The sequence below is a fragment of the Streptomyces sp. NPDC050759 genome (genome assembly GCF_044456945.1).
GTDB lineage: Bacteria > Actinomycetota > Actinomycetes > Streptomycetales > Streptomycetaceae > Streptomyces.
The window spans coordinates 282,665-327,205 of the sequence record NZ_JBITGI010000010.1; the positions used below are offsets into that span (position 1 = coordinate 282,665).

The window sequence follows — 44,541 nt, forward strand, 5'->3', positions numbered from 1 at the left end:
TCGCCGGGTGGGCCGAAGGGGTCGGCGACGAACCGCTCGGAGGTCAGGTCCGGGCGCCTCCAGTAGCCGCGGGCCACATGGTCGCCCGCCACATACAGTTCGCCCTCGACACCTGCCGGTACGAGGTTCAGGCGTGCGTCGAGCACATACGCCCGGGTGTTCCACATGGGGCGGCCGACGGGCACCGGCCCGGAGGGCAGCTCCTCCCCCGGCTCGATGGGGTGGTCGGTGCAGCCGACGGTGAGCTCGGTGGGGCCGTAGTGATTGACCAGCCGTACGGCGGGGTGAGCGCGACGCCAGGCGCGCAACGCCTCGCCGACCAGGGCCTCGCCGCCCAGCATGAACTCCTCGGCGGGCGAGAGGTCGCACGGCAGCGCGGGCAGCAGGGGAAGGTGGCTGGGGGTGGCCTTGAGGAAGCTGTAGCCGCCGGGCAGTTCGGTGGTGCCCGCCTCGTGGAAGGCGGCGATGTGCACCCGGCCGCCCATGGCGAGCGCTCCGTGCAGGGTGGTCACGGTCGCGTCGAAGGTCATGGTGGCGTGCAGCAGCGAGGTGCCGCGCAGGCTCGGGTAGGCCTCGGCACAGCGGGCCACATAGGTGGTGAGGTTGCGGTGTTCGACGACCACACCCTTGGGGCGGCCGGTGGTCCCTGAGGTGTAGATCAGGTAGGCCGGATCGGCGGGCCGGGCCTCGGGGAGTTCGGCCGTGGGATCGGCCGGTGTCACGTCGGGGCTCACGTGCGGGCGGACCGCGTCGACGGGTTCCCGTGCGATGACGCAGACGGGGTCGGCGTCGGACAGCAGGTGGGCCGTCCGCTCGGCGGGGTGGTCGGGGTCGAGCGGGAGATAGGCGGCCCCCGCCTTGAGGACGGCGAGGACCGCGACCGCGAGGTCGACGGAACGGGGCAGCGCGAAGGCGACGACACGGCCAGGACCGGCCCCTCGCTCGACCAGCACGCGCGCCAAGCCTTCGGCACGGGAGTCGAGTTGGCGGTACGTCAATGAGGTGCGTGGGTCCGTCACGGCGAGGGCGTCCGGCGTTTCGGCTGCCTGCCGCGCGAACATCCGGGGAAACGTGGTGTCCGGGATGTCCCGCGCGGTGTCGGTCAGGTCGGACAGCAGACGTCGGCGTTCGTCCGGTGCGAGGACGTCGAGATCCCCGATGCCCCGGTCCGGTGCGGCGAGCGCGGCCCGCAGCAGCCGTTCCAGACGTGCGGCCAGGGCCTCGGCGGTGCGGCGGTCGAAGAGGTCGGCGCTGTACTGGAGGGTGCCGTCGATGCCGTTCGGGGTGCCGTCGGACGTCCGGTGCTCGGCGAGGTTGAAGGTGAGGTCGATCTTGGTCGAGCCGGTCTCCACGGGGAGGGTGCGGTCGTCCAGTCCGGGCAGGTCGAGACGCCATGAGGCGGTCGGCCGGAAGGCGAGCATCACCTGGAACAGCGGGTGCCGGGCCGGCGAGCGGGTCGGATTGAGCGCCTCGACAAGCTGCTCGAACGGCAGGTCCTGGTGGGCGTGGGCGGCGAGGTCGGTCTCGCGCACCCGGTCGAGGAGTTCGCGGAAGGTCGGCTCGCCCGAGGTGTCGGTACGCAGCACGAGGGTGTTCACGAAGCAGCCGACCACATCGTCCAGGGCCTCGTCGGGGCGGCCCGCGACCGGTGTGCCGAGCGGGATGTCGGTGCCCGCGCCCAGCCTGGTCAGCAGGGCGGCGAGCCCGGCCTGTACGGCCATGAACACCGTCGCGCCCCGGCCTGCGGCGAGGTCACGCAGCCGCCGGTGCAGGTCGGCGTCCCAGTGGACGGTGATGTCGCCACCCCGGTGGGTGGCCCGGGCCGGGCGGGGCCGGTCGACGGGGAGCGGGAGCTCGTCGGGGAGGCCCGCGAGGGTCTGCCGCCAGTGGGCGAGTTGCCGGTCGCGGTCCTCGGTGAGGAGTTCACGCTGCCGGCGCGCGTAGTCCTGGTAACGGACCGGCAGCGGCGCCCAGTCGGGGGCCTCGCCCGTGAGCCGGGTCCGGTAGGCGGTGGCCAGGTCGCGCAGGAGCGGCCGCAGGGACCAGCCGTCGGCGGCGATGTGGTGGAGCACCAGCAGGAGGACGTGGTCCTCGGGACCCAGCGCGAGGAGGTGGGCGCGGAACGGTGTGTCGGTGCCCAGCTCGAACCTCTGGGACGCCAACTCCGCTGTCGTACGGGGAAGTTCGGACTCGGTCACCGGCTGGACGGACAGCTCCGGGGACCCGTGTGCCAGCAGCCTGGAACGCGGGGTGCCGTCGGTGTCCGGATAGACGGTGCGCAGGATCTCGTGCCTGTCGCTGACGTCGGCGAGGGCCGCTCGCAGGGTGTCCTGGTCCAGGGGTGCGCCGGTCAACCGTACGGCGAGGGGCACGTGGTAGGCGGCGCCGGTCGGCTCCGCGCGGTGCAGGAACCACAGACGCCGCTGGGCGGAGGACAGCGGCGCCTCACCGTCCTCCGTGCTCCTGGCCAGTGGGGGCGTCGGGCGCGCCGGTCCGGCGGCCGGGAGGAGCCGGGCGAGGGCCGCCGCGGTCGGCGCCTCGAAGACGTCCCGCAGGCCGAGGTCGGCGCCCAGTGCGGTCCGGACGCGGTGGACGAGCCGCAGCGCGTGCAGGGAATGACCGCCGAGAGCGAAGAAGCTGTCGTCGGGACCGACGTCGGGAAGACCGAGGACATCGGCGAACAGCGCGCACAGCACCTCTTCGTGGGCGGTACGCGCACTCCGCCCCACGTCCCGGCCGGTGTGCGCCGGGGCGGGCAGGGCCGCGCGGTCCACCTTGCCGTTGGCGGTCAGCGGCAGCCGGCCCAGGAGGACGACGGCGGTGGGCACCAGGTAGGGGGGCAGGAGCCCGGCGAGGTACTCGCGCAGGGCATCCGCCTCCGCACCCGCGGCGGCGGTGGCGTAGGCGACGAGGGTGCGGTCGCCGGGCCGATCCTCGCGGACGACGGCGACGGCGTGCTCGACGTCCGGGTGTGCGGCGAGGGCCGCCTCGACCTCCGCCGGTTCGACGCGGTGGCCGCGCAGCTTGACCTGGTCGTCCGCCCGCCCGTGGAAGGCGAGTTGGCGGTCGGGGGTCAGCCGTACGCGATCTCCCGTGCGGTACATGCGCTCGCCGGGCTGCCCGAACGGGTCGGCGACGAACCGCTCCGCACTGGCGCCCGGACGGTCCAGATAGCCGCGGGCCACGCCGGGGCCGGCGAGGTACAGCTCCCCCACCGTGCCGGGCGGGGCCGGGCGCAGGGCGCCGTCGAGGACGTAGGCGCGCATGCCGTCGAGCGGGCGGCCGATGGGCAGCGGGTCCGGCACCTCCGCAGCGCCGGGGCAGGGGCGGGTGGTGGCGAAGGTCGTGGTCTCGGTGGGGCCGTAGCCGTTGGTGACCGTCAGACCCGGGCAGGCGTCGAGCGCTCTGCGGACGGCCGCGGCGGGCACCGTGTCGCCACCCGCCCAGACCTGGCGGAGCCCCGTGAAGCACCCCGGGTCCTCCTCCGCGACGAGCCGGAACAGCCCCGCCGTCAGCCACAGCGCGGTCAGTCCGTGGCGGCGCGTCAGCCGCCTGATCGCCGCCGCGTCCACATCCTCGTCCGGGCCCGCGACCACGGCGGTGCCGCCCCTCAGCAGCGGGACCCACAGCTCGTAGGTGGAGGCGTCGAAAGCGGTCGGCGAGTGGACGAGGACCCGCGTGTGCGCACCGCCCTCGAAGGCACTGTCCGTCGCGAGGGCGGTGACGTCCCCGTGGGCGACCGCCACGCCCTTGGGAGTGCCGGTGGAGCCGGAGGTGTGACTGACATAGGCCAACTGACCGGGTTGCAACGGGAGTTCGGGGTCGGTGTCGGGCTCGGCGGCGAGTGACGGCAGGTCGTCGACCAGGACCACGTGGCAGTCGTACGACGGTGACGTCCCGTGGGTCCGGAGGGCCGCGGCTGTCGTCGAGTCCGCGAGGAGGGCCGCCGCCGATGTTCCGGCCAGGATCCGGTGGGTGCGGGCGGCCGGGGCGCGGGGGTCGAGGCCGACGTAGGCGGCGCCCGCCTTGAGGACCGCGAGGAGGGCGACGACCAGGTGTTCGGAGCGGCGCGTCAGGACGGCGACGCGGCCCTCCGGGCGGACACCGAGGCGCAGCAGGCGGTGTGCGAGGCGGTTGGCGCGGGCGTTCAACTCGGCGTAGGTGAGGGCCTGTTCGCCGTGAACGACAGCCGTGGCCGTGGGCGTCGCGGCGACCCGGGCCGCGAAGAGGGCGGGCACGGTTCCCGGGGCCGTCCGGGGCACCGGACCGTCCAGCAGGGCCGCCTGCGACTCCTCGGGCAGTGTCAGCTCGATCCGGCCGACCGGGGTGCCGGGACCGAGAACGGCGGCCGCGAAACGTTCCGCGAAGTGGGTGAACCGACGGTGATGGGCGGTGAGTTCGGCGTCCGAGTAGCAGGCTGTGCTCGCGTCGAGGTCGATGCGGATGCCGTTGCCGTCGGCGCGCTCGTAGACGTTGACGGCGAGGTCCTCGACGGGGCCCGTGGAGAGGTTGTGGCGGGTGGTCGGGTGCCCGGCGAACCTCAACTCCGGCCCGAACGCCATGATGTTGACGACGGGACCGAAGAACCTGCGGTCACCGCCGGACCGGTCCAGCTCGCGACGCAGGTCCTCACCCCGGTACCGCTGGTGCGCGAGCAGGTCCCGGGTCGCGGCGGCGGCCTGGCGTACGAGGTCGTGGGCGCGGGTGTCGGGGCGTACGGACAGCCGCAGCGGGAGGACGTTGGAGGCCATGCCCGGGGTGGCGCGCTCGGTGTCGCTCTCGCGGGCGGTGACGGCGAGGCCGAGGACGATGTCCCGGGCTCCGGTGAGCCGGTGCAGATAGGCGGCGGTCGCGGCGATCAGGACACGGGACCAGCGGGTGCCCGTGTGCGCTGCGGCCGAGTGGACCAGGTCGCCCGCGCTCTCCGCGAGATGGCCGGATCGGCGTAGGAAACCGTCGCTCACCCGTGGGGGATGGTCACTGAGGCCGACCGGGTCCGGTCGTTCGGCGCGGACACCGGCCCAGTGGCGGCTGTCGGCCGCTCGGCGGTCGCCGGTGCGGTACGCCTCGTCCGCCTGGACCAGCGGGGCGAGGGGGGCCTCGGGCGGGGTGTGCGCGGTGCCCGTGACGAGGGCCGTGTAGGTGTCGGCCACCCGGGCCGCGATGAGGGAGCAGCTGAACCCGTCGACGGCGATGTGGTGGTAGCAGTGGTACCAGACCCAGTGCTCGTCACCGAGCCTGAGCAGCGCATACCGGAACAGCGGGGCCTCTTCGAGAGCGAAGGGCACCGCGAAGTCGGCCTCCCGCCAGGCGTCGGCGGCGGCGACGGGGTCGGTCGAGTCCCTGAGGTCGACGACAGTCAACTCCCAAGCCGGGTCGGGCTCGACGATCTGGCGGAGGTCGTCGCCGTCGGCTGTGAAGCGGGCCCGCAGGGTCTCGGTCGCCTCCACGACCCGGCACAGGGCGGTGCGGAAGCGGTCGATGTCGACGGGGCCGTGGATCTCGGTGTACTCGCCGACGTTGTAGGCGGATCGGGCGGCGGAGTCGAGGCGCTGGCCGAACCACATCGAGCGCTGGGCGGCGGACAGACCGAGGGCGCGGGCGGCTACGGACACGTCGGTCACCGGCGGCACGCCGGCGGGCGTTGAAGGATCCGTCACCGGGGGCACGCCGGCGGGCGTTGAAGGATCCGTCACCGACGGCACACCCGCGGGCGTTGAAGGATCCGTCACCGGGGGCACGCCGGCGGGCGTTGAAAGGTCCGTCACCGGGGGCACATCGCCAGCCACAGAGACACCCGTCACCGACGGCACATCGGCACCCGCGGAAACGTCCGCCACCGACGGCACATCGCCAGCCACAGAAACGCCCGCCACCGACGGCACGTCGCCAGCCGCGGAAACACCCCTCATCGGACGGCCCCCGCCGTCACGACGCCCGCCAGCTGACGTTCGACCTGCTCGGCAACGCGGCGCGGCCCTGACTCGCCGCCCGGCCAGGTGACGCGCAGCCAGGGTTCGGCGGGCACGAGGGGAAGGTCCTGGGCCTGGCGGGCGCGGCCGCCGCCGGTGATGTTGAGGAGCACGAGTTCGTCGGGGCGCACCTGTCCGTCGCGAACGGCCTCCGCGAGGGCGGCCACGGCCACGCCCGCGCCGGGTTCGATGTCGATCCCCTCGGTCTCCTCGAAGAGGGCCATGGCGGTGAGCGCGGCTTCGTTGTCCGTACATCGGACCTGGCCACCGCTCTCCTCCAGCGCGTCCCGCACCCCGCCGCGGACGGCGAACGGCGGGCGGCGGTTGGTGAGTTCACGGGCCAGGGGTTCGAGTTCACGACTCGCGGGCGGCTGTCCGCCGTGGCACCAGGCCTCGTACAGCGCGGCGAACGGTTCGTTCTGGCACATCAGCAGCCGCGGCAGGGGCTCACCGGCGGCGCGGATCCGGCGGGCCGCCTCGTGCGCGCCGATGGCGCCCGTGCCGCTGCCCACGGCCTGCACATAGACCTGCGGAAGGCGTCCGACGGCCTCGGCGGCGGCGAGCATGACCGTGCCCAGTCCGTCGCGGCGGCCGACGTTGCGCGCCCCGCCCTCGGCGTGGTGGCCGGGCATCCGGGCGAGCAGGTCGGCGCACGCGATGGTGTCGCTGTAGGTGGCGGCGCCGTCGAGGGCGACGATGCGGACGCAGGGGTCGAGCGACGCGGGGAAGCGCATCCGCTCCAGGGCCGGGGCGGGCACGACCAGCAGACACGGGACCCGGTGGCGAGTGGCCGCCCAGGCGAAGGCGGCCGCGGTGTTCCCGGCCGAGGGGATCACGAGGAGCGGCGGGTCGGCGGGCAGCCGCCCCAGGACGGTGTACGCCTCCAGATCCTTGAACGTACAGGTCGGCAAGTGCGCCCCGCGCTCGGGCCAGTGCCCGTTGAACGCCACCCACAGCCGGTCCAGTCCGAGCAGCCGGCCGAGCCGCTCCGCCGGGTACACCACCGGTCCCGGCACCTCGGGGAAGATCCGCACCACAGGCAGCAGCGCGGCGTGGCGAAACAGTCCTGTCGCACTCGCGGTGTGCGTCCCGTGGTAATCGGTGCGCAGGAACGCCGGTTCCCGGCACGCACGGCAGTCGAGCATGAGTCCGTCGTCCTCGTAGCGGGTTCCGCATGAGGAACAGAAAACCGTGTAGTGACGTGCTCCCGGGAGCGCTCGGAACATTTTCGCTCGCTTTCCGAAGTGCCGTGCGTGGCCGGTCAATTGGACCCCGGGTTACGGAAAGCAGGAGTGACACGCACATGACCCTTTGGCGACGCCTGCTCGACGCGAACCGGGTTGTGTTCGGCCTGTGAACAGCGTGATCGATGTTCAACGGCACTTCACCCGGCCGCCCCTGCACCACAGTTGGGAAAGCGGACAGCATCCCTTTCGCACACGCCTCGACGAAAGGACTGCGGAACATGGGAGATGCGTCGATGCATAAGGAGGGCACGGAATGGGAAGAACCTTCCTTCTGGCTCCCTTCCCGGGTTCCGGTTTCCTTTTTGCCAGAATGGGAAAAAGGGGGTCCGGCCGAACTCCTCCTGGATGCCTGGCGCAGGATGGTCCTCGGGCGCCGGTTCGACCGGCAGGCGACGGCGCTCGCCCGCCAAGGGCGGCTCGCGGTCTACCCGTCGAGCCTCGGCCAGGAGGCCTGCCAAGTGGGTGCGGCCCTCGCGCTGCGCGAGACCGACTGGCTGTTCCCCACCTACCGTGACTGCGTCGCGCTGGTCAGCCGCGGTATCGACCCCGTCGAGGCGCTCACCCTGCTGCGCGGCGACGCCCACTGCGGCTACGACCCCATGCGTCACCGCACGGCACCACAGTGCACCCCGCTGGCCACCCACGCCGCGCACGCCGTCGGACTGGCCCACGGTGAGCGCCTCAAGGGCTCCGACACGGTCGCCCTGGTCCTGGTCGGCGACGGTGCCACCAGCGAGGGCGACTTCCACGAGGCCGTGAACCTGGCCGGAGTGCTGCGCGCGCCGGTCGTCTTCCTCGTGCAGAACAACCGGTACGCCATCTCCGTGCCGTTCTCCGCGCAGACCGCCGCGCCCGGCCTGGCCTACAAGGGCATCGGTTACGGCGTCCGTGCGGAGCAGGTGGACGGCAACGACGCGGCCGCCGTGCTCGCGGTGCTGACCGCCGCCGTGGAGGACGCGCGCAGGGGCGGCGGGCCCTGGCTGGTGGAGGCACACACCTACCGGGTCGGTCCGCACACCAGCGCCGACGACCCGTCCCGCTACCGCACGGCCGCGGAGGAGGAGCACTGGCGGGCCCGGGACCCGCTCGCCCGGCTGGAGGCCGCGCTGCGCGAGGGGGGCCTGCTGAGCGACGCGGACGTCCTCGCCGTGTCGGAAGAGGCCGAGGCGCAGGCGACCCGGCTGCGCGAACGGCTGGCGCGGGATCCCGACATCGACTCCTCCGCCCTGTTCGACCACGTCTTCGCCACCCCCACCCCCCACCTGCTCGCCCAACGCGAGGCGCTGCACCGCGAGTCGGAAAGGCGCTGAGATGACGCAGGCTCTGGAACCGACCTCGATGGCGCAGGCCTTCAACACCGCGCTGCGCGACGCGCTCGCCGCGGACGAGCGCGTCCTGGTCTTCGGAGAGGACGTGGGCCGTCTCGGCGGGGTCTTCCGCATCACCGACGGGCTCGCGGACGCCTTCGGCGACCGGCGCTGCTTCGACACACCGGTCAGCGAGGCCGGCATCGCCGGTCTCGCCATCGGGCTGGCGATGGCGGGCTTCCGTCCCGTCGTGGAGATGCAGTTCGACGCGTTCGCCTACCCGGCCTTCGAGCAGATCGCCTCCCACATGGCCAAGATGCGCAACCGGACCCGAGGGCGGGTGGGGCTCCCGATCGTGGTGCGCATCCCCTACGGCGGCGGCATCGGCGCCGTCGAGCACCACAGCGACTCCAGCGAGGCGTACTACGCGCACACGGCTGGCCTGAAGGTCGTGACCCCGGCGACGACGGCGGACGCCTACTCCCTGCTGCGCGAGGCGATCGAGGACCCCGACCCGGTGATCTTCCTCGAACCGAAGCGGCACTACTGGACGAAGGAAGAGACCGAACTCCCCTGCCGCACCGAGCCGTTCGGTACCGCAGTGGTCCGCCGCCCCGGCACCGACGCCACCCTGGTCGGCTACGGCCCCTCGGTCGCCGTGGGCCTGGCAGCCGCCGCGGAGGCCGCCGCCGTCGGCCTGGACGTCGAGGTGCTGGACCTGCGCACCCTCGTGCCGCTGGACGACCGTACGCTCACCGAATCCGTACGGCGCACCGGGCGTTGTCTGGTGGTCCACGAGGCCCAGGGGTTCGCGGGCGTCGGCGCGGAGATCGCGGCGCTGGTGCAGGAGCGGTGCTTCGACGCCCTGCGCGCACCGGTGTTGCGGGTCACGGGCCTGGACGTGCCCTGTCCCCCGCCGCTGCTGGAGGGCGCGTACCTTCCGGGGGTCGCGCGGGTGCTGGCCGGGCTGCACCGGCTGACCGGCGTCGGCGGACGGCCCGCCGGCCGTCCCGTTCCGGCCGCGGCCGGACGTACGTTCACCCTTCCCGACCTGGGTGAGGGCCTGACGGAGGCCGAACTCCTGGAGTGGAAGGTCGAGGTGGGCGACTTGGTCGCGCACGACCAGGTCGTCGCCGAGGTCGAGACGGCCAAGTCGGTGGTGACGCTGCCGAGTCCGTTCGCGGGCACGGTGACCGCCCTGCACTGCCCGGCCGGTGAGGTCGTACGGGTGGGAGGACCACTGCTCTCCGTGGCGGAGCCCGACGGCGCCTCGGGTGCGGTGCTGACGGGGTACGGGACGGGGGCGTCGGAGCGCTGGTCCCCCTCACCTGTCCCTCGGGGCGGCGGAGTTGAGGCGTCCGATGCCCGGGTGCCGATGGGGGCGACGGCCGAGAAGTTCCTCCGCTCCCATCGCGACACCCCCTCGGTGACGATCTGGGCGGACGTGGACGCCACCGGACTGCTCGCCGAGCGGGCCTCCCGCGGGGCGGGACTGCTGGCGCTGCTCGCCCGGGCCTGTCTCAGCGGGCTCGCCGCGTTCCCGGAGTTCAACTCCCGCGTCGACAGTGACCGCGGGGAGGTCGTCCGCCTCTCCCGGGTGCACCTCGGTTTCGCCGCGCAGACGCCGAAGGGCCTGGTCGTGCCCGTCGTACGGGACGCGGACCGGTTGCCCCTCGACGCCCTCGCGGCCGAACTGCGCCGCCTGACCGACCTCGCACGGCGGGACGCCCTGCCGGCCGGGCACCGCACCGGCGGCACGTTCACTCTCAACAACTACGGCGTCTTCGACGTCGACGGTGCCACGCCGATCCTCAACCACCCGCAGGTGGCGATGGTCGGCGTGGGCCGTGTCACCGACCGTCCGTGGGCGGTGGACGGCCGGGTGGAGGTGCGCAAGGTCGTCAGCCTCTCCCTGACCTTCGACCACCGCGTCTGCGACGGGGGCACCGCGGCGGGCTTCCTGCGTCATGTCGTGGACGCGGTCGGGGGTGGGTCGGTGGAGGGCGGTTGACGGCGGTCGACCCACCAGGCCGACGCCGGCTTCAGACGTTGCGGCGGTACTCGCCCCCGACCTCGAAGAAGGCCTCGGTGATCTGCTGGAGGGAGCAGACCCGGGTGGCGTCCATGAGGACCGCGAACACGTTGTCGCCGCGTACCGCCGCGTCCTTGAGGGCGTCCAGCGCGGCCCGGGCCTCGTCGTGGTGGCGGGCGTGGAAGGTGCGTACGCGTTCCAGCTGGGACTGCTTCTCCTCCTCGGTGGCGCGGGCGAGTTCGACGACGCCGGGCTCGGCGGTGTCGGCGTGGGGGTTGCGGAAGGTGTTGACGCCGATCAGGGGCAGGGAGCCGTCGTGTTTGCGCTGCTCGTAGAGCATCGACTCGTCCTGGATACGGCCGCGCTGGTAGCCCGTCTCCATCGCGCCGAGCACGCCGCCGCGTTCGCTGATCCGCTCGAACTCCTGAAGGACGGCTTCCTCGACCAGGTCGGTGAGTTCGTCGATGATGAACGACCCCTGGAGGGGGTTCTCGTTCATCGCCAGGCCCCACTCCCGGTTGATGATCAGCTGGATGGCCAGGGCCCGCCGTACGGACTCCTCGGTGGGCGTGGTGACGGCCTCGTCGTAGGCGTTGGTGTGCAGGCTGTTGCAGTTGTCGTAGATGGCGATGAGGGCCTGGAGGGTGGTGCGGATGTCGTTGAAGTCCATCTCCTGGGCGTGCAGGGAGCGTCCGGAGGTCTGGACGTGGTACTTCAGCTTCTGGCTGCGCTCGCCGGCGCCGTACTTCTCCTTCATCGCCACCGCCCAGATGCGGCGGGCGACCCGGCCGAGCACGGAGTATTCGGGGTCCATGCCGTTGGAGAAGAAGAACGACAGGTTCGGGGCGAAGTCGTCGATGCGCATACCGCGGGCGAGGTAGGCCTCGACGTAGGTGAAGCCGTTGGCCAGGGTGAAGGCGAGCTGGCTGATGGGGTTCGCGCCGGCCTCGGCGATGTGGTAGCCGGAGATGGACACCGAGTAGAAGTTGCGGACCTTGTGCGCGATGAACCACTCCTGGATGTCCGCCATCATCCGCAGGCTGAACTCGGTGGAGAACAGGCAGGTGTTCTGGCCCTGGTCCTCCTTGAGGATGTCGGCCTGCACGGTGCCGCGCACGTTCGCCAGCGCGTGCGCACGCAGCTGGGCCGTCTCCTCGGGCGAGGGGTCGCGGCCCTCCTGGTCGCGGAAGCGTTCGATCTGCTGGTCGACGGCGGTGTTGAGGAAGAACGCCAGGACGGCCGGGGCGGGCCCGTTGATCGTCATGGAGACCGAGGTGGTGGGCGCCACGAGGTCGAAGCCGTCGTAGAGCGCCTTCATGTCCTCCAGGGTGGCCACCGAGACGCCGGAGGTGCCGACCTTGCCGTAGATGTCGGGGCGCTCGTCGGGGTCACGGCCGTAGAGGGTCACCGAGTCGAAGGCGGTGGACAGGCGGGTCGCCGGCTGGCCCTGCGACAGGAGCTTGAAGCGGCGGTTGGTGCGGAACGGGTCGCCCTCGCCGGCGAACATCCGCGCCGGGTCCTCGCCGTCGCGCTTGAACGGGAACACCCCTGCCGTGAACGGGAAGTGGCCCGGCAGGTTCTCGTTCCGCCAGAACCGCACCAGCTCGCCGTGGTCGGTGAAGCGGGGCAGGGCGACGCGGGGGATCTTGTTGCCGGACAGGGACTCGCGGGTCAGCTTGGTGCGGATCTCCCGGTCGCGGACTTTCACGACCTGCTCGTCTCCGGAGTAGGAGGCGATGACGGCGGGCCAGTTCTCGATCTGCCGGACGATGTCGTGCGGGAGGCGGGTGCGGGCGTCCTCCAGCAGCGCGTGCACGTTCGCGGCGTCGGAGCCGGCGTCGGCCAGTTCGGCCCCGACCAGCTCCAGGCGCTGCACCCGCCGTGCCGCTTCGGCCAGCCGCTCGGTGTCGGCGTGGTACCCCCGGACGGTGTCGGTGATCTCGGCGAGGTAGCGCACCCGCTCGGGCGGAACCACCTGCCGGATGCCGGAGGAGTGGCGTACGTCGACCCGTGCCAGGGTGCCCTCGGGCAGCGGGAGTCCCTTCTCGGCGAGGACGGCCGTGAGGTGCTGGTGCAGGGCGGTGACGCCGTCGTCGTTGAAGGTGGCCGCGGAGGTGCCGTACACCGGCATGTCCTCGGGCCGCTTGCCGAACGCCTCGCGGTTGCGGACCAATTGGCGGCCCACGTCGCGCAGGGCGTCCTTGGCGCCGCGCCGCTCGAACTTGTTGATGGCCACGACGTCGGCGAAGTCGAGCATGTCGATCTTCTCCAGCTGCGAGGCCGCGCCGAACTCCGGCGTCATCACATACAGCGAGGCGTCGACGAACGGCACGATCGCCGCGTCGCCCTGGCCGATGCCCGGCGTCTCCACGATCACCAGGTCGAATCCGGCGGCCTTGACGACATCGATCACGTCGGAGAGGTGCTCGGGCAGCTCGCGGCTGCCGCGGGTGGCCAGGCTGCGGAAGAACACCCGGTTCCCGTCGAGGGAGTTCATCCGGATCCGGTCGCCGAGCAGCGCGCCGCCGCCCCGGCGACGGGTCGGGTCGACCGCGATCACGGCGATGCGCAGGGCGTCCCGCTGGTCGACACGGAACCGGCGCACCAACTCGTCGGTGAGCGACGACTTGCCCGAGCCGCCGGTGCCGGTGATGCCGAGCACCGGCACGTGCCGCGCGGCCGCGGTGGCCCGCAACTCCTGCCTGAACTCCGGCGGCAGCTTGCCCAGTTCGGCACCGGTGAGGGCGCGGGCGATCGCGAACCGGTCGCCGGCCAGGACCGCGGTGAGGTCGGCCGGTTTGCCGTCCCACAGGTCGAAGTCACAGTCCCGCACGACCGTGTTGACCATCCCCGCGAGGCCCATCCGCTGGCCGTCCTCGGGAGAGAAGATCGTCACCCCGCTCTCCCGCAGCCGGGTGATCTCCTCGGGCACGATGACACCGCCTCCGCCGCCCACCACCCGGATGTGTTCCGCGCCCTGTTTGCGCAGTGAGGCGACCAGGTATTCGAAGTACTCGACGTGTCCGCCCTGGTAGGACGAGACCGCCACGCCGTGCGCGTCCTCTTCGAGAGCCGCGTCCACGACCTCCCGCACGGATCGGTTGTGCCCCAGATGGATGACCTCGGCGCCCTGCGACTGGAAGATCCGCCGCATGATGTTGATCGAGGCGTCGTGCCCGTCGAACAGTGCCGAGGCGGTGACCAGGCGGACGGGGTGGACGGGGCGATGCAAGTCGCTCATGGCGAAGCCTTCCCAGGACACGTCGGAAAACGCGGGCTGAGAAAATAGTAGGACGTCCTAGTAAAATCGTGGGGTCGGGGTGAGCAGAAGCACAGCAGGATGTTCACGGAGCCCTTCCGGCGGCCGGCCGGACGGATGAAGCGGGAGGAGTCCAGGGCCGCCCTGAAACGGCCTGCACTGCGGAGCCACACGCCAGTGCCGCGGGCGAGATCGTCGAGGTGGGGGGCGACACCGCAGCGGACGGGGTCCAGGCCTCGGCGCGGTCGGATCGACATTCGGCACGATGCCGGTCGGCGCGGCGACGGCCACGAGGACGATCCCACAGCAGACGCAGTCCAGGCCGGCGCCGTCGCGGCGGGCACTCGAGCGCCACGCCGGTCAGCGCGGCGACAGCCACGGCTCCGCGGACACGGCGCAGGACGAGACAGCCGACAGCCGTGATGCGCCGCCAGTGGCGGGCAGGCAGGGCGGGGGTCTGGGAGAGGGTCGCGACAGTGCCCTTTCCGACGGTCCCGGGCAGCGGGTCCGCGACGCGGCACTCGTCGGCGCCGACCCGCTGGTGGCGACGGGCTGGATCTATGGGTGTGATCCCGAGGAGGCACTCACCAGAACGACCCTCACGGCTTCGCGCCCGACCCGTCGTGCAGCAGGGGCGCCTCCCGGCCCTCGGTCAGCCGGGTGCGCAGCTGCGCCGCGTCCTGGCCGGGCGGCAGGCCGTAGGCGCGGCGGTACTCGCGGTTGAACTGGGTGGCGCTGACGTACCCGACCTCCTGGGCGACCTGAGCCGCCGTCATATCCCTGCTGAACAGCAGCCTTCGGGCCTCCTGGAGCCGCAGATGCTTCTGGAACCTCAGGGGGCTCATGCCGGTGGCCGCCTTGAAGTGCCGGTGCAGCGTGGCCGGGCTCATCCGGGCCACCTCGCTGATCTCGTCGATGCCGAGCGGTTCGGTGTAGTGGTCGCGGATCCAGCGGGCGGTCGTACGGATCCGGCCGGCGGTCGAGTCGGCGAGCGACCACTGCCGCAGGACGGGGCCCAGCGGGCTGCGCAGCAGTCGGTAGAGGATCTCGGTCTCGATGCGGGGCGCCAGCGGGCCGATGTCCTCCGGGCTGTCGAGCAGCTGGACCCAGCGGGTGACCGCGTCGACCACCTCCGGGGACATCGGCGCGGTCACCGCCGCGGCGACGGCCGCCGGGGACGGCGGTCCGCTCTCCGCCAGCTCCAGCTGCACGGAGGCGAGGACGTCGCTGTCGATCCGCATGACGGCGGTGCGGTACGGCACCTTCTCGAAGGCGGCGGTGACCGGCAGATCGAGGGTGAACAGCGCCATCTCGCCGCGTGGTGTGATCCAGCTGCGCTCGCCCACAGCGGTGCGCTTGGCACCGTCGGCGATGAAGCAGATCATCGGCTCGTACGTCACCTCGATGGGGTCCACGAGCTCGTCGAGCGCGACCAGCGTCAGCTTGGGCACAGCGGTCTGCGACCACAGCCCCGGGCAGTGCCGCGCGATGGCGTGGGCGAGCCGGTCCAGCATGAAAGCACCCTTCGACTGAGAGGATCAGGCAATCCTATGCGACCTGTGCCCCATGACTCATCGGTGCCGCGTTCCTAGCGTTGAGGCATGACACAGCACGACAGGAACCTCCCGCACCGCACGCTCGGCACCCAGGGTCTGGAGGTCGGCGCCGTCGGCCTCGGCACCATGGGCATGACCATGGCCTACGGCGCCTCGGACGAGCAGGGCAGCATCGCCACCCTCCGCCGCGCCTACGAACTCGGCGTCACCCTCTTCGACACCGCCGAGCTGTACGGCATGGGCACCGGCAGTAACGAGGAGCTCCTCGGGCGGGCCGTGAAGGACGTCCGCGACGACGTCGTCCTCGCCACCAAGTTCGGCTTCGACCTGAGCGGTCCAACGGCAGGCGGATTCGGCCTGGACAGCCGCCCCGAGCACATCCGCGAGGTCACCGAGAACAGCCTGCGCCACCTGGGCACCGACCACATCGACGTGCTCTACCAGCACCGGGTGGACCCGGACGTACCCATCGAGGACGTCGCCGGAGCGGTCGGCGAGCTGATCGCCGAAGGCAAGGTGCGCTACTTCGGCCTGAGCGAGGCCGGACCCGACATCATCCGCCGTGCCCACGCCGTGCACCCGGTGTCGGTGCTGCAGACCGAGTACTCGGTGTTCGAGCGGGCCGTGGAGACGGAGGTGCTGCCGGTCGTGCGCGAACTGGGCATCGGCTTCGTTCCGTACTCGCCGCTGGGCCGCGGTTTCCTCACCGGCGCGGTGAAGCCGGCCGCCGAGTACCCGGCCGACGACATGCGCAGCTGGGACGAGCGCTGGCAGCCCGGGAACTACGAGAAGAACCTGGCCGCGGTGCGCGAGCTGACCGCTCTGGCGGAGTCCAAGGGCATCGCGGTGACCCAACTGGCCCTGGCCTGGCTGCTGGTACAGGGGGAGGACATCGTGCCGATCCCGGGCACCCGCAGCCCGCGTCGCCTGGAGGAGAACGTCGCCTCCGCGTACGTCGACCTCACGCCCGAGGACCTCGCCCGTATCCAGGAGCTCCTCCCCCGCGGCTCGGCCGGCTCCCGCTATCCCGAGAGCATGATGCCGACCTGGTAGCCGCATCTCGGACCCACGCCTCGTACACATACCTCCCCGAGCGGCACGACAAGTGAAGGTGGGGCACCTCCAGCGATCTTCACCGGTGATCCCTAGGATGAGAGCTCAAGACAACCATTCCGGCCGGTCCGACGGGGGACTGCCCTGAGGGACGGCCGGGGGTCGCCGATGCCAGGGACCGCTCCCCGGGTTGCGGTGATCTTCCTGTCCAGGAGGACCTTCCGCATGTTCCGAAGTATTGGCAACGCCGTCGTCCGGCATCCCGTCTGGACGATCGTTGCATGGTTATTCGCTGCGGTGGCGATCGTCGCCACCGCCCCGAGCCTGCCCTCGAACAGTGACGAGAGCAGTTTCCTCCCCAAGAGTTACGAGTCCATCAAAGCGGCGGAACTCCAGGAGAAGGCGTTCCCCAGCGCCTTCACCCCGTCCGCGATCGCGCTGTACCAGCGCACCGACGGCGGCAAGCTGACCGCCGCCGACAAGAAGGACGTCGCCCGGATCACCTCCGAGCTCGGCAAGAAGAAGATCGACCAGGTGCAGAAGGTCGTCCCCGGCCAGCCGTCCTCGGACGGCAGGTACGCCCTGACCCTGGTCCAGATGGACAGCAGGAACGCCGGTCAGCCCAAACAGGCCGACGCGGCCGAGGTGTTGCGCGAGGACGTCAAGCAACTCGCCAAGGGCACGGACCTCGACGTCAAGCTCGGCGGTTCCGCCGCGCAGGCCCTCGACCAGCAGGACTCGTCCAAGCGCGGCGAGGCGCTGATCGGCATCGGTACGTTCGTCATCATCCTGGTGACCCTGCTGATCATCTTCCGGGCTCCGATCCTGGCCTTCCTGCCCCTGATCACGATCGGGTTGGTGTCGGCGATCGCCAACGGGCTGATCGCGTACGCCACCAAGCTGTTCGACCTCCAGGCCAACAGCTCGATCTCGTCGATCCTGATCGTGGTGCTCTTCGGCGTGGGCACCGACTACTTCCTGTTCCTGATGTTCCGCTACCGCGAACGCCTGCGCCTCGGCGACGAACCGAAGCAGGCGATGATCAACGCGGTCGACCGGGTCGGTGAGGCCATCGCCTCCGCCGCCGGAGCGGTCATCATCGCCTTCCTCGCGCTGGTCCTGTCGACGCTGGGCTTCCTCAAGCAGATGGGCCCGGCCCTCGCGATCGCGGTCACCGTCACCCTGATCGCGGGCCTGACACTGATCCCGGCCGTCGTCTCCCTCATCGGCCCGAAGGTCTTCTGGCCGTCCAAGTCCTGGCAACGCGAGCCGGAGAACGCCCGGTTCGCCGCCCTGGGCCGTGGCGTGCAGAAGCGCCCGGCGCTCACCGCCGCGCTCTCCGGACTCGTCCTGGTCGCGCTGTCGCTCGGGACGTTCGGCTACAACGCCACGTTCGACCTGGCGGCCGGCTCCATGCCCAAGACCAAGGAGTCGATGGTCGTCCAGGACGAGATGCAGAAGGCGTATTCGGCGGGTGCCGCCGCACCGACCGACGTCTATCTCTCCAGCACCGACGGCAAACCGATCGACACGACGCTCTTCGACGCGTACGTGAAGAAACTCGGGGCCGTGGACGGCGTGGCGAACGCTCGTCTGGCGCAGTTGAACAAGGACGGCACCACCATCGACTTCACCGTCACCCTCAAGTACGAGGCGTCGACGGACAAGGCCATCGATGCGGTGGGCCGGGTCCGGGACGTCGCGCACTCCGAGGCCCCGGACGGCACCGAGGCAGTGGTCGGCGGGATGTCCTCGATCTACAAGGACATCGGCACCGCGGTCAACCACGACTACAAGACGGTCTTCCCCGTCGCAGCCCTGCTGATCATGCTCATCCTGGGGCTGCTGCTGCGCAGTGTGGTCGCCCCCTGGTACCTGATGGCCTCGGTGGGCCTCGGCTTCGGCGCCACGCTCGGTGCCACCGTGTGGATCTTCCAGGAGGGACAGGGACACTCCGGACTGATGTTCATGCTCCCGGTGATCATGTATCTCTTCGTGGTCGCCATCGGCACCGACTACAACATCCTCATGATCGCCCGGCTGAGGGAGGAGGCCCGTGAAGGCCGCGAGCCGCGCGAGGCGGCCAGTATGGCGCTACGGCACGCCGGTCCCACGGTGGCGGCGGCCGGGTTCATCCTGGCGGCGACCTTCGCCACGATGATGCTCGCCGGCAACGTCCTGCTCACGGAGATGGGCTTCGCGGTCTCCTTCGGCATCGCCGTCGCCGCGTTCGTCATGGCGATGTTCTTCACGCCGAGCCTCACGGCCCTCATGGGCCACGCGGCCTGGTGGCCGGGGCACGCGGACCGGGCGAAGGAACCACCGGCCGCCCCCGCACCGGTCTCCGACGAAGGCCGGGACTCGGTGGTGCAGGATCCGGCCGGTCGCCGCAACTGACAGCGAGGGCACGCAACGGCGTCCGCCGGGCCACACGGCCCGGCGGGCGCCGTCCCGTCCCGGCACACCGCCGGGCCGGACACGACCGGCGTCTGCCACCCTGGACCCCGTGCCGAACCCCGCTCCCGTCACCCCTGACGCCCCCGCCCTCATACGGACCCCGCTCCTCACCCAGCAGTGGCTCGACCTCGCCTTCATCCACTGGGGCGTCGAACCGTCGGTCGTGGCGGGGCTGTTGCCGCGCGGCACGGTTCCCGACACGCACGACGGGCTGACGTACGTCGGCCTGGTCGCGTTCCGGATGCACCGGGTCGGCTGGCTGGGGCTGCCGGGGGTGCCGTATCTCGGGACCTTCCCGGAGACCAACGTGCGGCTGTACTCGGTGGACGCGCACGGGCGGCGTGGCGTGGTGTTCCGCTCGATGGACGCCTCCCGGCTGATCCCGGTGGTGATGGGACGCGTCGGCTTCCGGCTGCCGTATCTCTGGTCCCGGATGAGCGTCCGCACGGCCGGGGACATCGTCACCTACACCAGCTCACGCCGCTGGCCGGGACCGCGCGGCGCCGGGAGCCTCATCACGGTACGGACCGGCGAACCCATCCGGGAGCCGACCGAACTGGAGCACTTCCTCACCGCCCGCTGGGGCATGCACAACGCCTTCTTCGGCGGCCCCGAGCCGCTGGCCTACCTGCCCAACGACCATCCGCGCTGGCCCCTGTACCGCGCCGAACTGCTCACCTGCGAGCAGGACCTCCTCACCGCGGCCGGCCTGCCCGCCCCGACCGACGCCCCGGTCAGCGTCCTGTACTCCCCCGGCGTCCCGGTCCGCCTCGGCCGTCCGGCCCGCCCGGCGGGCATCCCGACGCCCTGACGACGGGGGCGGTGAGTTCGCGGGGGCCACACCGCCGACAGGAACGTCGTTCCTCGGACATTCACGCCGGGATCACGTCCGAGGGGTTGAACCGAATCGCGTCCTCACTAGCGTCTGTGGGCGTCCCGACCCATAGGAGTGAGGTGTCGATGTCCTCAAGACGTGTCCTCGCCGGGCTGGCGCTGGTGCCGGTGCTCGCGCTGTCGGCCGCCACGCCCGCGACGGCGTACGACGGCCACCAACCGCCGCAGGCCAAGCGGCACTTCGATCTCCAGGCCCACCGCGGCGGCATCGGCATGACGACCGAGGAGTCCCTGGAGGGCTTCGGCAAGGCGATGCGCCTCGGGGTGTCCACGCTGGAGCTGGACACCCATGTCACCAGGGACCGGAAGGTCGTCGTCAACCACGACCGGCAGATCAGCGCGGTGAAGTGCCGTGACACGGGACCGGTGACGGCCGGCGACCCGATGTACCCGTATGTCGGCAAGTACATCAAGGATCTGACGCTGGCTCAGATCAAGACCATGGACTGCGGTTACCGGCAACTGCCCGGCTTTCCCGAGCAGGAGGTGGTCAAGGGCTTCCGGATGGTCGAGTTGAAGGATGTCCTGAACCTGGTGAAGAGCTACCGCGCCAGGCAGGTCAAGCTGAACATCGAGACGAAGGTCGAGGCGGGTGCGCCCGAACAGACCGCGCCGCGTGAGCTGTTCGTACGGCGGGTCTTTGAGGAGATCCACCGCTCGGGCATCGAGAAGCAGGTCACCATCCAGTCCTTCGACTGGGGCGCGCTGAAGGCGATGCACAGGCTGGCCCCGAAGTGGCCCCTCGTCGCGCTCACCAACTACGACTTCCTCCAGGTCGGCCTGCCAGGTGCGTCCCCGTGGCTCGGCGGGATCGACGCCGACGACTACGGCGGCGACTTCGTCAGGGCGGCCGCCACGATCCCCGGCGTCAGGGCCCTCTCCCCCAACTACGGCTTCCCGCAGAGCGGCAAGGTCGGCGACCCCGACTTCCGCTTCTACGCCGACCGGACGATGGTCCGGGAGGCGCACGCCCGGGGCCTGAAGGTCATCCCGTGGACCTGTGACGACCCCGCCACCGTGGAGGCGCTCATGGACATGGGCGTGGACGGCATCATCACCAACTACCCGAATCACGTACGGCGGATCATGGCCGACCGCGGGATGCCCCTGCCGAGGGCGTACCGGCCCCGCTGACGGAGTGAGACCGCCGGGTCTCCACACCCGCGTTCTCTTGACGTCCCGCCGGTGACCGGCCACAATCCCGGGATGAGTGTGACCGGTCACACCCGGAGTCCGGCGAGCATCCGGGACGTCGCCGCGGCCGCCGGCGTCTCCTACCAGACCGTCAGCCGGGTGATCAACGGCCACCCCCGCGTCAGGCAGTCCACGCGGGAGCGGGTTCTCGCCGCCGTCGACGAGCTGGGCTTCCGGCGCAACGCCACCGCGCTCGCCCTGGCCAGGGGCCGCAGCAGGGCCGTTACGGTGCTCACCGCCAACACCACGCACTACGGCTACGCCTCGATCCTCCAGGGCGTCGAGGAGGCAGCCCGCGCGGCAGCCTATTCGGTGGGTGTGGGCGTCCTCGAATCGGCCGACGAGGCCGCCGTCACCGTAGCGGTGCAGCGTGCCGCCGACGCGGGCGGCGGGCTGATCGTGATCGCTTACGATCCCGCGGGCGTCCGGGCCCTGGAGACGGTCCCGGCCGGTCTGCCGGTCGTCGGCGTGGTCGAGACCCCGGCGAGCGCGCCCACCGGCGACCGGCCGTGGGTGTGGACCGACGACCGCGAGGCCGCCTACGAGGTGACCCGGCATCTGCTGTCCCTGGGCCACGAGACCGTGCACTACGTCGCCATTCCCTCCAGCACCCCTCGCACCAGCGCCCGCACCGGCGGCTGGCGCCAGGCACTGAACGAGGCGGGCGCCCCGGAGCCCCCTCCCCTGCAGGGCAGTTGGGGCCCCGCGGGCGGCCATGCGGCGGGCATCGAACTCGCCCGGGATCCGTCCGTCACCGCGGTCCTGTGCGGCAACGACGACCTCGCCCTCGGTGTGCTGCGCGCCCTGCACGAGGCGGGCCGCCCGGTGCCGGGCGAGGTCAGCGTGGCCGGGTTCGACGACGCCCCGCACTCCGCCTATCTGACGCCGTCCCTCACGACCGTACGACTGGACTTCACGGGCCTCGGCCGAGCCGCGTTCGCCCTGCTGCACGGAGTACTGGAGGAGTCCGCGCCGATCACCCCGCGTCCGGTCTCCGTCCCGGAACTGGTGGTCCGGGAGAGCACGGGACGGCCGCCCGCCTGAGCCGCCTGCGCTCGTCGGCACCGGAACAGGCGATGCAGAAAGTGAGCGTGGCCGGCAGGGCCGGTCGCAGGGTGCCGTCGAGGACGTAGGCGCGCATGCCGGCGACCGGGCGGGCGATGGGCAGCGGGTCGGCGCCTATGAAGTGCCAGGGCCCGCGACCATCAGGCGCACCACCGAGATGTTCCCGACCGGCGACGCGACCCGGCACCGGACGAGAGGGACCGCGGGGCGGACACCGTCGCCGCGGCTGCCGTCCGTCCGGGGTCACCAGGGGACGACGCCCTCGTCGTCGAAGAAGCCGCCGCGCGGTCCGTCGTCCGGCAAGGTGGCGAGCCGGACGGCGATCGCCGCGCCCTGCTCGGGCGTCCGCGGTGCGTTGAAGCCGGTGAAGTCGGTCGCCACATACCCGGGGCAGCAGGCGTTCACGATGACGTTCGTATCGGCGAGCCTGCGGGCGTACTGCGTCGTGACGCTGTTGAGCATCGACTTCGACGGTGCGAACCAATTCCCTTGTTCGCGCCGGTGACCAGCGCGGTCTTCGTGTCGTTCACTATCTTCATGCTGGGCGAGCCGCTCATGCGCCGTCCAATATCGAACCGGTGGGCTGTGATACTCGCCGGGTATCAGTCGGTAGGCTGTCCGTGTGGACGATCTCGAGACCCGCGAGCTTCGGTACTTCGTCGCCGTCGCGGAGGAACTGCACTTCGGACGCGCCGCCGGTCGGCTCGGGATCGCACAACCGCCGCTCTCCCGCGCGGTCGCGAGGCTGGAGCGGCGGCTCGGTGTCCGGCTCCTCGACCGGGACCGTCGCGGAGTGGCGCTCACCGATGCCGGTGGTGTGCTGCTTCGGGAGGCCGGAGCGGCCCTGGACGCGGTCGCTGCCGCCGCGCGTCGAACGCGGCGAGCCGGCGATCCGAAGCGGCCTCTGGTGCTCGCGACGAAGTCCGGGGCGTCCCACGAAGTGCTGCGCCGGCTCCTCGACGCGGTGGCGAGCGACCCGGAGGCGCCACCGATCGAGATCCTCCTGTGCGAGGTCGGTGAGCAGGCACGGCTGCTCCGGGACGGGCACGCCGACGTGGCACTCATGCATCACCCGTACGACGACCTCGCCGGGTTCGACTCCGAGGACCTCTACGTCGAGGGCCAGGTCGCGATCGTGCCCGCCGGGCATCCGCTCGCCTCGCGCGACCAACTCACGCTGGCGGATGTCCAGGACGTGCCGGACCTGCCGATCGCTCGGTGGCCCCGGCTCGACGGGTCCTATCCCGACGGGCCGGGACCCGAGGTGCGGACCCAGTCACAGCTCGCTCAACTCGTGGCGCTCGGCAGGACGTTGCTCGTCATCCCTGCCTCCAGCCGGGCCTGGCAGTGGCCCGAACACGTCGCGGTGCCCGTCGTCGACGCACAGGAGGTGACCACGGTGATCGCCTGGCCACCGAGCAGTCGCTCGATGGCGGTCGCGGCACTGGTCGGCGTCGCGGCCGGCATGGTCATGTCGGCGACCTGACCCCGGTGACGACGAAGCCGGGCGGCTCGACCGGGACGGCCACGCGTACTGATCAGTGCCGGACGTCCCACGCGGGGAGAGCCAGCCTCGGCGCGGGACGTGTGCGCACCCATCCGTACAGGACCACCGAACAGATGGCCGCCAGCGCGCACCAGGTCGACACGAACTCCAGCCGCCACAGCAGCCAGCACACCAGCGCACCCGCCCCGGTCAGGATTCCCAGTCCGGTGAGGCGGCGGTCGCCGGAGAGCAGCAGCGCGCCGACCGTGGCGATCAGGTACCCCGCGACGAGCAGTTCCGCGTGGGGCAGTCCGATGACGTAGGCCATCGTGTGGCCGCGGATCTCGGCCCGGACGGGGCGGGTGGCGAGAGCGCGCGCGAGGAAGGCGGCGGTCACGACACCCACCGCCACGACCGCCGTCACCCGGCGGCCGGTGCGGCGTGGGACCGCGCACCACACGCCCACCGGCACCCACACCGCGAGCACGGGCAGGGCGATGACGGCCCAGGCGACGGTGGCCGCGCCGGTCCCTCCGCCGGTGTGCCAGATCCGGGCCTCCACCAGTTGATGGGCGCCGAGCAGCAGGGGCAGCGCGGCCAGGGGCAGGTCTCCGGGGCGGCGGGTCCGGGCCACGCAGACCGCCCCGACGGAGGCGATGGCCGTGCCCGCCACGAGATCCGCTGTCGCACTCCAGCACATGACACCACCCTGTCAGGTCAGGCCGTCGGCCGTGCGCTCCGCCACGACGCGGGCGGGGCCGGGGCGGACCGCTCACGCACAGATGTCCTGCGGTGGGCGGAACGTGCGGTCGGTGCCGGAGTCCGTGTTCACCTGGACCCGTACAGTCTCCAACTGCTGCAGCAGCGAGTCGAGTTGGCGCTGGGTCGGGTCACGGAAGAACTCCAGGACCGCGCGGTGGAAGGCGTCCCGGAGTTCGGGCGGCATCACGTCCGAGGCGTCGAAGCAGAGGGTGCGGGCGCGGGTGGTGAGCAGGGAGTCGATCTCCCGCTCGACCGGGCTCGCGGAGGCCGGCGGCGACAGTCCGGCCGAGTCCGGGAACAGCGGCCGTACCGCGGGAGCCGCCTCCGCCCGCCAGCGCTCCCGCCCGGCCGGGCTCGAGAGCCGCTCCACGAGTTCCTGGGCGTCCGGGTCGTCGCTGAACACGGCGGCCATGTCACCCGCGACCTCGAAGGCGTACCGGTAGGCGGACTGTCCGTCCAGATAGCGGGCCGACGGTTCCACGGTCACGTCGTCGCCCGCGTAGACGTATCGGATGAAGGCGCTCTGGTGCTCGTGCGTGCAGTCGAAGCCGGGCGAGTCGAGCAGGCCGCGTGGATCTCCCCGCGCGTCGGACGCACCCTCGAACGACGTGGTCAGGGACCGCTCGACCGACTCCGGGGAGCGCTTGCCGAGCAGTCGCGCCCAGCTGGTCCAGGCACGTTCGACGGCCGGGTCGCGCCAGTCGAGGCGGCCCGTGGCCCACTCGGTGTAGAGGGCGGGGCCCGCCTGATGGAGCACCAGGTCCTCGATCCAGTCGGTGCCGGGCCAGCCGGAGGTGGCCTGCGAGGCGAGACCCACGCACCAGGCGGGCCGTTCGCTCGGGGCGCCCCTTTTGCTCCACACCAGGCTCTTGAGGTCGACCTTCAGCGGCACCCAGTACGTGCGCCGCTTGCTGTCCACCAGCAGGGTCGGCGCCCAGGGCGGGTAGGCACGCTCGGCGCTCGCCTCGGCGAGCGGCTTCAGTTTGTCGCGGCGGGCGTACTCGGTGAGTTCGCCGATGCTGTTGAGGACCGCCACGTCCGGCGGGTCGTCCGCCTCCAGCTGCGAGACGAGCGTCTCGCGGAGTGAGCGGGTGCCCTCGTAGGTGTACGTCCGCCCGGTCCCGTCGTCCAGTGTGTCGAGGGCGGCTTCGAAGGCCCTGCCCTCCTCGCCGGTCCAGGGGCCGAGGACGACCAGCGGGTCGCGGCTGTCGGACCCGCAGCCGGGGACGAGGGCGAGCAGACAGGCCGCGAGAAGGACGCGCAGAAGGCGGCCCGTGCGACGGCTCATGCGACGGCTCCCGGGCGGGTGACGACGAGGTATTCACGGCGGTAGGCGTGCAGGGAGCCGGCGATCACGGCCGCGGCGGTCAGGCCCGCGGGGAACACGAACGGGGCGAGGCCGTCGAGGAGGGCGAGCCGCCCGTCGGCGAGACCGTCGTCGATGCGGGCCTGGAGCGTCTCGATGGCGTGCGGGTCCGGTCCGGCGAAGGGGCGTTCCTCGGCGACCGTCTCCGTCTGCGGGGTGGTCCGCTCGGCCAGCGCGTCCGCGACGGGGACGGTCTCGTGCTGGGCGTCCAGGGCGAGCAGGGCGTCGGCCGTCAGGAACGGTACCGCGAGCAGCGGCAGGGCGGCGGCCGCGAGGGGGATGCTCAGCCGGATCCGGAAGCGGTGGTGCAGGAAGGACACCGTCCGCCACAGCCCGGCGGCGAGCAGGGCGAAGGCGAGCGCGGCGATCACCGCCGCGGTGATGGTGCCCGCGCCCCAGGCGGCCCGGTCGGCGAGCCGCGCGCGCAGCCGCCCCTCCAGGCCGGTCACCCGGTCGACGATCGAGGTCGCGGCGGAACCGGTGTCGGGCCGGCAGGCGGGATAGGGGTTCGCGGTGGTCGGGGTGAGGGCCTGCGAGCAGAGCATGCTGCGCGCGTAGGAAAAGTCGGCATCGCGCAGGACCGGATCGGTGGCATGGCCCTGGGCCCGGCCGATCCAGCTGGTGTAGTCGACGACCAGCGCGGACACCACCCGCAGTTCCTGTTCCTCGGCGACGGTGAGGGCTCCGCTGCGGGTGACCTGGTTCAGGCTCTGCGTGGCGCGGGCGATCCGGGTCCGGTACCGCTCGCTGAGCCCGCTGAGCTCCGCCGCGCGCCCCTCGTCGAGGTTCCGCTGTGCCTCGCCCTGCGCGATGAGCAGCGAGGCCCGGGCGTCCGCGAGGTCGACCAGCGCGGGCGCCGCGCGTTCCCGGATGTACGCGGAGTCGGCGCGCACTCCCGCGTAGGCCCAGCCGAGCGCCCCGAAGGCCACCACGGCCAGCAGCGGCAGCGCGAGGAGCCGGTCCCGCAGGTAGACGCGGTTGCGGTGGCCCGCGGTGGAGGGCCAGGCGTAGCGCAGGACACGGCGGGCGAGTTCGGTGGTTACGGCGGCGACGGCCCGCGTGAGGCGGAGGGTGTCCTGTGCGAGGGCGCGTAAGCGACCGTCCGGAGCCAGTGGGCGACTCTCTTGCCGAGCCATGGGCTGTCCCTGTGGTGTCGGAAGGCGAGCGGGCGGACCTCGTAGGCACGGTCCAGGAGGATTTCGGCCACGGCCGCGTCCTCGGGGGCGGTGGAGCGGGCGGCCTGGTGGGCGAGGGTGACGTAGCGGCGGGAGAGGTCCTCCCGCAGGCCGTGTTCGTCGGACGGGAGGCCGAGTCGCGGGTCCGCGGCGGCGGACAGCGCCGCGAGGCCTGCCGCGTCGAGGGCATCGCGCTCGAGGGCGCCCTGTACGGCCTCCCAGGCCTCGACGGTCATCCGGACCCTGGCCTCCTCGTCGGTCAGGCCGTGCGCGTGGAAGAGCAGAGCCAGGCGCCCCAGCACCTCGCCCAACCGCTGCGGCGCCCGGTCGTCGCACTCACCCGTCCGCACGTACTCGATACCGGTCCGCACGGCCGCGGTACGCGCGGCGGTCCGGTGCCGCGAGTGCTGCGGTACGGCGTCGAGTTCGCGTACGGCCTCCTCGCGCGCCGTCTCGCCGCCCAGCGCGAGGCGGGCCCGTGCGGCGCCGAAGGCCGCGCTGCCCAGGGAGGGGTTCCGCAGCCCGACCGCCTCGTAGAACGTCAGGGCCTCGTGCCGTCGTCCGAGGCGTTCGGCGCAGTGGCCGAGGGCGAGCTTGGGCGCGTACTCGCCGGGGATCGCCGCGTACACCCGGTCGAAGTGCCGCCGGGCCGCGGCGACCTGCTCCCGGGCGAGCGCGAGCAGGCCGTGGTGCCAGTCCAGCCGCCAGTCGTACGGGGCGCGGCGGGGGCCGATCCGTGCCTCGGCTGCCCGCAGTTCCCGTTCGGCGGCCTCGGGTCCGTCGGCCGGGATCCGCAACCGCAGCCGACAGCGCAGCAGATGGACCTCCGTGGAGTCCCGCCAGTCCCCGATGTGCTGGAGCAGGGCCTCCGGGGCGGCGTCGGCGAGCCTGCTGAGCTCGGCGTGGTGCTCGTCGTGCGGGTCGGGGCGCGGGACGGGCAGGCGCTGGGCGACCTCGGGGGGAGTGGGCGGGGCGAACGGGGACGGGGGGTCGGGGGCGGCCCAGTGGGCGAGGGGTGGCGCGGAGCCGAGGGCGCCGTCGAGGGCGTACGGGGACTGGAGGAAGAGCGGCGAGGGTTCGAAGGTCTCGGTACCGGTGCGCAGCGACCTCAACTCGCGGAACACACCCCGTAGTTGCTGGTCCATCTCACGCGCGTCGGCGAACCGCCCGGCGGGCTCGCTCGAGGTCGCGCGGTGCAGGACACGGGCGAGGGAGAGCAGGCCGAGGCCACGGGGCACGGGGGCGGTGGCGTCGTGGGGTTCCCACGGTTCCCGGGCCGACGGCGACACTTGGGCAGACGGTCTTTCACCACCCGCGGACAAATCGTCCGGGCGCTGCTCCCCCGCGTCGGCGTGCGCCGCCCCGGGGACGGACGCGTCGCCGACGCCGGGTGCCCCGCCGACGTCCGGTGCGTCCTCGACACCCAGCGTCCCGAGGTCCCCCAACCCCGCAAGATCCGCCGCCGACCTGCCGAGTCCGCTCAGTCGCCGCAGGGTCTCGCCCAGGCTGAACAGGTCGTCCTGTTCCTTGGACTCGCCGTTCGGGCCCACGGTCGGTGCGCTGAAGCCCTTCGTGGTCAGGCCCGGCGCCCCGACCGGGCGTACGCTGCCCACGTCGATGATCTTCGTCGTGGTGCCGTCGTGCATGACGTTGTCCGGCTTCAGGTCGCCGTAGACCTTGCCGGGCCGGTCGGCGTGCAGATATGCGAGGGCGGACAGGATCCGCACACCGTAGGCGAGCACGAACTCGTGGAAGCGGTGGCCGCCGAACTCCCCGGGGTTCAGTTCGGCCCGCGCCCGCACCTCCTCCAGCGTGAGCCCGTCCACGTACTGGAGGACAAGAAAGTCACCCACCTCAGGATGATGACCGTAGTTGAAGACACGGATGATGTCGTCGTGGCCGAGGTCGACAAGGGCCCGCCGCTCCCGGGCCAGCGCGCCCGCCGCGACCGCCGCCTGCTCCGGGTGCAGGATCTTGATGGCGACCTCGCGGTTGTCGACCTTGGTGTCGAGCGCGAGATAGACCTCGCCCATGCCGCCGTAGCCCAGGGGCCGGATCAGCCGGTACTGGCCCGCGAGCAACTGACCGGGAGGCAGCGGCAGTTCCCCCGGATCTCCGCCGGGGCCCCAGCCGCGTCCCAGCAGCGTGATCGTGGGCAGCACCGTCGGATCGGGGTTCTCCTCGGGGAGGTCGACGTGCGCCGCCCTCAGGTACATCGGCTGTCCGGCGACGACAAGCGGACCGAACGATCCCTCGGATTCCGGTACTTCACCGAACGCACTCCCGCCCCGAGCCCCCTTCATGCCTCCTCAGAATAGGGCCAGGTGCCGGAATCGACCCCTCGCTTTCCCGCTGAGAACCGTGATGCCGCGGGGTCCGGCCGGTCGGCAGGGCCGGGATCCCTGTCTCTCGCGGACCGGCGCCCCTCTAGAGTGAGGGGTCCCTGTCAGAAGAGTCCGGACCGCAGCCGTCCTGGCCAGCAGCGGTGAAGGAGACACGGTGACCCTGCGCGAGAACGATCCGGAGTCTGTCGGCGGCTACCGGATCGAATCGCGGATCGGGACCGGCGGCATGGGTGTCGTCTATCTCGGCCGATCGGCGTCGGGACGGGCCGTCGCCGTCAAGGTCGTTCACACCCGCTATGCCGACAACCCCGAGTTCCGGGCCAGGTTCCGGCAGGAGATCGCCGCCGCGCGCCGGGTCAGCGGCGCCTTCACGGCACCGGTCGTGGACGCGGACCCGGAGGCGGAACGGCCCTGGATGGCCACGGCGTTCGTGCCGGGCCGTACGCTCGCGGACCGCGTCGACGAGTCGGGACCGCTGGGCTGGCCCGCGCTGCGCCGCCTCGGCACCGAACTCGCCGAGGCGCTGCGGGAGATCCACCGCGCGGAGGTCGTGCACCGGGACCTCAAGCCGAGCAATGTGCTGCTGCTGGAGAGCGAGGGCGACGACGGGGCCGTACGCGTCATCGACTTCGGCATCTCGCGTGCGGCCGACAGCGATGTCCGTACCCAGACCGGCATGGTCATGGGCTCGCCGCCGTTCATGGCGCCGGAGCAGTTCAGCCGCCCGCACGAGGTCGGCTCCGCGGTCGACGTGTTCTCGCTGGGCGCGGTGCTCGTGTACGCGGCCACCGGACACAGCCCCTTCGAGGCGGAGAACGCCTATCTGGCCGCGTACAACACCGTGCACGGCGAGCCCCGGCTGGGTGGACTGCCCGAGCAGCTGCGCCCGTTGGTCTCGCGTTGCCTGGCGAAGGAACCCGCTGACCGGCCGACGTCGGGCGAGGTCCTGGAGCGGCTGGCGGGTCTGCCGGAAGAGCTGTCCGAGGGGAGACCGGCCGAAGATGCCTCCCGCGCCCCGGAGATCCGGACGACGGACGTGGTGACCTCGCCGCTCGGTCTCGTGGGGCCGGTCCGGCAAAAGCGCCGGGGGAGGAAACTGTGGGCCGCGGTCGCGGTCGCGGCACTTCTCGGCGGGGTCGGGGCGGCCGCGGTCGCCGTGGTGGAGCACGAGCCGGCCAGTACGGTCGACGAGTTCGACGCTCTCGCTCCGCGGACGGCGCCGAGCGGGACGGCACCGGTGGGCTGGAGGCCCTGGCACAATGCGCTGGGGTCGGGCGGCAAGGACCAGTCGATGAGCGTCGGCCCCTCGTGCACTCCGGACGCACTCGGCGTCTTCTGCGCCTCCGAGCAGGTCGCGCTGATGCGGCTGAACCCCGCGACGGGGAACGTCGAGTGGACGAAGTCCATGAGCCGCAAGCAGGTCAGCGGCTTCTCGGTGCGCGGGCCCGTCGTCCACGACGGTGTGGTGTTCGTGTACGGCGCGGACCGCTCGCAGGGCGTCGACGCCTACGACGGAAGGACCGGCGAGCGGCTGTGGCAACTGAAGGGCCCGCTCGGCGAGTTCGAGACCCTGGGCGGGGTGCTTCTGGTCCGCCTGGACCAGCTCGGTCCCTCCGACACCGCACGCTATGCGGCCTACGAGCCGCGCACGGGCAAGGAGTTGTGGCGGCGTGAGCTGACCTCCAGCTCGGCGAGCCCCTTCTATGAAGGACCCAAGGACACGCTCTACGCCGATCTGCGCGGCGGAGAAGGCGGCATCGCCCGCCTCGACGCGCGGACCGGCAGGACGCTGGGCCGTGTCGACGCGCCGAAGGGCGACCTGTGGCTGGCGACGGTCCACGACGGCACGGCGTACTACGCGCGCTGGGAGGACGACTCCGGCGTGTCCGCCGCCTTCTTCGTCCAGGACCTCGGTACCGGAAAGACCCGCCGGATCGACTTCCCGTGGAGCGTGGAGCCCGAGGCACCGCCGCTGGTGCAGGGCGACACCATGTACATCTTCGACTACGGCAACGAGACCCTGCTCGCCCTCGACGTGAAGAAGGGCAAGCCGCTGTGGTCCAGCTCGCGCGACCTGCGCGTCTTCAGCGAACCGGCCTACCACGCGGGCCGGTTGTACGTGACGATGCCGGACACCAGCATCGTGGCCCTCGATCCGAGGACCGGGAAGGAGGTCGGCCGTACCGATCCGTCCTTCGACACCACGGGCCGCTCCTTCGAGGAACTGTCGCCGACTTCGGTGCCGCCGCTGCTGGTGGGCGATGTGCTGTACGGGGTCAGCGCGCCGGGGATCTTCTCGGTGGCCGACGTCACCTGAGCGAAACGGGTGTGGGCCCGGCCGGAAGGTCGGGCCCACACCGGCGTTCAGGCGGTGTGCAGGGTCAGGCCGTACCGGTTGAGGATCTCATTGACGGGCTGGAACCAGGTCTCGCCGCCGCTGGAGCAGTTGCCCCAGCCGCCGGAGGTCACGCCCTGGGCCTGGTCGCCGCTGATGAACGAGCCGCCGGAGTCGCCGGGTTCGGCGCAGACGCTGGTCTTGGTCATCTGGTGCACGGCGCCCTGGCTGTAGTTGACGGTCTCGTTCATCGCGAGGACCGTGCCGCAGTGCCAGTGGCTGGTCGATCCCGAGCGGCAGATCGAGGAGCCGACGGGGGCCACGTTCGACCCGCGCACGAGCTGGTCGGAGACGGTGCCCCAGCCGAGCACGACCGGGACGGTCCACCAGCCGCTGCCCACGTTGACCCAGGCGTAGTCGTTGTCCGGGAAGGACGAGCCCTGGAAGTTGCCGACATAGCTGCGGTCCCAGCCGTAGACACTGCCGGTGTGCTGGTCGCAGTGGCCGGCGGTGACGAAGCCGCCGTAGACCGAGAAGCCGATGGAACAGCGGACGTTGCCGGTGTAGTAGGGGTCGCCGCCGACGGTTCCGGCGGCGAAGGTGGTCGGCGGGGCGGCCACCTCCCGCACGGTGACGGGGCCCGCCTTCCGGGCGCGGGCGACGAACTTCCGGACATCGTTGTCAGCCTGCCGGCCGCTGACGACGTTCACCACCACCGTGTTGGCCTTCGCGTCGACGTGCCAGCTGCTGACGGCGTCCGGCGCGGAGACCTTGTCGATCCGGGCCTGGGTGGCGGCGAGTTCGCGCGCGCTGTGGGCGACGGTGGTGACCGTGGCACCGGTGGCGCGTATCTCGCGGAGGGTGGTGGCGGAGGTGTCGGGGGTGACGGCGACGGTCAACGTCCCCTTGGCGGCGTCGAACCAGGAGCCGCCGTACGACGTACCCGCGGTCCGGCGGACCTTGGGCTCCAGGGCCGTGGCCCGCCGCTCGGCGGCGAGCCGTGCCTCGGCCTGCTGGGGCGAGAGACCGAAGTCCCGCTGCATGGCGGAGAGGAGGCCGGCGGAGGCGGGCGCCTTCTCGCCTGCGGTGGCGGGAACCGTGCCCGCGGCCGCCCCGGCGCCGAGCAGGAGCAGCACGGCCAGGCCCGCGCGCATGATTCTGGTGCGTCTCATGGAGATTGCCCTTCGTCGTTCCAACGAGGTGGGGGTGGAACAGCAGAGTTCTCTGAGAGCGCTCTCAGTGTGGCCCGGCAGAGCCTAGCGGCTCATGATTGACAGGTCCATACCAATAGCGAAGTTGGCGGAAATCCCGGCACGCGGAACGTGGATTTCCTCCGGCCCATCCGGGGGAACACCCCAGGAGCCCTTTACTGCCCCACAAAGGAACAAGATGACGCGTAAGAAAGCACTGGTGGTCCGAGGCGGCTGGGAGGGACATCAGCCGGTCAAGGCCACGGAGTTGTTCCTGCCCTTCCTGGAGAGCAGTGGCTACGACGTCCGGATCGAGGAGTCGACCGATGTCTACGCCGACAGCGCCGAGATGGCCGCCACCGACCTCGTCGTGCAGTGCGTGACCATGTCGGAGATCACCGCCGAGCAGGTGTCGGGGCTGAGCGCGGCCGTCGCGGCCGGTACCGGCCTCACGGGCTGGCACGGCGGAATCGCCGACTCGTTCCGCGCCTCCTCCGACTACCTCCACCTGGTGGGCGGCCAGTTCGTGACCCATCCGGGCAAGGAACCGTGCGAGCGGCGGGGCGGCGAGGAGGACAACTTCCTGCCGTACACCGTCACGATCACCGATCTCGGCCGCGAACACCCCGTCACCGCGGGCATCGATGACTTCGAGCTGAACACCGAGCAGTACTGGGTGCTCCACGACGACCTGATCGACGTCCTGGCCACCACCACCCACCCGGCACAGCCGTGGCAGCCCTGGCACCGGCCGGTCACCTCCCCGGCGGTCTGGACCCGTCAGTGGGGTGCCGGACGTGTCGTGGTGACGACACCCGGGCACAGCCTCGACGTCCTGGAGAACCTCAACGTCCGTACCGTCATCGAGAGGGGCATGCTGTGGGCGACGCGCACCGCATCGGCGTCGTAGGTCTCGGCGTCATCTCCCGCGCCTACCTGGACACCCTCGTCGGCCACCGCGCCGTGCGCGTCACCGCCGTCGCCGACCTGGACGCCTCCCGGTCGGCCGCCCTCGCCGCCCAACTGCCCGGAGTCCAGGCGCTGTCCGTCGAGGAACTGCTGAGCAGCCCGGACGTCGACACGGTGCTGAACCTCACCGTCCCCGCGGCGCACGCGGAGATCGCCCTCGGTGCCATCGGCCACGGCAAGCACGTCTACGGCGAGAAACCGCTGGCCGCCGAACTCACCGACGCCCGCACCGTCCTGGAGTCCGCGGCGAAGGCGGAGGTCGCAGTGGGATGCGCGCCGGACACGGTCCTGGGCACCGGCGTCCAGACGGCACGGGCGGCGGTGGAGGCCGGGGCCGTCGGCCGCCCGCTGTTCGCCTCGGCCGTCATGGTCACCCCCGGCCACGAACGGTGGCATCCCCACCCGGACTTCTACTACACGGCCGGCGGCGGCCCCCTGCTGGACATGGGGCCGTACTACCTGTCCTCCCTGGTGCATCTGCTGGGTCCGGTGCGTGCCGTGATCGGTGCGTCCAGCCGGCGCCGCACCGAGCGGGTCATCGGGTCCGGTCCGCGCACGGGCGAGCGGATACCGGTCGAGGTGGACAGCCATGTCTCCGGGGTCCTCGAACACGAGGGCGGGGTCCTGACGACGATCACGACGAGCTTCGACGGCGTCGCCACCACGGCCGCGCCGATCGAGGTCCACGGCGAGAAGGGCACCCTCACGGTCCCGGACCCGAACCACTTCGACGGTGAGGTACGGCTCCTCGAACTCGGTGCGGCCCAGTGGCGCACGCTCCCGCCCTCGGCGGGATACGTCGGTGCCGCGCGGGGCGTCGGACTGCTCGACTTCGTCGCCGCCGACGTACAGCGGGCACCGCGCGCGAGCGGTGAACTGGCCCTGCACGTACTGGAGACGATGACCGCCCTGCTGCGTTCGTCGGCCGAGGGGCGGCGGATCAAGCTGTCGACGTCGGTGGAGCGGCCCGCCGCGGTGCCGTTGACGTCTGCGGAGAAGTGGCGCTGATCAGTCCACGGGCCAGGTGTGCGCGGGTGCGTTGAGGTGCATGTAGTCCATGTACGTCATCGTCATCCGCCGCAGCGCCTCCTGGCGGTCGCAGCCCGCCTTCTCCAGGTGGTGGACGGTCTCCGCCTGCCAGAGGGCACCGTTGCGGGCGGTGACGCACCGCTGCTCGATGACACCGAGCAGCGGTTCACGCCATTCGGTGTCCATGCCGGCCAGCTCCAGGCCCCGGTGGGCGAGGGGCAGCAGCCGCCGCAACACCAGTTCCGTGACCGGCACTTCGCCCGCCCCCGGCCAGTACAGTCGGGCGTCGATGCCGTCACGGGCGGCGGTGTGGAGGTTCTCCTCGGCGACCGAGAAGGACATCCGCGTCCACACCGGTCGGTCCTCGTCGACCAGGGCGCGCGTCAGGCCGTAGTAGAAGGCGCCGTTGGCGATGATGTCGGCCACCGTGGGCCCGGCGGGCAGCACCCGGTTCTCGATGCGCAGGTGCGGGCCGCTGTCGGTGACGGCGTAGATCGGGCGGTTCCAGCGGTAGATCGTGCCGTTGTGCAGGGTCAGTTCGCCGAGCTCCGGGACCCGGCCGTTGTCCAGTGCCTCCTGCGGGTCCTCGTCGTCGCAGATCGGCAGGAGCGCGGGGAAATACCGCACGTTCTCCTCGAAGAGATCGAAGACGCTGGTGATCCACCGCTCCCCGAACCACACCCGGGGCCGTACGCCTTGTGCCTTGATCTCCTGGGGGCGGGTGTCGGTGGCCTGCTCGAAGAGCGGGATGCGGGTCTCGCGCCACAGCTCCTTGCCGAAAAGGAAGGGTGAGTTGGCCGCGAGGGCGATCTGCACGCCCGCGACGGCCTGTGCCGCGTTCCAGTAGTCCGCGAACTCCCTGGGGGCGACCTGGAGATGGAACTGCGTGCTGGTGCAGGCGGCCTCGGGGGTGATGGCGTCGGCGTACATCGCGAGGCGGTCCACGCCCTCCACCTTGATGCGCAGGTCCTCGCCGCGCGCCGCGAAGATCTGCTCGTTGAGCAGCCGGTAGCGCGGATCGCCCGACAGGGCGGTCTCGCCGACGTCCGCCTCGCCCAGCGTCGGCAGAATGCCCACCATGATCAGGTGCGCGCCGACGGCCGAGGCGCGTTCCTCGGCGTGGTTGAGGGCGTCACGGATCTCCTGCTCCCAGGAGCCGGGCCCGCCGGACAGGAGCCGGCGCGGCGGGATGTTGATCTCCAGGTTGAAGCGGCCCAGCTCGCTGGACCAGGCGGGGTCGGCGATCGCCTGCAGCACCTCGGTGTTCCGCATCACCGGAAGGCCGTCCTCGCCCACCAGGTTGAGCTCGATCTCCAGGCCGACCTGCGGCCGCTCGCTCTCGAAGCCGGACTCGCGCAGCATCTGCGCGAGGACGTCGAGGCAGGTGTGCATCTTGTCCCGGTACCGTCGGCGGTCCTCCCGCGTGAACACCAGGGCCGGCACGTCACGTCCCATCGGGCCCTCCCGAGTCCCCTCGGCGGATGCCTCTCCCGTCCCAGAGTCCCACCTCGGGAGCTGTCCGGACAGTCGGCGCACACCACGCGAACCCGTGCTCACAGAACGTGTGCCCCGGCCCGCAACCAGAGCGGGGCGGCGGTGAGCGGGATGCGGACCCGACGCCAGGCAGGTCCGGTGATCGGCCCTCCGGAGCCCGCGTACGGCAGCCACTCCCCCGGCGGGAACCACACCTGTCTGCGTCCACCCGGCGCGTACAAGGGGGCGACCAGCAGGTCGGGGCCCAGCAGGTACTGGAGGTCGGCCGCGTGGGCGTCCGGGCGGTCGGGGTGGTCCAGTGCCATGGGGCGGGCGAGCGGTTCTCCGGTGCGGACCGCATCGACGGCGGCGCGGTGGACGTACGACAGCAGCCTCGTGCGCAGCCGGGCCGCGTGCAGGACGGCCGTGTACGCCTCCTCGCCGAAGTCCCAGGGCAGCCGGGACGTCATGCCGTGGAACCGGCTGAGGGGGGACAGCAGGCCGAACTGCGCCCAGCGGACGAAGAGTTCGGGATCCGGCGTGCCATGGAAGCCGCCGATGTCGTGGCTCCAGAAGGGGTGACCGGAGAAGGAGAGCGAGAGGCCCGCGCGCAACGTCGACGCCAGGTCCTGCCAGCTCGCGTTGGAGTCGCCGGTCCACTTGGCGCCGTGTCGCTGGCCGCCGGTCCAGGTGGAGCGGCCCCAGGTCAGGCCGTGGCCCGCGGCCTCCCGGGTGACCTCGGCGACCAGGTCGTTGAAGAGCAGGGGGTAGAGGTTGTGCAGCCGGTCGCCGGTCATGCCGTCGAACGCCACCGCCTCCGCGGGAACCGCCTCACCGAAGTCGGTCTTCAGGACCGAGACCCCGGTGGCCAGGACCTGGCGGACGCGATCCCGGAACCAGTCGACGGCGCCGGGATGGGTCAGGTCGAGGACGGCCGAGTCCGGGTGCGCGCCGCCCCAGACCTGCCCGGTCCAGGTGGTGCCCGAAGGGGCCTGCAGGAACCAGCCGTTGCGGTCCGCCTCGGTGAAGTACGGGCTGTCGACGCTGATGTACGGGTTCATCCACAGCGAGACGTGGAAGCCCTGTCGGGCCAGGTGGGTGATCAGCCCGCGGGGGTCCGGGAACGCCTCGGTGTCCCATTCCATGTCCGACCAGCAGCCGGGCCGCTGCCAGTAGGTGTCGATGTGCAACACGTCGCAGGGGAAGCCGAGTTCGCGGATACGGCGGGCTCGCTCGCGCACCTCGTCCGCGTTGTCCCTGCGGAAGCCGCCGGAGATCCAGGGGCCGAAGGCCCACTGCGGGGGCAGCAGGGCGGGGCCGGTCAGGTCGCGGTAGGTGCGCAGGCATGCGGCGGGGGTGCCGGTGATCAGGTAGTAGTCGAGTTCCTCGTCGGGGACGGTCAGGGACCAGGCGCCGGTGTTGCTGTGGGCGAGGTCGAAGGAGGCCGCGGTGGTGGTGTCCACGAGGACGGCGTAGCCCCGGCTGGAGAGCAGGAACGGGACGGCCTTGTAGGAGCGGGTGCCGGTCGAGCCCTGGGCGTCCGCGACCCAGCAGTCGACGTGTTGGCCGCGCAGGTCGGGGCCGGTGAAGCGCTCGCCGAGGCCGTAGAAGTGCTCGTCGGGCTCGGCGAACCAGCTGTCGTGGTGGGCGAGTCGGCCGTCCGCGAGTTCGGTGACCCCGAGGGGCAGGACGGTCCTGCGGCCGCTGGGGTCGCTCACGTCGGTCGCCTGTCGTAGGTGACGGCCCGTCAACTCCATGGCGAACGGCGTCAGACGGGCTTCGAGACACAGTGACCCGAGGTGGAGGGTGACGGCGTCCGGTGACTGCTCGACCGTGCAGCGGGTGTCCGTGGGCGCGGTGACGACGGACACCCGGGGCGCCGCCGGTACGCCGTCCCACCGCAGCGTGATCCGCAGGCAGTTGCCGGTCGCGGGACGCAGCCGGAGGATGCCGGTACGTCCGGCCGCGGTGCGTACGTCGAGGGTCACGCCGTCCTTGTCCGCGCAGGCGACGGATGCACCGGCCAAGGGGTCCGGCGCGGCCGGGACCAGGGGTGGAGGCGGTGCCACCCAGGGCGCGCGGTCACGAGGATGCATGGCGTTCAGCCCCTCACGCTGCCCGCGGTGAGGCCGCCGACGATGAAGCGCTGGAAGACGGCGAAGACGCAGACCACCGGGATGCTGATGAGGGTGGCGGTGGCCATCAGGGCGCCCCACGACGTCCCGTGCCGCCCGACGAAGGCGTTGAGCAGGACGGTGACGGGCTGGACGTCGGGCCCCTCGGCGAGCGTGAGCCCGAACAGGAACTCTCCCCAGCCGATCAGGAAGGACAGTCCGGCCGCCGCGACCACACCGGGCACCATGAGCGGCAGGACGACCCGCAGCAGCACACCGGGCAGTCCGCAGCCGTCGACCAGAGCCGCCTCCTCCAGCTCCGGGGACATGCTGCGCATCACCGGACGCAGCACGATCACCGTGAACGGCAGCGTGAGTGTGGCGTCGGCGGCGATCAGACCCAGGTAGGTGCCGGTGAGACCGGCCCGGCGTTCGAGGATGAACAGCGGGGCCGCCAGCACGATGGCGGGCGGCAGCTGGGCGACGAGGAGGGCGAGCACCATCGTGCCCGAGCCCCGCATGCGGATGCGGGCGAGGGCGTAGGCCAGCGGGACGCCGAGAAGCAGCGTGAGCGCGACCACCCCGCAGGAGATGACCAGGCTGTTCAGCAGGGCTCGGGTCAGGCCCTCGTATCCCAGGGCCGTCGAGTAGTTCTCGCCGGTGACCTGACTGGGTGCCCACTGCGGGTTCGGCGTCTGGATGCGGTCCGGCCGGGTGAGGCTGGTCTTCACCATCCAGTACACCGGCAGCAGGAAGACCGTGGTGATCAGCGTGGCGATAGCGGTCAGCAGCCAGGGGTGGCGCGGTGGTCTCATACGGCACCTCCCGTCGGCGCTTCGTCCTCGCGCCGCAGCCGTCGCACGTACCAGACACCTGCCAGCAGGGGTACGACGAGCAGCAGCAGGCCGGCCGCAGCTCCCTGACCGAACCGGAAGAACGTGAAGAACACCTCGTAGACGTAGAGGGAGAGCACGCGGGTGGCGTCGACGGGGCCGCCGCCGGTCATCACGAAGACGAGGTCGAAGACCTTGAAGGTGTAGAGGAGGCCGAGGAGGAGGACGGTCACTGAGACGGGCCGCATCAGCGGGAGGGTGATGTGGCGGAAGCGCTGCCAGGCGCTCGCCCCGTCGATGGCGGCGGCCTCGTGGAGTTCGGGGTCGATGGTGTGCAGTCCGACCAGGAGCAGCAGCATGTTGAAGGGCACGCCGACCCAGACGTTGGCGAAGACCACCCCCGCCATCGAGGTGGACGGGTCGGTGAGCCAGTCGTGGGAGAGACCGCTCAGGCCGACTGCCCGGAACAGGGCGTTGTAGGCGCCGGACTCCGCGTCCAGCATCCAGCGGAAGAGGGTGCCGCTGACCACCGGGGGCAGCAGCCAGGCGACCAGCAGGAGGGAACGCAGCAGGCCGTTGAGGGGGAACGGGCGGGCGAAGAGCAGGGCCAGGGCGAAGCCGATCGTGAACTGGAGCAGCAGCGAGGCGAGGGTGAAGACCAGGGAGAGGCGCACGGAGTGCCAGAAGGCCGGGTCGTCGGTCACGGTCCGGTAGTTGTCCAGTCCGTTGAACCGCTCTGCCCCACCGAGGAGTTGGCCCAGGTCGACGTCGTGGACGGACGTCCACACGTTGTAGAGGAGCGGGTAGGCCAGGAAGAGGGCGAGGAAGGCCATGCCCGGCAGGCAGAAGAGGTAGCCGGTGCGGCGGCGGCGCGCGGAGGGCCGGCTCATTGCTCGCCCAGAGCCTTGTCGATCTTTTCGGCCGCGGTCCTGGCCGCGGCGGACGGGGCCGCGGATCCGGTGAGCACGGCCTGCTCCGCCTCCGCGACGGCCTGCGAGGCCTCGGCGTAGTGGGCGCCGTACTGGCGCGGCCGGGCCAGGGGCAGCTGGCTGAGGAAGAGCCGCAGGGCCGGGTCCGAGGCCCAGCTGCCGCGGTCGGCGAGGTCCTTGCGGGCGGGGAGTTCACCGAAGGCCACCAGGTACGGCACCAGCACCGAGGGGCGCTGTGTGTACTCCAGGACCTCCCACGCCTTGTCCACGTGCTTGCTGTTCGCCATCACCACCCAGTTCTCCCCGCCCAGGCAGGTGGCGGCCTCTTTGTCGCGGGGCAGGGCGACGACGTTCCAGTCGAAGTCGGCCTTCTTCAGGGTGGGGATCTGCCACGGGCCGTTGATCTGCATCGCGGCGCGCTGGTTGAGGAAGCGGGTGTTGACGTCCTGCTGGGTCCAGCCCACGCACTGTTCGGACAGGGAGCCCTTGGCGATCAGTTCGTCCAGGAAGGTGAGCGCGGTGGCGCCGTAGGTGCGGAAGGTGTCCAGGTCGCCGCCCGCCTGCCAGAGGAACGGCAGGAACTGGAAGACACCTTCCTCGGTGTTGATCGCGCTCAGCGCCAGGCCGTAGCGGTCACCGCTGGTGAGTTTCTGGGCGGCGGAGGCCAGTTCCTCCCAGGTGGTGGGCGGTTCGACGCCGGCGGACTTGAGCATGCGGGTGTTGCAGTAGAGGGCGAGGCAGTTGCTGTTGTTGGGGATGCCCAGCGTTTTCCCGCCCACCTGGCAGCCCTCCCAGGGGCCCTTGTAGTACCGGTCGGCCTGGCCCCATTCCTTCACTCTGGCGGTGAGGTCGGCCAGCAGACGGCTGCCCCCGAGGGTGTTCATGGCGACGTTGTCGACGATGGCGAGGTCGGGCAGGTCGCCGGAGATCGCGCCCAGGGTGATCTGCCGGTCCAGCTCCGCGAACGGGAAGGTCCGCCGCTCGATCCGCACGTCCGGGACGCCGGCCTCGATGTCCTTGATCAGGCGGTTCATTCCGGGCTGGAAGTTGTCCAGGGTGAAGTAGTCCCACCAGGTGAGGGTCACCGGGCCCGACGTGTCCGAGCTGCAGGAGGTCAGGGCCGCGCCTGCGCCGAGGGCGGCAGCGGCCGCTGTCGCGCCCGAGGCGCGGAGGAAACCGCGGCGGTCGAGGGGGTACGACATGTTCTGCTCCCAGGGTTCGGTGATCGGGTCACAGAAACGGACGTATCAGAAGTCCAGGTCCAAATCGGGGAAATCGGGGAGATCATTCTCGGGTTCCGAGCCCGGCACCGGTCGGCAGGGTCCCGTGCTGCCGCGCAGGGTGATCAGCGGTTTCAGCAGGACGTGCCGGGGAGGCGAGTCCGGTGAGCGCAGCCGCCGCATCATCAGGTCGACGGCGACCCGGCTCATCTCCTTGGCGGGTATCTCGGCGGCGGTGAGGGGCGGGTTCACCTGTTCGGCCCAGGGGCTGGCCGCGACGCCGACGACGGAGAAGTCGCGCGGCACGCTGCGGCCGTGCCGGGTGAGTCCGCGGTAGACGCCTTCCAGGGCCGCTTCGTTCATGGTGACCAGCGACGTCGTCGCCGGGTCCTCGCTCAGGATCCGCTCCACGACCCCCTCTCCCGAGGCGAGGTCGTCGCCGCAGAGATAGGCGTGCGGGGTGAGCAGCAGTTTCTTCATCGCCTCGGTGTAGCCCTCGTCCCCGAGCCGCGCGAAGCCGTAGCCGCTGTTGAACAGCTGCTCGGACCGGTTGACGAAGGCGATTCGGCGGTGGCCGAGGTCGGCGAGGTGCTGGACGCAGCCGCCGGCCAGACCGGCGAAGTCCAGGTCGACCCAGCCGGCCGCGTCGGCCCGGTGGTTGCGGCCGATGGCCACGAAGGGGAAACCCGCCTCGGCCAGGTGCTCGACGCGGTCGTCCTCCCGGCGGATCTCCATGACGATCACGCCGTCCACCCGCCGGTCGTCGATCATCCGCAGGAACGAGGGGTCGTCATGGCTGCCGGCGGGGGCGAGCAGCAGGTCGTAGCCCTGCTGGGCGGCGGCCTCGGCCACCCCGCCCACGAAGGCGAGCTGCATGGTGGTGTAGTCACGGAGGCGGCCGGCGGGCGGGTAGAGGAGCCCCAGCGTGTGCGTGCGGTCGCCGGAGTCGTCGGTTCTGGGTCGCGCTGCCATGATCAGCCGGCCGGGAGGGATTGTTCGGCCCAGATGGTCTTGCCCACGGGGGTCTGACGGGTGCCCCAGCCCTGGGTGAGCTGGGCGACCATGTGCAGCCCGCGGCCGCCCTCGTCGTAGGTGCGGGCACGGCGCAGATGCGGGGCGGTGTTGCTGGCGTCGGAGACCTCGCAGATCAGGGTCCGGTCACGGATGAGGCGGAGGCCGATCGGAACGGCGCCGTAGCGGATGGCGTTGGTGACCAGCTCGCTCACCACCAGCTCGGTGACGAACGCCGCCTCCTCCAGTCCCCAGGCGGTGAGCTGGCGGGTGGCCTGGGCGCGGGCGTCGGCCACGATCGACGGGTCGGAGGGCAGGGACCAGGCGGCGACCTGGTCGGCGTGCAGAGCGCGGGTGCGGGCGAGGAGCAGGGCCACGTCGTCGGAGGGGCTCTTGGGCAGCAGGGCCTTGAGAATGGTGTCGCAGGTCGTCTCCAGCGAGGTGACCGGACCGGCCAGGGACTCGCAGAGCCGGTCGAGCCCGAGACCGACGTCACGGTCGCGGGCCTCGACCAGACCGTCGGTGCAGAAGGCCAGCAGACTGCCCTCGGGCAGCTCCAGCTCGGTGCACTCGAAGGGCAGCCCTCCGACGCCGAGCAACGGCCCCGGCGTCAGCTCCACCACCCGGGCGGTGCCGTCGGGGAGCAGCACGACGGGCGGGACGTGACCTGCGCTGGCGAAGGTGCACACGCGGGAGACCGGGTCGTAGACGGCGTAGAGACAGGTCGCACCGATCTCGCCGCTGACGACGTACGGCTCGTCCGGAGCGATGTCCTCCTCGTCCGTGGCCAGGTGGGTGACCAGATCGTCCAGGTGGGTGAGGAGTTCGTCCGGGGGGAGGTCCACGTCGGCGAGGGTGCGGACGGCGGTGCGGAGCCGGCCCATGGTGGCGGAGGCATGGATGCCGTGCCCGACCACGTCCCCGACGACCAGGGCCACGCGGGTGCCCGACAGGGGTACGACGTCGAACCAGTCGCCGCCCACGCCCGCGCCGGTGCCGGCGGGCAGATAGCGGTACGCCACCTCGACGGCCGCCTGTTTGGGCAGGTCCCGGGGCAGGAGGCTGCGCTGGAGGGTGAGGGCGTTGGTGCGCTCGCGGGTGTAGCGGCGGGCGTTGTCGACGCCGACCGCGGCCCGGCCCGCGAGTTCCTCGGCGAGGATCAGGTCGTCCGGTTCGAAGGGCGGGGAGCCTCTGCCGCGGGTGAAGACCGCGACGCCGAGGGTGATGCCCCGTGCGCGCAGCGGGGTGGCCATGACGGAGTGGAACCCGTACTCCGCCACGCGTGCGGTACGCGTCTCGTGTCCGGCGATCCAGGCGGCGAAGTCGGGGGCGCCCGCGCCGCTGAGCACCGGTTTCCCGTCGGCCAGACAGCGGGCGGGCGGCGAGAACGGCGGGTAGGTGTCCACCCCGCCGAGGTCGACGGCCGCCTCGGGTACGCCCTCCCCCTCGGTGGCGGACTGGTGGGCGACCCTGCGGAGCACCACGGCCGCGTCGACCGGTCCCGGCACGGGTTCGTCCCCGCGCAGCACGGAGTCGAGGAGGTCCACACTGACGAAGTCGGCGAGGCGCGGGACGGCGAGATCGGCGAGCTCCTGGGCGGTGCGGGTCACGTTCAGGGTGGTGCCGATGCAGGTGCCGGCCTCCTGCAACAGGGCGAGCCGCTGCCGGGCCGCGTGCTGGTCGCTGCTGTCGAACGCGGCGGTGCCCACGCCGACGACCTCACCGGTTGCGGGGTCGCGGACGGGCCAGAGCTCGATGACCCAGGCGCGGTGGTGGGCGGAGCCGCGGGAGACGGCGGCGCCCGGGGGGCAGGCCGGCTCCGGGGCCAGACACTCGTAGCGCATCGGGGCGCGCTCTTCGGCGACCCGGCGGACACACTGGAGGAAGCCTTCGTCGGCGGGGGCGGGCGCCTGCGACGCGTATGCGGCCTCGAGGGCCACCCCGCGTCCGGCTTGGCGAACCGCCGGTTCAACCTTGCCCCTGCCGACCGGATCGTCACCGCCCCCTGCCGGCGGCTCCCCGCCCTGCACCCCTACTGGCCGCACTTCGCCCTCGACCCCTGGCTCTCGCCCGCCCTGGCCCCCTAGCGGTCGCGCACCGCCGCCAGCCCCAACCGGTCGCACTTCGCCCTCAACCCCCGACCCGCGCCCGCCCTCGCCCCCGACCGATCCCGCACCGCCGCCAGCCCCAACCGGTCGCACTTCGCCCTCAACCCCCGACCCGCGCCCGCCCTCGCCCCCGACCGATCCCGCACCGCCGCCAGCCCCA

Annotated in this window: 28 protein-coding genes and 1 pseudogene (1 of these 29 running past the window's edge); 12 read left to right on the top strand and 17 right to left on the bottom strand. The window is 71.7% G+C overall.

Going from position 1 to position 44,541, the window contains the following annotated elements; all coding sequences use genetic code 11:
- Together ACIBJB_RS28610 and ACIBJB_RS28615 are read right to left on the bottom strand one after the other, a co-directional pair.
- Positions 1 to 5,660, bottom strand: the 5' portion of a protein-coding gene (locus tag ACIBJB_RS28610) for an amino acid adenylation domain-containing protein (RefSeq protein WP_398934504.1). Its footprint begins 1,990 nt before the window's first position; only the first 5,660 of its 7,650 coding nucleotides appear in the window; the start codon lies at positions 5,658 to 5,660; its stop codon lies off the left edge, out of view.
- A gap of 248 nt (positions 5,661 to 5,908) precedes the next feature.
- Positions 5,909 to 7,198, bottom strand: coding sequence for a cysteate synthase (locus ACIBJB_RS28615; RefSeq protein ID WP_398934506.1), 1,290 nt, complete (start codon positions 7,196 to 7,198; stop codon positions 5,909 to 5,911).
- Between the two features lie 254 nt (positions 7,199 to 7,452).
- Between ACIBJB_RS28615 and ACIBJB_RS28620 the strand changes: the two genes are divergently transcribed.
- Both ACIBJB_RS28620 and ACIBJB_RS28625 read left to right on the top strand, forming a co-directional pair.
- Entirely contained in the window at positions 7,453 to 8,529 is a 1,077-nt protein-coding gene (locus ACIBJB_RS28620) for a thiamine pyrophosphate-dependent enzyme (protein WP_398934664.1), read from the top strand.
- A gap of 1 nt (position 8,530) precedes the next feature.
- Positions 8,531 to 10,537, top strand: coding sequence for a 2-oxo acid dehydrogenase subunit E2 (locus ACIBJB_RS28625; RefSeq protein ID WP_398934508.1), 2,007 nt, complete (start codon positions 8,531 to 8,533; stop codon positions 10,535 to 10,537).
- 31 nt (positions 10,538 to 10,568) lie between these two features.
- Here the strand turns inward: ACIBJB_RS28625 and icmF are convergent, their stop codons facing one another.
- Positions 10,569 to 13,799, bottom strand: coding sequence for a fused isobutyryl-CoA mutase/GTPase IcmF (gene icmF / locus ACIBJB_RS28630; RefSeq protein ID WP_398934510.1), 3,231 nt, complete (start codon positions 13,797 to 13,799; stop codon positions 10,569 to 10,571).
- A 617-nt stretch (positions 13,800 to 14,416) separates the two neighbouring features.
- On the bottom strand, positions 14,417 to 15,331 hold the full coding sequence (locus ACIBJB_RS28635) for an AraC family transcriptional regulator N-terminal domain-containing protein (RefSeq protein ID WP_398934512.1): 915 nt from the start codon (positions 15,329 to 15,331) through the stop codon (positions 14,417 to 14,419).
- A gap of 87 nt (positions 15,332 to 15,418) precedes the next feature.
- On the opposite strand from ACIBJB_RS28635, the gene ACIBJB_RS28640 reads away from it, so the two are divergent.
- The 5 genes from ACIBJB_RS28640 to ACIBJB_RS28660 all read left to right on the top strand — a co-directional run bounded on the left by ACIBJB_RS28640 (position 15,419) and on the right by ACIBJB_RS28660 (position 22,015).
- A complete protein-coding gene (locus ACIBJB_RS28640; protein ID WP_398934514.1) occupies positions 15,419 to 16,426 on the top strand; it encodes an aldo/keto reductase in 1,008 nt (335 codons plus the stop codon).
- Positions 16,427 to 16,651: 225 nt separating this feature from the next.
- Positions 16,652 to 18,823, top strand: a complete 2,172-nt coding sequence (locus tag ACIBJB_RS28645; RefSeq protein ID WP_398934516.1) for an MMPL family transporter — start codon at positions 16,652 to 16,654, stop codon at positions 18,821 to 18,823.
- A gap of 109 nt (positions 18,824 to 18,932) precedes the next feature.
- On the top strand, positions 18,933 to 19,694 hold the full coding sequence (locus ACIBJB_RS28650; RefSeq protein ID WP_398934518.1) for a YqjF family protein: 762 nt from the start codon (positions 18,933 to 18,935) through the stop codon (positions 19,692 to 19,694).
- A gap of 149 nt (positions 19,695 to 19,843) precedes the next feature.
- Positions 19,844 to 20,911 carry a glycerophosphodiester phosphodiesterase family protein gene (locus ACIBJB_RS28655; RefSeq protein WP_398934520.1) on the top strand — a complete coding sequence of 356 codons (1,068 nt, stop codon included), beginning with the start codon at positions 19,844 to 19,846 and terminating at the stop codon, positions 20,909 to 20,911.
- Positions 20,912 to 20,983: 72 nt separating this feature from the next.
- Positions 20,984 to 22,015, top strand: a complete 1,032-nt coding sequence (locus tag ACIBJB_RS28660; RefSeq protein ID WP_398934522.1) for a LacI family DNA-binding transcriptional regulator — start codon at positions 20,984 to 20,986, stop codon at positions 22,013 to 22,015.
- 264 nt (positions 22,016 to 22,279) lie between these two features.
- Here the strand turns inward: ACIBJB_RS28660 and ACIBJB_RS28665 are convergent.
- Positions 22,280 to 22,516 (bottom strand): annotated as a pseudogene (locus tag ACIBJB_RS28665) (dehydrogenase); the annotation flags it as partial.
- 142 nt (positions 22,517 to 22,658) lie between these two features.
- Between ACIBJB_RS28665 and ACIBJB_RS28670 the strand changes: the two are divergent.
- Positions 22,659 to 23,522 (top strand): LysR family transcriptional regulator, encoded by an 864-nt coding sequence (locus tag ACIBJB_RS28670; protein ID WP_398934524.1) that lies wholly within the window; start codon positions 22,659 to 22,661, stop codon positions 23,520 to 23,522.
- A 52-nt stretch (positions 23,523 to 23,574) separates the two neighbouring features.
- On the opposite strand, the gene ACIBJB_RS28675 is transcribed toward ACIBJB_RS28670, so the two are convergent.
- From ACIBJB_RS28675 to ACIBJB_RS28690, 4 genes are all read right to left on the bottom strand, one after another.
- Positions 23,575 to 24,222: a DUF6629 family protein gene (locus ACIBJB_RS28675; RefSeq protein WP_398934526.1), complete on the bottom strand. Its 648-nt coding sequence runs from the start codon at positions 24,220 to 24,222 to the stop codon at positions 23,575 to 23,577.
- Positions 24,223 to 24,294: 72 nt separating this feature from the next.
- Positions 24,295 to 25,572, bottom strand: a complete 1,278-nt coding sequence (locus ACIBJB_RS28680) for an alpha-glucoside ABC transporter substrate-binding protein (RefSeq protein WP_398934528.1) — start codon at positions 25,570 to 25,572, stop codon at positions 24,295 to 24,297.
- Positions 25,569 to 26,786 (bottom strand): hypothetical protein, encoded by a 1,218-nt coding sequence (locus tag ACIBJB_RS28685; RefSeq protein WP_398934530.1) that lies wholly within the window; start codon positions 26,784 to 26,786, stop codon positions 25,569 to 25,571. The genes ACIBJB_RS28680 and ACIBJB_RS28685 overlap by 4 nt, the downstream gene beginning before the upstream one ends.
- Positions 26,690 to 29,128, bottom strand: coding sequence for a tetratricopeptide repeat protein (locus ACIBJB_RS28690; protein WP_398934532.1), 2,439 nt, complete (start codon positions 29,126 to 29,128; stop codon positions 26,690 to 26,692). The genes ACIBJB_RS28685 and ACIBJB_RS28690 overlap by 97 nt, the downstream gene beginning before the upstream one ends.
- 196 nt (positions 29,129 to 29,324) lie before the next feature.
- Here ACIBJB_RS28690 and ACIBJB_RS28695 point away from each other — a divergent pair, with 196 nt between their 5' ends.
- Complete coding sequence (locus tag ACIBJB_RS28695) at positions 29,325 to 31,487, top strand: PQQ-binding-like beta-propeller repeat protein (RefSeq protein ID WP_398934534.1); 2,163 nt, start codon at positions 29,325 to 29,327, stop codon at positions 31,485 to 31,487.
- A gap of 47 nt (positions 31,488 to 31,534) precedes the next feature.
- Here ACIBJB_RS28695 and ACIBJB_RS28700 read toward each other — a convergent pair whose 3' ends face one another.
- Positions 31,535 to 32,677, bottom strand: coding sequence for a S1 family peptidase (locus ACIBJB_RS28700; RefSeq protein WP_398934536.1), 1,143 nt, complete (start codon positions 32,675 to 32,677; stop codon positions 31,535 to 31,537).
- Between the two features lie 217 nt (positions 32,678 to 32,894).
- On the opposite strand from ACIBJB_RS28700, the gene ACIBJB_RS28705 reads away from it, so the two are divergent.
- Both ACIBJB_RS28705 and ACIBJB_RS28710 read left to right on the top strand, forming a co-directional pair.
- On the top strand, positions 32,895 to 33,605 hold the full coding sequence (locus ACIBJB_RS28705; protein WP_398934538.1) for a ThuA domain-containing protein: 711 nt from the start codon (positions 32,895 to 32,897) through the stop codon (positions 33,603 to 33,605).
- Positions 33,575 to 34,672, top strand: coding sequence for a Gfo/Idh/MocA family protein (locus tag ACIBJB_RS28710; protein WP_398934540.1), 1,098 nt, complete (start codon positions 33,575 to 33,577; stop codon positions 34,670 to 34,672). The genes ACIBJB_RS28705 and ACIBJB_RS28710 overlap by 31 nt, the downstream gene beginning before the upstream one ends.
- Here the strand turns inward: ACIBJB_RS28710 and ACIBJB_RS28715 are convergent, their stop codons facing one another.
- From ACIBJB_RS28715 to ACIBJB_RS28745, 7 genes are all read right to left on the bottom strand, one after another.
- Positions 34,673 to 36,148: a glutamate--cysteine ligase gene (locus ACIBJB_RS28715; RefSeq protein ID WP_398934542.1), complete on the bottom strand. Its 1,476-nt coding sequence runs from the start codon at positions 36,146 to 36,148 to the stop codon at positions 34,673 to 34,675.
- Between the two features lie 98 nt (positions 36,149 to 36,246).
- Positions 36,247 to 38,262, bottom strand: coding sequence for a TIM-barrel domain-containing protein (locus tag ACIBJB_RS28720; protein ID WP_398934544.1), 2,016 nt, complete (start codon positions 38,260 to 38,262; stop codon positions 36,247 to 36,249).
- Between the two features lie 5 nt (positions 38,263 to 38,267).
- A complete protein-coding gene (locus tag ACIBJB_RS28725) occupies positions 38,268 to 39,095 on the bottom strand; it encodes a carbohydrate ABC transporter permease (RefSeq protein ID WP_398934546.1) in 828 nt (275 codons plus the stop codon).
- A complete protein-coding gene (locus tag ACIBJB_RS28730; protein WP_398934548.1) occupies positions 39,092 to 40,003 on the bottom strand; it encodes a carbohydrate ABC transporter permease in 912 nt (303 codons plus the stop codon). Before ACIBJB_RS28730 ends, ACIBJB_RS28725 begins: the two co-directional genes overlap by 4 nt.
- The gene (locus ACIBJB_RS28735; RefSeq protein WP_398934550.1) at positions 40,000 to 41,244 is read right to left on the bottom strand and encodes an ABC transporter substrate-binding protein; all 1,245 of its coding nucleotides are present in this window, start codon (positions 41,242 to 41,244) and stop codon (positions 40,000 to 40,002) included. The genes ACIBJB_RS28730 and ACIBJB_RS28735 overlap by 4 nt, the downstream gene beginning before the upstream one ends.
- 45 nt (positions 41,245 to 41,289) lie before the next feature.
- Positions 41,290 to 42,234 carry a LacI family DNA-binding transcriptional regulator gene (locus ACIBJB_RS28740; RefSeq protein ID WP_398934552.1) on the bottom strand — a complete coding sequence of 315 codons (945 nt, stop codon included), beginning with the start codon at positions 42,232 to 42,234 and terminating at the stop codon, positions 41,290 to 41,292.
- A 2-nt stretch (positions 42,235 to 42,236) separates the two neighbouring features.
- Complete coding sequence (locus ACIBJB_RS28745; protein ID WP_398934554.1) at positions 42,237 to 44,213, bottom strand: SpoIIE family protein phosphatase; 1,977 nt, start codon at positions 44,211 to 44,213, stop codon at positions 42,237 to 42,239.
- Between the two features lie 12 nt (positions 44,214 to 44,225).
- On the opposite strand from ACIBJB_RS28745, the gene ACIBJB_RS28750 reads away from it, so the two are divergent.
- On the top strand, positions 44,226 to 44,360 hold the full coding sequence (locus ACIBJB_RS28750) for a hypothetical protein (RefSeq protein ID WP_398934556.1): 135 nt from the start codon (positions 44,226 to 44,228) through the stop codon (positions 44,358 to 44,360).
- Positions 44,361 to 44,541: the final 181 nt, after the last annotated feature.

Excerpts from the sequence above, each read along its gene's own strand:
- ACIBJB_RS28615 (WP_398934506.1), bottom strand. The coding sequence starts at position 7,198 with ATGTTCCGAGCGCTCCCGGGAGCACGTCACTACACGGTTTTCTGTTCC.
- ACIBJB_RS28620 (WP_398934664.1), top strand. The coding sequence starts at position 7,453 with ATGCATAAGGAGGGCACGGAATGGGAAGAACCTTCCTTCTGGCTCCCT.
- ACIBJB_RS28625 (WP_398934508.1), top strand. The coding sequence starts at position 8,531 with ATGACGCAGGCTCTGGAACCGACCTCGATGGCGCAGGCCTTCAACACC.
- icmF (WP_398934510.1), bottom strand. The coding sequence starts at position 13,799 with ATGAGCGACTTGCATCGCCCCGTCCACCCCGTCCGCCTGGTCACCGCC.
- ACIBJB_RS28635 (WP_398934512.1), bottom strand. The coding sequence starts at position 15,331 with ATGCTGGACCGGCTCGCCCACGCCATCGCGCGGCACTGCCCGGGGCTG.
- ACIBJB_RS28640 (WP_398934514.1), top strand. The coding sequence starts at position 15,419 with ATGACACAGCACGACAGGAACCTCCCGCACCGCACGCTCGGCACCCAG.
- ACIBJB_RS28645 (WP_398934516.1), top strand. The coding sequence starts at position 16,652 with ATGTTCCGAAGTATTGGCAACGCCGTCGTCCGGCATCCCGTCTGGACG.
- ACIBJB_RS28655 (WP_398934520.1), top strand. The coding sequence starts at position 19,844 with ATGTCCTCAAGACGTGTCCTCGCCGGGCTGGCGCTGGTGCCGGTGCTC.
- ACIBJB_RS28660 (WP_398934522.1), top strand. The coding sequence starts at position 20,984 with ATGAGTGTGACCGGTCACACCCGGAGTCCGGCGAGCATCCGGGACGTC.
- ACIBJB_RS28675 (WP_398934526.1), bottom strand. The coding sequence starts at position 24,222 with ATGTGCTGGAGTGCGACAGCGGATCTCGTGGCGGGCACGGCCATCGCC.
- ACIBJB_RS28680 (WP_398934528.1), bottom strand. The coding sequence starts at position 25,572 with ATGAGCCGTCGCACGGGCCGCCTTCTGCGCGTCCTTCTCGCGGCCTGT.
- ACIBJB_RS28685 (WP_398934530.1), bottom strand. The coding sequence starts at position 26,786 with ATGGCTCGGCAAGAGAGTCGCCCACTGGCTCCGGACGGTCGCTTACGC.
- ACIBJB_RS28690 (WP_398934532.1), bottom strand. The coding sequence starts at position 29,128 with ATGAAGGGGGCTCGGGGCGGGAGTGCGTTCGGTGAAGTACCGGAATCC.
- ACIBJB_RS28700 (WP_398934536.1), bottom strand. The coding sequence starts at position 32,677 with ATGAGACGCACCAGAATCATGCGCGCGGGCCTGGCCGTGCTGCTCCTG.
- ACIBJB_RS28705 (WP_398934538.1), top strand. The coding sequence starts at position 32,895 with ATGACGCGTAAGAAAGCACTGGTGGTCCGAGGCGGCTGGGAGGGACAT.
- ACIBJB_RS28715 (WP_398934542.1), bottom strand. The coding sequence starts at position 36,148 with ATGGGACGTGACGTGCCGGCCCTGGTGTTCACGCGGGAGGACCGCCGA.
- ACIBJB_RS28720 (WP_398934544.1), bottom strand. The coding sequence starts at position 38,262 with ATGCATCCTCGTGACCGCGCGCCCTGGGTGGCACCGCCTCCACCCCTG.
- ACIBJB_RS28725 (WP_398934546.1), bottom strand. The coding sequence starts at position 39,095 with ATGAGACCACCGCGCCACCCCTGGCTGCTGACCGCTATCGCCACGCTG.
- ACIBJB_RS28730 (WP_398934548.1), bottom strand. The coding sequence starts at position 40,003 with ATGAGCCGGCCCTCCGCGCGCCGCCGCCGCACCGGCTACCTCTTCTGC.
- ACIBJB_RS28735 (WP_398934550.1), bottom strand. The coding sequence starts at position 41,244 with ATGTCGTACCCCCTCGACCGCCGCGGTTTCCTCCGCGCCTCGGGCGCG.
- ACIBJB_RS28740 (WP_398934552.1), bottom strand. The coding sequence starts at position 42,234 with ATGGCAGCGCGACCCAGAACCGACGACTCCGGCGACCGCACGCACACG.